This window comes from Scytonema sp. UIC 10036 (assembly GCF_009725235.1).
Genome location: NZ_WJFC01000090.1, coordinates 1 through 48,214, shown reverse-complemented (window position 1 = coordinate 48,214; position 48,214 = coordinate 1). Strand labels below are relative to the sequence as shown.

36 protein-coding genes and 4 pseudogenes are annotated in these 48,214 nt (G+C 41.3%); 22 read left to right on the top strand and 18 right to left on the bottom strand.

Translation table 11 applies throughout. The features are described from left to right. Nucleotides 1-568: 568 nt before the first annotated feature. The gene (locus F7734_RS33360; RefSeq protein ID WP_166482303.1) at nt 569-2,881 is read left to right on the top strand and encodes a tetratricopeptide repeat protein; all 2,313 of its coding nucleotides are present in this window, start codon (nt 569-571) and stop codon (nt 2,879-2,881) included. Between the two features lie 258 nt (nt 2,882-3,139). Here the strand turns inward: F7734_RS33360 and F7734_RS33355 are convergent, their stop codons facing one another. The 5 genes from F7734_RS33355 to F7734_RS33340 all read right to left on the bottom strand — a co-directional run bounded on the left by F7734_RS33355 (nt 3,140) and on the right by F7734_RS33340 (nt 12,784). After that, nucleotides 3,140-3,610: a hypothetical protein gene (locus tag F7734_RS33355; protein WP_155748827.1), complete on the bottom strand. Its 471-nt coding sequence runs from the start codon at nt 3,608-3,610 to the stop codon at nt 3,140-3,142. 439 nt (nt 3,611-4,049) lie between these two features. Next, the gene (locus tag F7734_RS33350; RefSeq protein WP_155748826.1) at nt 4,050-7,538 is read right to left on the bottom strand and encodes an NB-ARC domain-containing protein; all 3,489 of its coding nucleotides are present in this window, start codon (nt 7,536-7,538) and stop codon (nt 4,050-4,052) included. 264 nt (nt 7,539-7,802) lie between these two features. Further along, a complete protein-coding gene (locus F7734_RS64115) occupies nt 7,803-10,025 on the bottom strand; it encodes a hypothetical protein (protein WP_243147223.1) in 2,223 nt (740 codons plus the stop codon). A 99-nt stretch (nt 10,026-10,124) separates the two neighbouring features. Continuing rightward, nucleotides 10,125-11,594, bottom strand: a complete 1,470-nt coding sequence (locus F7734_RS64110; protein WP_243147222.1) for an NB-ARC domain-containing protein — start codon at nt 11,592-11,594, stop codon at nt 10,125-10,127. Nucleotides 11,595-11,740: 146 nt separating this feature from the next. Continuing rightward, on the bottom strand, nt 11,741-12,784 hold the full coding sequence (locus F7734_RS33340; protein WP_243147221.1) for a helix-turn-helix domain-containing protein: 1,044 nt from the start codon (nt 12,782-12,784) through the stop codon (nt 11,741-11,743). On the opposite strand from F7734_RS33340, the gene F7734_RS33335 reads away from it, so the two are divergent. The 4 genes from F7734_RS33335 to F7734_RS33320 all read left to right on the top strand — a co-directional run bounded on the left by F7734_RS33335 (nt 12,756) and on the right by F7734_RS33320 (nt 15,766). Next, on the top strand, nt 12,756-13,073 hold the full coding sequence (locus F7734_RS33335; protein WP_243147220.1) for a DUF2834 domain-containing protein: 318 nt from the start codon (nt 12,756-12,758) through the stop codon (nt 13,071-13,073). The genes F7734_RS33340 and F7734_RS33335 overlap by 29 nt on opposite strands. A 297-nt stretch (nt 13,074-13,370) precedes the next feature. After that, nucleotides 13,371-14,066 carry an NADH-quinone oxidoreductase subunit NuoB gene (gene nuoB, locus F7734_RS33330; RefSeq protein ID WP_155748824.1) on the top strand — a complete coding sequence of 232 codons (696 nt, stop codon included), beginning with the start codon at nt 13,371-13,373 and terminating at the stop codon, nt 14,064-14,066. Between the two features lie 90 nt (nt 14,067-14,156). Beyond that, a complete protein-coding gene (locus tag F7734_RS33325; RefSeq protein ID WP_155748823.1) occupies nt 14,157-15,113 on the top strand; it encodes a hypothetical protein in 957 nt (318 codons plus the stop codon). A gap of 50 nt (nt 15,114-15,163) precedes the next feature. Further along, the gene (locus F7734_RS33320; RefSeq protein WP_155748822.1) at nt 15,164-15,766 is read left to right on the top strand and encodes a Coq4 family protein; all 603 of its coding nucleotides are present in this window, start codon (nt 15,164-15,166) and stop codon (nt 15,764-15,766) included. Nucleotides 15,767-15,872: 106 nt separating this feature from the next. On the opposite strand, the pseudogene F7734_RS33315 reads toward F7734_RS33320, so the two are convergent. Together F7734_RS33315 and F7734_RS33310 are read right to left on the bottom strand one after the other, a co-directional pair. Beyond that, nucleotides 15,873-16,744: pseudogene (locus F7734_RS33315) on the bottom strand (IS5 family transposase). 87 nt (nt 16,745-16,831) lie between these two features. Next, a pseudogene (locus tag F7734_RS33310) lies at nt 16,832-17,281 on the bottom strand (RNA-guided endonuclease TnpB family protein); the annotation flags it as partial. 140 nt (nt 17,282-17,421) lie between these two features. Between F7734_RS33310 and F7734_RS64105 the strand changes: the two are divergent. From F7734_RS64105 to F7734_RS33270, 9 genes and pseudogenes are all read left to right on the top strand, one after another. Further along, nucleotides 17,422-17,541 (top strand): annotated as a pseudogene (locus tag F7734_RS64105) (transposase); the annotation flags it as partial. 25 nt (nt 17,542-17,566) lie between these two features. After that, nucleotides 17,567-17,761, top strand: coding sequence for a transposase (locus tag F7734_RS64100; protein WP_347566331.1), 195 nt, complete (start codon nt 17,567-17,569; stop codon nt 17,759-17,761). Between the two features lie 102 nt (nt 17,762-17,863). Beyond that, a pseudogene (locus tag F7734_RS33300) lies at nt 17,864-18,358 on the top strand (cytochrome P450); the annotation flags it as partial. Between the two features lie 932 nt (nt 18,359-19,290). Continuing rightward, nucleotides 19,291-20,382: a calcium-binding protein gene (locus F7734_RS33295; RefSeq protein WP_155748820.1), complete on the top strand. Its 1,092-nt coding sequence runs from the start codon at nt 19,291-19,293 to the stop codon at nt 20,380-20,382. Between the two features lie 1,795 nt (nt 20,383-22,177). Then, nucleotides 22,178-23,218: a calcium-binding protein gene (locus F7734_RS33290; RefSeq protein ID WP_155748819.1), complete on the top strand. Its 1,041-nt coding sequence runs from the start codon at nt 22,178-22,180 to the stop codon at nt 23,216-23,218. A gap of 215 nt (nt 23,219-23,433) precedes the next feature. After that, nucleotides 23,434-24,717 (top strand): glycosyltransferase family 4 protein, encoded by a 1,284-nt coding sequence (locus F7734_RS33285; RefSeq protein WP_155748818.1) that lies wholly within the window; start codon nt 23,434-23,436, stop codon nt 24,715-24,717. An 80-nt stretch (nt 24,718-24,797) separates the two neighbouring features. Beyond that, the gene (locus F7734_RS33280) at nt 24,798-26,357 is read left to right on the top strand and encodes a pentapeptide repeat-containing protein (RefSeq protein ID WP_155748817.1); all 1,560 of its coding nucleotides are present in this window, start codon (nt 24,798-24,800) and stop codon (nt 26,355-26,357) included. Between the two features lie 266 nt (nt 26,358-26,623). After that, nucleotides 26,624-27,490: a calcium-binding protein gene (locus F7734_RS33275; protein ID WP_155748831.1), complete on the top strand. Its 867-nt coding sequence runs from the start codon at nt 26,624-26,626 to the stop codon at nt 27,488-27,490. Between the two features lie 27 nt (nt 27,491-27,517). After that, nucleotides 27,518-27,703, top strand: a complete 186-nt coding sequence (locus F7734_RS33270) for a hypothetical protein (protein WP_155748816.1) — start codon at nt 27,518-27,520, stop codon at nt 27,701-27,703. 380 nt (nt 27,704-28,083) lie between these two features. Here the strand turns inward: F7734_RS33270 and F7734_RS33265 are convergent, their stop codons facing one another. From F7734_RS33265 to F7734_RS33245, 5 genes are all read right to left on the bottom strand, one after another. Then, nucleotides 28,084-29,232: an alpha/beta hydrolase-fold protein gene (locus F7734_RS33265; protein WP_155748815.1), complete on the bottom strand. Its 1,149-nt coding sequence runs from the start codon at nt 29,230-29,232 to the stop codon at nt 28,084-28,086. A gap of 4 nt (nt 29,233-29,236) precedes the next feature. Further along, nucleotides 29,237-29,905, bottom strand: coding sequence for a hypothetical protein (locus F7734_RS33260; RefSeq protein WP_155748814.1), 669 nt, complete (start codon nt 29,903-29,905; stop codon nt 29,237-29,239). Nucleotides 29,906-29,937: 32 nt separating this feature from the next. After that, entirely contained in the window at nt 29,938-30,444 is a 507-nt protein-coding gene (locus F7734_RS33255) for a TIGR00725 family protein (RefSeq protein ID WP_166482302.1), read from the bottom strand. Nucleotides 30,445-30,643: 199 nt separating this feature from the next. Further along, entirely contained in the window at nt 30,644-31,249 is a 606-nt protein-coding gene (locus tag F7734_RS33250; RefSeq protein WP_155748813.1) for a hypothetical protein, read from the bottom strand. Nucleotides 31,250-31,412: 163 nt separating this feature from the next. Next, entirely contained in the window at nt 31,413-32,294 is an 882-nt protein-coding gene (locus tag F7734_RS33245; protein ID WP_155748812.1) for a 4-hydroxybenzoate solanesyltransferase, read from the bottom strand. 280 nt (nt 32,295-32,574) lie between these two features. Between F7734_RS33245 and F7734_RS33240 the strand changes: the two genes are divergently transcribed. Then, nucleotides 32,575-34,227, top strand: coding sequence for a Ppx/GppA phosphatase family protein (locus tag F7734_RS33240; protein ID WP_155748811.1), 1,653 nt, complete (start codon nt 32,575-32,577; stop codon nt 34,225-34,227). 328 nt (nt 34,228-34,555) lie between these two features. After that, the gene (locus F7734_RS33235) at nt 34,556-35,416 is read left to right on the top strand and encodes a hypothetical protein (RefSeq protein WP_155748810.1); all 861 of its coding nucleotides are present in this window, start codon (nt 34,556-34,558) and stop codon (nt 35,414-35,416) included. Between the two features lie 53 nt (nt 35,417-35,469). On the opposite strand, the gene F7734_RS33230 is transcribed toward F7734_RS33235, so the two are convergent. From F7734_RS33230 to F7734_RS64095, 4 genes are all read right to left on the bottom strand, one after another. Continuing rightward, nucleotides 35,470-36,144 carry a deoxycytidine triphosphate deaminase gene (locus tag F7734_RS33230; protein ID WP_155748809.1) on the bottom strand — a complete coding sequence of 225 codons (675 nt, stop codon included), beginning with the start codon at nt 36,142-36,144 and terminating at the stop codon, nt 35,470-35,472. A gap of 2 nt (nt 36,145-36,146) precedes the next feature. Next, nucleotides 36,147-36,680: a hypothetical protein gene (locus tag F7734_RS33225; RefSeq protein WP_207714278.1), complete on the bottom strand. Its 534-nt coding sequence runs from the start codon at nt 36,678-36,680 to the stop codon at nt 36,147-36,149. 330 nt (nt 36,681-37,010) lie between these two features. Then, nucleotides 37,011-37,712 (bottom strand): nucleotide kinase domain-containing protein, encoded by a 702-nt coding sequence (locus tag F7734_RS33220; protein WP_243147225.1) that lies wholly within the window; start codon nt 37,710-37,712, stop codon nt 37,011-37,013. 131 nt (nt 37,713-37,843) lie between these two features. Next, nucleotides 37,844-38,089: a nucleotide kinase domain-containing protein gene (locus F7734_RS64095; RefSeq protein ID WP_243147218.1), complete on the bottom strand. Its 246-nt coding sequence runs from the start codon at nt 38,087-38,089 to the stop codon at nt 37,844-37,846. Between the two features lie 933 nt (nt 38,090-39,022). On the opposite strand from F7734_RS64095, the gene F7734_RS33215 reads away from it, so the two are divergent. Both F7734_RS33215 and F7734_RS33210 read left to right on the top strand, forming a co-directional pair. After that, nucleotides 39,023-39,574: a site-specific integrase gene (locus F7734_RS33215; RefSeq protein WP_155748807.1), complete on the top strand. Its 552-nt coding sequence runs from the start codon at nt 39,023-39,025 to the stop codon at nt 39,572-39,574. A 57-nt stretch (nt 39,575-39,631) separates the two neighbouring features. Then, nucleotides 39,632-41,584 (top strand): tetratricopeptide repeat protein, encoded by a 1,953-nt coding sequence (locus tag F7734_RS33210; protein WP_155748806.1) that lies wholly within the window; start codon nt 39,632-39,634, stop codon nt 41,582-41,584. 369 nt (nt 41,585-41,953) lie between these two features. Here the strand turns inward: F7734_RS33210 and F7734_RS33205 are convergent, their stop codons facing one another. Both F7734_RS33205 and parA read right to left on the bottom strand, forming a co-directional pair. Continuing rightward, a complete protein-coding gene (locus F7734_RS33205) occupies nt 41,954-42,196 on the bottom strand; it encodes a CopG family transcriptional regulator (protein ID WP_155748805.1) in 243 nt (80 codons plus the stop codon). Continuing rightward, complete coding sequence (parA, locus tag F7734_RS33200) at nt 42,196-42,828, bottom strand: ParA family partition ATPase (RefSeq protein WP_155748804.1); 633 nt, start codon at nt 42,826-42,828, stop codon at nt 42,196-42,198. Before parA ends, F7734_RS33205 begins: the two co-directional genes overlap by 1 nt. A gap of 818 nt (nt 42,829-43,646) precedes the next feature. Here parA and F7734_RS33195 point away from each other — a divergent pair. The 4 genes from F7734_RS33195 to F7734_RS33180 all read left to right on the top strand — a co-directional run. Next, nucleotides 43,647-44,318 (top strand): hypothetical protein, encoded by a 672-nt coding sequence (locus F7734_RS33195; protein WP_155748803.1) that lies wholly within the window; start codon nt 43,647-43,649, stop codon nt 44,316-44,318. Between the two features lie 166 nt (nt 44,319-44,484). Beyond that, entirely contained in the window at nt 44,485-45,576 is a 1,092-nt protein-coding gene (locus F7734_RS33190; RefSeq protein WP_155748802.1) for a pentapeptide repeat-containing protein, read from the top strand. A gap of 274 nt (nt 45,577-45,850) precedes the next feature. Further along, nucleotides 45,851-46,276, top strand: coding sequence for a hypothetical protein (locus tag F7734_RS33185; RefSeq protein ID WP_155748801.1), 426 nt, complete (start codon nt 45,851-45,853; stop codon nt 46,274-46,276). Between the two features lie 51 nt (nt 46,277-46,327). Beyond that, the coding region (locus F7734_RS33180; RefSeq protein ID WP_347566330.1) for a tetratricopeptide repeat protein at nt 46,328-48,214 on the top strand (1,887 nt) is incomplete at its 3' end.

Here is a 48,214-nt window from a genome sequence, read left to right as displayed (position 1 = left end):
AAAATATTTGATACATGAATCATGACTTTTCAAACATCCTCTTACATTGTTATAGACGTGTACCCTGCTGAAAAGCTCGATATTTTTTTTAACGCAGAGACTAAGTATGGCTAGTCTTTACGAAAAACTACCTTTAGGTTGAGGCTTGTTATAAATATCAGAAATTTATGTTCATTTTGTAGCAAAAATTTCATTTATATATTCAACTCTTAAATTTTCAAGTCCTAACATTTCAGTTTTTTTCATTCAGGTGTTATGGTAATCCTAAATCGTTCTCAGAAATTCGCGATCGCTAAGCAGTATAATTAAAAACCACATAATATTTACTTATGTATGCTTTTCTTAAAATACTGCAGAATTAGTTTTATTTGTATAAGCGTGATTTTTAATAACTAGAATTCAATTAAATATTACATGGCTTTAGCAAAATTACTAAGTATTTTTTCTACAACTTAAATAGGATTGCTGTACAGGTATAAACTTATTTCCAAAATTAAGTTAAGCTCAGTACAAAAAGTTATTTCCAGATATATAGATGGACACTGAAAAAATATCGGAACTCATAAGAATGGCTTCTCTAGTTCTCTCTCAAACGAGAAGACCTTTGACAGATGTGGACAAGACTATTCTGGAGCAAGTTTTGGAAGGGAAGAAACTTAAAGATATTCAGGTGACTGGATATGCTGACAGCACCGTACAGCGAGTATTTTGCCCAAACCTTTGGGAAGTATTATCAGACGCTACGGGACACAAAGTACGTATTAATACAGTGAAATTAGTTTTAGAGCAATTATCAAAAGATCCAAAGTATAGCAGAAGTAACGGAGGCGAAAATGCTACCCCTATCGAATCGCTTTCAACTTCCCCCATTCCCTCCAAACAGTTGCGTCATAACTTACCTGCTCATAGTTGCACTACTTTTGTTGGTCGAGAAGAGGAAATTGCTCGGCTTTTGGAGTTACTTTCACCCAGACATTCTGCACACTTAGTTAGCGTCGATGGTATTGGTGGTGTGGGTAAAACAACCCTTGTGTTGGAAGCAGCCTATCGGTGTTTACAAGCCAGTTATAACAATGAAGCTTTCTTAGGTGTGCCTACGTTTGATACCATTATTTTTACCTCAGCCAAACAGTCTTATCTTACTCCTTTCGGTTTGTTGCCAAGTCTAGCTCCAAGACGGACGTTGCACGATATTTTTCGTCAAATTGCGCGAATATTGGATGAGTTAGATATTACAGGGGTGAGTTTTGAAGAGCAATTAGATTTAATTAAAGATGCCCTTTCCTGTCAGCGTACACTGCTAATTGTCGATAATTTGGAGACGGTGGAAAATCAGCAGGATGTTTTGGCATTTTTGTATGAGTTACCCGCAACTGTTAAAGCGGTCATTACCACTCGCGAACAAATTGTGTTTGTACCTGTGCGGTTAACATCAATGCCAGAGGAAGACGGTCTTTGTCTAATTAAGCACGAAGCTCAAGAAAAAGGAGTATCCCTCAGCCACAAAGATCGGCAAGCGGTTTATAAGGTCACAGGAGGTATTCCAGTGGCCATTAGCTACGCAATTGGACAGTTAGCTAACGGCTACCCTATAAATGAAGTATTGGGAGGAATATCTGAGCCTACACAAGATGTTGCCCGTTTTTGCTTTGAAACCTCAATTAAACCACTTGCAGGACAATCAGCTCATAAGTTACTCATGGCACTAGCGCTGTTTCCAATGCCTGCTTTACAAGATGCCCTCATACAAGTTGCTGTTCCGGAAGCGAACTTGAATACAACAAGTACAGATTTAGCTCGATTGCGAGGACTTTCTTTAGTTAGACAAGAAAACAATCGCTACAGTATGCTACCACTGACCCGCGAGTATGCCCTTGCAGAACTTAAAGCTCATCCCGATTTTGAACAAAAAGCAAGGGAAAAGTGGATCGATTGGTACTTAAGCTTTGCCCAAAGGTATACTGGACAGGATGCTAAAAGGTGGCAAGGACAGTTTGATGGGTTGGAGGAGGAGTGGCAAAATTTACAAGCTGTTATTGAATGGTGTATGGTTGAGAATCGATACGACAATATGTTGAAGTTCTGGCAAAATCTTGAGGCATACACCCATGTTATGGGCAGGCAAGAAAGTCGTCTGCGATACTGGGATGACCGTCTAACCTGGACAGCATGGCTAATTCAAGCCGCAGAACAACGTGGGGACTGGTCAGTTACAGCAAAAGTGATGGTTGACCGTGCTTGGACTCTGACCTCAATGGGGAAGCAAACCCAATTAGAAGAAGCAAAAGAACTATTTGCCAAGGCTTGGGAATTGCGTCACCATCAAGAAGCGTTATTTGTGTTGAACTTAGCTAGAAATATAGCAGTCTTAAACATTCAACAGCAAAAGTTTGATGAGGCGCAGAGTTGGTTGACTCACGCAATAGAACTACTGGAGCAAACACAATTAGACGAACAGCAGCGACTGTGGCAGTTAGTGCAAATTCGATATTATGATGGGGAGATTTCGTTCAAAAATAAAAAATATGAGCAAGCAAAAATTATTTTCCAAGAAACTCTAGAACTTGCACAAGCAACGAACTGGGTACGCGCCATCTTCTGTACGCAAAATTGGTTGGCTGATATTGCCATCAAACAAGAAAGACTGGATGAAGCTGAACGACTTTTAATGGAAGGGCTGCACGTCGCTGAAGCGAACGTTGACAAAAGTCGCATTGCATTTTGTCAACGCTCCTTCTCCTCTCTAGCAAAAGCACAAGGTAACTTAGATGCTGCTCGTTGTTGGGCAACTAAAGCATTAGAAAATTTTGAGAAACTGGGAATGCTACCAGAAGTTGAGGAAACACAAAACTTGCTGCAAACACTAAATACAGAAGTATAAAGATATAACACATCGATATTATTAAGCCTCTCCCCATGTCAGGGAGAGGTAATTTCTAGAACACAGATTTGCGTATAAGTAAGTGAATGAATCAAATTCAATGCATCAAATCCACACTATTTTTTGGAGCTTTGTCGATTTTTTTGTGAAATAAACCGGGAATTAATTCGCAATGACTCGCCATCTGTAGAAACATCATATGTCAAAGGTTGGGGATTTTGACGCAAGCAAATAGCACGTCAAAGTTAAGAAGATAGATTATGTAAAATTCAGGAGAATTTCACAACAAGCAGCTGGAGAATTGCTCATAGTACCTTGCCCAAAATTTAGCTCGAATAGTTTTTGCGTTTGAGCAAAAGCTGATTGCCATTCTAAACGTTCAGCTTCTCCTCGAACTCCAAATTCTGGAATGTGTTTAAGACAAACATTAAAGAGGGTTTGGCAGTCTTTTTCAAACTGATGAGTATTAGCTATATGTGCGTGTAAAACTGCATCAATCTCTTGATTGGGAACCATTCTTATGTATGGGTATTTCTGTATTAAAAATAGGAATAACCCATACTGTTGAATTGCAAATATAGCTTGTAGTACACTCAAATTTTGACCTTCATCACATTGGAGAAGTCTGAGAAATATTGCTTGCCAGTCAATACTTTTGAGCTTCTCGAAGAAAATTCGATCTATAGTATCCTGCCAGAAGGTTATGAATAGAGCCTGAATTAAATTCAACTTACATCTCCTGAAAAATCAAAACATTTTCTTCTAACAAGAATTCAATTTAATAACTGTCATTCAGTTGTGCAAGGCTCAATCCAAGTTCATTTTTTGCTCAACAACAAAGCTATCAGAACTGGACTTACGCAACTGGCACAGGCGATAGCTTCGCACTTCGGCTGAAGCCGTATCGCGCAATAATAGTATTTTTGTTCCAGTATGAATGGCGCAACTGGTACAGGGCGGTACCAACGGCGGGCTACGCCTACGCTCTTTAGAAGTACATTTGTATGTTGAGAAAGAATTTCAGCGCTCGGCTCAAGCTTAAATTAGTAATACTAATCAATCTCACGTTAACATAAGTCATGCTTATGATAGCGCTGCTATCACCGATATCAGATCCGATCCGGGATTCTTAATTCAAGCCCATCCAGCGCTTACGTCGAACTCAGGTTTATATAGATGAAAAACGCTCCAGTGCAGACTCTATAGCCCCTAAACTTTTTAAAGTACTAATTGTCGCCTCCGTTAATCCAGTTGCACCAGCGATTTTCATACCCTCGTAAAGTTTTTTATCTCTTAGAATTTTTCTGCACTCACCTGTTGAGGTCTGCCAAATTCTCAGTGTTTCATCTTCACTGCTACTCATCAGTTTATATTCACTGGGACTAAAGGTTACTGACAAAACTCCCCGAGTATGTCCTCGCAATGTTTTAATAAATTGACCGATTTTGACATCCCATAACTTTATCGTTTGATCCATACTACCACTCCCTAGGATGCGTCCGTCAGGGCTGAAGGCGATTGACCAAACCCAACCCATATGTCCGTGCAAAGTTCTCAAGCACTTACCATCAAAAACATTCCATAACCTTACTGTATGATCGTGACCGCCACTGGCTAAAGTTAGACCATCTGGACTAAACGCGACTGACAAAACTCCGTGTTTTTCTTCATGTATAGTTTTTAAACACTTACCATCAAAGATATCCCATAACTTCACTGTGCAATCATGACTGCCACTAGCTAAAGTTAGACCGTCAGGACTGAAAGCCACTGACCAAACCCAATTTGTATGTCCTTGTAAAGTTCTCAAGCATTCACCAGTACTGACATCCCATATCTTTACCGTTTTGTCTTCACTGGCACTTGCTAGCATTTTACCGTTAGGACTGAAAGCCAATGACCAAACTCCATTGCTATGCCCTAACAAACTTCTAAAGTTTTGACCAGTGTTGATGTTCCACAGTTTCACCGTTTTATGACTGCTACTTGCCAGTATTTGACCATCTGGGCTGGAAGCAATTGACCAGATCCTGCTGCTATACCCCTGTAGAGTTTTTAAGCTCTGACCCGTGCTCACATCCCATACTCTTAACGATTGATCGTCACTGCCACTTGCTAGAATTTGACCATTGGGGCTGAAGTGTACTGCTCTAACTATATTATTATGTCCTTGCAACGTTTTCAAGCACTGACCGTTACTGACATTCCACAATTTTACTGTTCGATCCCAACTGCCACTTGCAATGGTTTGCCCATCTTGGCTGAATGCAACTGAAATGACCCAACCGGCGTGACCTTGCAAACTCATCTGACATTTACCAGTGTGAATATCCCATAGCTTTACCGTGCGATCGCCACTAGCACTAGCAAGTCTGTTTCCATCTGGGCTAATAGCAACTGACCAAATCTCCCCATTGTTTTCTTGTAAAGTTTTCAGGCACTTACCATTCCTTGCATCCCACAACTTCAGTGTTTTGTCCACGCTACCACTGGCTAACATTTTGTTGTCAGGACTAAAAACAACTGCTCGCACCATATCGCTATGTCCTTGCAACGTTTTTAAGCACCTACCATCCCTTACATCCCATATTTTTACAGTCTTGTCATCACTGCCACTCGCTAGTACTTTATTATCTGAACTATTCGGGCTGGGTTGTGAAGCAAAAACGAGTGAGGAAATTCCCTTCTTGTGTCCTTGCAAGGTATTAAGATGCTGACCTGTTGTTACATTCCAAAGATTGATTGTTTGATCTTCACTGCCACTGGCAAGGATACTACTGTCAGGACTGAAGGCAATTGATGTTACCCAATCAGTATGACCTCTCAAGATATTTAACTGTCTCCAATCACTAACTTGGTACAAGCAAATCTCGCCATTCATATCCCCTAGGGCAAACAACTTTTGATTGGGGCTAAATGCTAATGATAAAATTCCACTGAAGCTTTCAGCAAATACCGTTTTCGCTAAATTCGCATGTACAAAATTTACATTGTGCAAATTCACGTTTCGCAGATCTGCTTGCCGAATAGTAAGATGCGAAAAGTCGTAGTGACTCAGATCTGTTTTTAAATAACAAAGTAGATTCAGGACGTTTCCTGCTATATAATTTTGTTCTTGCGGAAATGTCTCTCGCAGTTTTAATAAAATTTTCCTAATTTGATTTTTCAATATGTCTTCACTTCTAAAAACAGTGAGTAATCCATCTATAACTGGTTTAAGAATCAGGCGAGTTTGAATCTCTTTAATATAATCTTTAGCTGTGGCTTTTATTAAAGCATGACTTTTCAATAAATTGAGATTGTAGTTGCTAATTTCTTGCCAGCTTTGTTGCACTAAGTCATCAATTATGTACTCCATAACTACAGGTTGTAACGTGAAGAGTTCTGCTCTTTTTTCAACGAGCGATCGCCTTACCAAAGATTCTAGTGCTTCCAGTAATTTTCGTGGTAGTATCAGAGATATGATATCATCCTGTAATTCTGATAATCCAACTGGTTCGCGATTAATTGCCAACCAGTACATTATATTATTTTCTAAATTTGACAACCGCGAAAATTGTTGGTCTATAAGTTCGCGTATATTACCATAAATCGCTGTATCTTCTTCTAAAAATTTAGAAATATTTCCATTAAAAATATCTAAAATTGTTGTGGCAACTATTTTCAAGGCTAAAGCATTACCTGCATAGCGATCGACCACTGCTAGTACATCCGATTCTGAACCGTATAACCCCTTAATTTCAAAGATTTTTTTCCCATCTACCACCTCTAAACCCCTCAGTTGTAATGAACGAACTGGTAGCGATTTACCTTCAAGAAACGCCACTTCTTTCGGTTTTTCCCGTGAAGTCAGCACAAAACAACTCTTGTGAGACACTTCTCCTATTCTTTTAAGAAGTTGACCATATTCCTGATAACCTTCTCGATAGCTTCCCGCAATCGCGCCACTTTGTAGAATGGTCTCAGCATTATCGAGAACAATCAGACAGCGGTATTGGCGTAAATAATTAATAAGTTTAGAGATTCTGCCATCCATAATGTTTGGCAAATCAGCTTCTAAAACTTGGGATTGGGAGAAAAATTGAATCAAATTCGCCAACAGCTCAAAAAGTAATGGGGCATTGTGGAGCGATCTCCAAACAACGTAGTCAAAGCGATCCTGAACTTGTTGAGCTAGCTTTGCAGCTAGAGAGGTTTTCCCAATTCCCCCCATTCCCAACAGTGCTACCAACCGACAATGCTCTGTTGTCAACCATTTCTCTAATGTATTAAGTTCCTCTGTGCGTCCATAAAACACAGAGACATCAATTGCTTCTCCCCAATCCACACTCCCCTTTAATCCCTGCTGAATGGAATTATCCGCAGTTTCTTCCACTCTCTCTAACTGCAAAGATTTGCGCCATTGGCGCTCGATAACAGAGCGCACGTTAGTTTTGCTAACTTTCTCATCCAGTACTTCAGTCAGTAACTGCCAAAGTTGAGGACCAATATGTCGTTTTACGTATACCACTGAGTAGCTAGCGACTGCAGCAATTTGCTCGTAGGTCAAATTCTCCCAAGAACCTTTAAGGATGGAAATCTCTACTGTACTCAACCGTCTTCCCACTTTTATAAAGACAGCTTCATCAGTAAATTTTAACACTTCCTTAAAGTTCATAAGTTATTATAAAGGTTTCTACGCAAACTCTATCATATATGAAACTTTATCGAAACTTTAGTGGAACTTGACTGTATCGATAATTAATATCATGTTCGGTTAAACGCTTATAATATTTGTAGGTTGGGTTGAGGCTTTGCGAAACCCAACAAACTCTACAAAATGTTGGGTTTCGTTCCTCAACCCAACCTACGTTGATAAATTTTATAATAATTCATTACCCGAACTTGATATAACAGAGTTTATGCGACTTTCTGCTAAACTCTATCTTTCCTCAACTGCTCCAAGAGCAAGCAGGTTTGATTTTTGTGCCTCTGTTAAACCTGTAACTCCGTAAATGTTTGTTGCTTCATAAAGACGTTCGATTCTCAAAGTCTTAATGCACTGTCTTGTCTCCACATTCCAGATTTTTAGCTGAGCATTGCCATCTCCACTTGCGAAAAACTGACCTTCAGGGCTGAAAGCAACAGATATAACCCAGACATCATGCTCGGTTAAAATTGCCATGCAACAACCTGTCGCTACATCCCAGAGTTTGATAGTACCGTCGCTGCTACCGGTGGCAAGGATATTGCCCTCAGGATTGAAAGCTATTGTCCATACCCAATTATCGTGGGCGTGCAATATATGAAGACATCGATCTGTTGTCATATCCCACAATCCCACAGTACCATCAGCGCTACCAGTGGCAAGGATATTTCCTTGAGGGCTGATAGCAACCCACCAAACCCAACTGCTGTGTCCTTTGAATATTTGATTGCACTGCCGTGTTTCTAAATCCCAAACTCTTGCAGCGTCGTCAAAACCACCTGCTGCAAGTTTTTTGCCATCTGGGCTAAAAGAAAGCGACAATGTCACAGCTGCTGGTAGTGTTTGCACGGGTTGACCTGTTACTATATCCCACAGTTTAATGGTACGGTCATAGCTACTACTGGCTAGGAGATGACCATCAGGACTAAAGATGGCTCTTGTGACTGTACCTGTATGTCCTTTCAAAACTTTTAAGCACTGTCCTGTCGAAACATCCCACAATCGAATTGTTTGGTCAGCACTACTGCTTGCTATGGTACGTCCATCAGGGCTAAAGACTACCGAAAATAAAAAATCACTGTGTCCGGTAAAACTACGGGATTCACCCTCTAAATTCCACAGTCTGATAATGCGATCGAAACCACCACTGGCAATGATTTTTTCTTGTGCTGTTTCCCCTAGGGCACCTATAGGAGCAAAAGCCAAGTCAGCTACCCAATTGTGCATTCCTTGGAATACTCTAATACATTCTCCATTAGTAATATCCCATAGTCTCACAGAAAAGTCATCACCACCACTGGCAAGCAGAGTTTCTTGGGGGTTAATTGCGATCGCATAAACAGAATTATTATGTCCTGGCAAAGTTTTGATGCATCGTTTAGTAGCAACATCCCAAACTCTGATTGTGGTGTCTATACTAGAGCTGGCAAGAATATTTCCGTTATCCAAAAAAATCACTTTAGGAACTCCATTACTGTGTCCTTCTAAAGTTCCGGTACATAAACCCTTATCCACATCCCAAAGCCTAATAATTGGATCCAAAGCCCCACTTGCAAGCATTCCCGAAGGGCTGAATGTCACGGAGCGAATGCACTCAGTATGCCCTGATAAATTTTTAATACATTGATATCTAGTGAATTCCCATAGTTTGATGGTTTTATCATCACCACCACTAGCAAGAATGCTGCCATCCGGACTCAATGCTAAAGAAAAGATTGCGCTCTTATGTCCCCGTAAAATTTGACGACACTCTCCATCACTGAGATTCCAAACTCGAATATCAGAGTCTGCACCTCCGCTAAAGAGCAGACTTCCACAAGGAGAAAAAACGACGACAAAAGCTCCGCCCGCATGACCTTGCAGAGTTCTTAAACATTCCCCGGTTGTAGCATCCCATAATTTAATGTTATCGTTTTGCGCTCCACTAGCAAGTATGCTACCATCTGGGCTAAAAGCAACACACCAAGCAGAACCAGTATGTCCTTGAAAGCGCACGATCTGCTGACCGGTGACAGCATCCCACAAGCAAATTTGACCTTCTGTGTGAGATGTTGCAAGGGTTTTGCCATCCGGGCTAAACACCGCAGATACAGTGCTAGAGAAAGTTTTGGCAAAGACAGACTTAGATAAATCGCTAAAAGCAAAGTTAACTCGTTTTAAAGAAGTTTCTTGGAGATATGCTTGCCAAATTGTGAGGTGAGAGAAATTATAACCAGTCAAGTCACTTTGTATGTGACACAGTAAGTTAAGAATATTACCACCTGCATACCCCGGTTCTAGTGAAGACAAGGGAGAGGGGGAAGACAAGGGGGACAAGGGAGAATTGGCTACTTTGTCTTCTTGTCTACCTTGTCCCAACCTTTGCAGTTTGTACAAAACTTGAGAAAGCAAATTTTCAATTGCTGACTTGGTGCGTAGGTTTAACAGTAATTGCTCAACAATAGGCTGAAGAATCAACTTAGCTTGAGCAATCCTGATGTTATTTTAGCAGTGGCTTTCATCAATGCATGACTTTGGAACAAGAAATAGACACTGAGAAGCAGAGAAAAATTCTCCTTACTCCTTGTCCCTTGTCCCTTGTCTCCTTATCCCCTTGTCCCTTGTCTCCTTATCCTTATCCCCCCCCACTCTGAATTTCACTACATACCGTTGAACAAATTTTTGTAACATATCCATTAGCACAGGTTGGAGAGTAAATTGTACGGAAGTTTGTGGGGCTGATTTTTTTTCAATTAAATTTCGCCTGCTTAGAGAATCCAATGCTTCCAGCAGTTTCATGGAAGATATGGGTAGGACTAAATCTTCACGCAACTCTGCTATTGTCACTGGTTCCCGATTAATGGTTAACCAGTACATTAAATCTTTCTCTAGTGCAGAAAGACGATAAAATTGCTGTTCTAACAAGTCATAAATACTACCAAATACTGTAGTTCGTTGAGTCTGAAACTCTTTAATATCGCCGTCAAACAATTCCTGAATTGTAGTAGCAATAATTTTCAGCGCGAGAGGATTACCTGAATAATGCTCTATTAAGTTTTGCCAATCTGCATCCGAGCCACAGAAAAAACTTTTGGTTCTAACTAACTCTAGCGCTGCACCAGTACATAAGCCTGGTAAATGTAAAGATCGAACGGGTAAAGTTTCCCCTTCTAAAATTGTAATTTCTTGCGGCTTTTCGCGACTGGTCAGCACAACACAGCTTTGGTGGAATGTTTCTCCTACTTGTTTGAGAAGTTCTTTGTAGTCTTCATACCCCGGTTGGTAATGTCCGGAGTGCTCGTGACGGGCTAATATGGACTCTACATTGTCTAATACAATTAAGCAGCGATGCGATCGCAAGTGTTCCATAAGTTTTGCGATGCGTAAACGCGTAGCATCTTCTTGCAAGACATTGCTATCATTCAGAGATAAGTTGATTGCTTGACCGTTTGCAAAAAACTTCAGCAAACTCGTCAATAAATCTAAAAGAGACGGACTGTTACGAAGACTGCGCCAAACCACAAACTCAAATTGTGTTTGAATTTGAGTTGCTAGTTTTACCGATAGGGAAGATTTGCCAATTCCTCCCATTCCCAGTAAAACAATGAGCCGACAGCGATCGTTCAAAATCCAATGTTCTAACTGAGTCAGTTCCTCGGTGCGCCCAAAAAATATCGACACATCAACAGCTTCTCCCCAATCACAATAGGGAGTAGGGATTAGGGGGTAGGGATTAGGGGATGTTTCTTCACCATTTCCAACTCCTGACTCACTATTCCCGACTCTTTGATAGTCACTTGTGGTTAGCTCCAAGCCAAAAGCTCTAAAAAAATACTCAAGAGTTTGCTTATCAACTCCTTCTTCCCGTGCTAGCACCTTAGAAACTGTAAAAGGAGCTAACTGAGTACGATAGCTTAATTCCTCCAGGGTGAACCTTGCACCGTCATTAACCTGGAATTCTGCCTGATACTTGGCTTCTTGTAGCTTATTCAATCCTGCAAGGCTGAGGATAACACCACGCCTGCGTTTTTGCTTGTGCTTTTCCATAGGGAAGAGGCTCGATCGACCTTCTATTTTAAAAGCTTTAAAGCAGTATCTTAAATTTCTTCAGATTTTATACAGCTTACCATTTTGCCTCAGTATCCTAAAGTTGTTGACCTACGTGAATGGGTGTAATCTGTAATCATCGTTACTTAGCTTATAACTTTCTTCCAGTTTTTTTCGGTTGTTTCATCTGCGGGAAACAGACATTCGATCCGCAGTTCTTGAAGCGTGATGTCATAGGGAGTGCCTAAGGTGGCGATTGTCGAAAAAAACTGTAACTCCAGATGCTCTCGTTTAAGATGAACGGTGAGCAGCAACGCATTTTGTGCTGTTCTATTGGAAGTTTGCCAAATCTCTGAAACTCCTGGATAGCTCATCAGTTCGTTAAGTAAAACGGTAGATTGCTCGCTTTCCCCTTCTACGTTGGGTAATGTCCCGCCATAGGCATTCACTTCTTGATGCAGTCGTTGGAGCAAATGGTTTGCAAAGTCTTCCCAGTTGACAATGAACGGACGCAGCCCCTGGGAATGGAACATAACCCGCATCAAATTAATTTTTCCGTCTATATAGAAGAGGGTTTGCAATTTATCTGAATCGATGAAACTGGTGAGAAGTCGAGTGGCTCCATTGTTTGCCAGCAGCAAATTCCAATAGCGATCGACCACGATTGCTGGTAATGGTTCCTGTTGCTTTAGCATAAAATCGATAGCTTTGCGAATTGATGTCATTTCAGGAGCCGACAAGTCAGTCTCAGCATGAATGGGGGCAAATCCCGCCGCCGTCAGCATCAGGTTTTGCTGTCTCATCGGAATTTCCAGAACAGTCGCTAATTGAATAACCATGTCCTGACTGGGTTTTGCTCGTCCTGACTCTAGGAAACTAATATGCCGTTGAGAGACTTGACTTGTGAGCGCTAGATCGAGCTGACTGTACCCGCGTTGCTCGCGCCAGTGTTTGAGAAGCATCCCGAACGAGCCGGACTTATGGTCATGAGAAGCAGGTGAACGTCGCTGCATGGCAATAATTGTGAGGAGGACGATTTTGATTACCTGACAGGTAATTGCTTCTATTATCTCCCTTTGGCACGATCGAAGCACACCAACCCAAAGGTAAACAATTATGGTGAAGCCAATGAATATCTCGACAACACAATCATTCAACTCAATGAAACCACTGTATTTGCTACTTACCATTGCAGGATCGATCGCGCCTTGGTACTGGCTGCTTCAAGATCCATCTGCGCTGTTATCTCCAACCTTATTTCTGCAAAAAGCGTTTGCAAACAATATTGCCACCGGGCTGACGAGCGATTTGCTAATTTCGGCGATCGCTTTCTTTTATTTTGCCTGGATTGAATTGAAGCGATTAGGTGTTTCTCGGTTATGGATATTTCTCTATGTTGGACTAACCTTTGGGGTTGGGCTTTCTTGCGCCCTACCATTTTTTTTGTACCGCAGAGAACAAAACTTTGGACGCAACTAATTAATGCAAAGGATAACACGATCTATCGACTGTATGATTCTGCGTTATCAGCCTAATAACTATTTGTTAAGTTAGCGTCTTAAAACCTCGATCTTTACTAGCGCAAGTTGGGACGTTATCGGAAACTGTAGTTATTGCTGATGTAGTTATCTACAAGCAAGCATAAGTTGCATGACTTGCTTCTTTGGAGAAAGGTTGTTTTCGTGAGTAGCGTTTGGTGCCATAGTTGACTTTTATGCAGAATTATGCATTAAACGCCTTTTCAAGAACTTATTCAATTTTTTACAGCACTTACCCATGACTAACTCTGTCATTAATCCTATTGAACGTCCACAAGTAACACAACAACTTTCTGAAAATATTATTCTCACAACTGTAGACGACCTGTACAACTGGGCAAAGATGTCTAGTTTGTATCCCTTGATGTTTGGGACAGCCTGCTGCTTTATGGAATTTATGGCTGCCTATGCTTCCCGATTTGATATGGAAAGATATGGCATGATTCCCCGTGCAACTCCCCGACAAGCAGATTTGTTGATTACAGCAGGTACAATTACTATGAAGTATGCGCCAAACTTGGTGCGGCTTTACGAACAAATGCCAGAACCAAAATATGTCATTGCCATGGGAGCATGCACAATCACTGGTGGTATGTTCTGTACCGATTCCCCATCTGCTGTTCGAGGCGTAGATAAGTTAATTCCAGTTGATGTCTACATACCGGGATGTCCTCCCAGACCAGAAGCTGTTATTGATGCCATCATCAAATTGCGGAAAAAGATTGCCAACGAGAGCATGCAAGATAGGCACCAAATTCAGCAAACTCACCGCTACTACAGCACTACCCATAAAATGAAAGTTGTCAACCCGATTAACGATGGGCAATACTTGAAAAGCTCAACACGAGTTGCACCACCACAAGAAATTGCTGCAGCCACAGGGTTAGAATTACCTTTAGCCCTTCAAGCTGCTGAAAATTCTCGCGATTTGTAATTGGGCATTGGGCAAAAGGGCATTGGGCATTAGGGATTGATTTCCTAATCCCTACTCCCTAATCCCTACTCCCTACTCCCTACTCCCCTTATGGATATTGCTGTCTTTTCTTCCCAAGAACTACCATTGGTGCTGGGGGCACTGATGTCTGTGGCAGCTCAACCTGAAGCACTCACACCACAAGAGTATCAGTTTTTACAAGTTATCGACCAAATGCATGAATCTTTTGTTGCTGTTGATGACTTATGTCCGATCGCAGCAAGGCAAATCGGTGAAATTATTACCGATCCCCACCGACGCACACGCTTGCTTCAAATGGCAATGGTTATGGCAATGGTGGATGGAAATATTAAACCCCATCAGCAGAAAGTATTGCGATCGCTTGCAGAAGCCCTTTGTGTTAACGAACAGGGTTTGCGAGTCCTGCACAAAGCTGCCAACGGACATAAACTGTTAGTGCAAATTGATATGATGCGTCGGTTGATGGGTAAATTTGTGGGTGAAGCCTACCAAAAACAAGGAGTGACTGGTATTAAAAAAATGATATTTCCTTTATTGTTTAATGGAGGTGAAGACTCCGAAGTGGCTTGGAAATATCGGCGGCTTGGCTTGCTACCTACAGGAACTTTGGGACGTACATATTGGGAACACTGCACTCAAAGACATTTTAGTTTTCCTGGTGAAAGTGGTGGTATTCCAGAACAAATGGTTTTTCACGATTTTGGTCACATATTATCTGGCTACGATACCGATCCTCAAGGAGAGATCCAGCAAGGAGCGTTTCAAGCTGGTTTCATTCGTGAAGATGGTTTTGTGTTTCTCCTTTTTGCGCTCCTACATTTTCATTTAGGAATTCAAATGGCACCTGTTGCAGATGCTAGTGTTGGATTGTTTGACATTCCTTTGGTGATGCAAGCTTTACAGCGTGGTGCTGCTTGTAAGGTAGATCTTTCCAAGAATTGGAATTTTTGGGAAGTTGTGGAAGTGCCTGTGGAGGATTTGCGCGATCGCTATGGTATTCCATCTCTTAATGGTTTTTCAGCGTGATTTAGAGTAGTATTTAACCGCAGATGAACGCAGATGAACGCGGATAAAATATGTTTGATACAATTCAAAAAATTCAAGCTCTGGAAGCTTATAGAAAATCTGACAATCTTGGTGATTTCGCTATTCTAAAATCTGATTTATTCGGTGCAAAAGCAGAACCGATGGTAGCATTTAAATTGCAACAAGTTGTGGGGTATCATCCCTATATTAACTTGGAAGAATTGAGCAAATATCCCAAAGGAACTTTTGGACGAGAATATGCAGATTATATGCAAGCAAATAATTTGAAGCCGTTTAATGTTAGTGCTGAACTAGAAGAGGTTGCTAAACGCAATGTCTTTGCCCTAAGATATGTGGTTACTCACGATATTTTTCATCTCTTGCTGGGCTTTGATACCAGTTATGCAGGAGAAATAGGGGTATATGCTTTTGCCTCTTCTCAAAACTACAGCAAATCTTTAAAAATTAGCTTGTGGTTGGCAAAATTGCTTTATCCTCTCTTAGCTCCTCAGCAGTACAAAGATATTTTTGATAATGTCAAAAAAGGGATTGAGCTTGGCAAAAAAGCAGAATTTCTCTTGGGATTTCGTTTTGAAGAACACTGGGCAGAACCCATCAATGAATTAAAGATTCGATTGGGTTTACTACCCTAAATATTTAGCTACTAACCACTAACTACTGTACGGGTGCATTGCCTTGCGCCCCCTACTAACTACTAACCTCTAAGAGGATGTTTGAAAAGTTATGGAGGGTTAGATTTTATGCCAATCGCCTCACCATAATACGAATCATGGCAATGTATACAAATGTCTCTGCGGTTTCGGGAAGTAGCTCATAGTCCTTGTTCAATCTTCGACACCCTTCGGGTTCGCTAGTCGCTACAACTCTGGGAACCAGAGCAACGCGCTAGCTCACCAAGTTAACCAACCCAAGGTTCGCTCGACGACCCAACGTTTGGGTAACAATACAAACTCCCTACGTTCTTTTGGCCGTATAACTACCTGCACGATCCAACGGCAGAAATCCATTACCCAATGCATAAATGGATTGCCATTAAAACCAGCGTCAACCCAGATTGTATGCAGTCGCGATAGGTCAGGTTCCATTTGTTTGACCTTCTTTAACACCTGTTTACCGCCTATGCCTTCGGCACGCTAACGCGAACGCGCTCACCTACACGCTTCTGCGGTAATTAATACCCGTAATACTAAGCCCAAAGTATCTACTGTGAGAAATCGTTTGCGTCCCTTCACTTTTTTACCCGCATCATAACCGACTGCTTCACTCACCATTGCCGCACTTTTAACACTTTGGCTGTCTATGATAGCTTCAGATGGACTTGGTTCGCGATCGCGCTTCAACCCTCGTCCAGTTTCGCAGTCTGTCGTGTATTCTTACCCAGGTTCCATCCAGTCGCCAATTCCCAATTGTGTATAAACTGTTTGCCAGTTGGGAAAGTCACCAGGTAACGCACGCCATCGACACCCTTCGCACAGAACATAAAAAATGGCGTTAAGCACCGAACATATATCCGCTTCTCTTGGACGCCCGCCTGGTAAGGAAGGTGGAATCAAAGGTTCGATCAGCTCCCATTGCTCTTGAGTGAGGTTGGTGGAGTATGATTTACTCATAGTTAGTCTCTCAGTGGTGCTGTTGTCTTTACTTATTAACCGCGATTAGCCCTGAGAGCTTTTTTTACTCAATTGCCGACTTTTCAAACATCCTCTAAAGGTAAGTGCTTGCCTTGGGAACGTGACTGCTGCAAGTCCACCACTTTTTCTGTATTGTGGCAACGATGGTCTATCAACTTCTCCTCTGTAATATGCATTAACCAACCCATTGTAAGAAGTAATTGACTCACCTACAGATTTTAATGTTTGCTGTGCGGCTTGTGCAGCTAGAACCTTGTAATGTAGATTGTCCTTAAGAACTTTATCCAGTTCGGGATAAGTCACAAAACATTTGTAAGTTTTCCATCCATGTCGGAGTTCATCACCTTTCCAATAGGTCGTAAAAGCATTACCGGACTCTTCTAGTCTTGAATAATGAGTTTGACGAACATGATAAAGAGCACAATTAATCAAACTGTTAGCGTGTTGGCACTGATCTAACCAAAACGCTTCTTCAATATCTGTAAACTGTGCTTTTACTGGCAAAGTTTTGTACACTTGTCATCACCTCCTGTTGCTGATTATCTTAGTTACTACATATCTTGTCAACATAAATCCGGAAATGGCAAAACTCTCTAAAGAAGACCACGACTACCGAAGAACGGAGAATTCTGTCTCCTCAATCAATTACCCCGATCGTGTTTGTACCAAAGCGAAGAAGACCCGTACTTGTCACTGATATTGCCAGAAGATTACAGGAAATAATCTTTGAACTAGTGCAAGAACATAACTGGAGACTCATTGCATTAGAAATTCAACCTGACCACGTACATATGTTTATCAATGCGCCTACAGATGAAGCCCCTTCACAAATTGCGCTCCGGGGTCAAAGGTCGTGCATCTCATCACTTGAGAAAAGAATTTCCTTCCTTAAAAAAACTACCTGCTTTGTGGACACCGACCTACTTTGTAGCGTCAACAGGTCAAGTTAGCACAGAGGTAGTAAAAAAGTACATTGAGAATCAGCGTGGGAAATGAAGACAACAGGTTAAAACCTGTTGCGTCGCGCATCCCGTCCCTGTTTAAAACTCAGGGGTTCTCGCGCTCCCACTATATTTTGATAGTTTACCAGAAGTCCGTGAAAAACTGCTACAGGAATTGAACTCCATTGATATTCCTCATACCGAACCCACAGAAATAGCCAAATTGCCCTATTTAAATGCTGTTTGTTCGGAAACTTTAAGAATGTACCCGGTTGTTTTCTTCTCCCAAGCCAGAATTCTCCAAGCTCCTATGCAGCTCGTGGGCTATGAGATACCAAAGGGCATGATGTTAGCACCGTGTATTTATTTGACTCACCATCGCCCCGATCTCTACCCAGAATCAAAGCAATTTAAACCAGAAAGATTTTTAGAACGGCAGTTTTCTCCCTATGAATATTTGCCTTTTGGCGGAGGAAATCGGCGCTGTCTTGGCATGGCGTTTGCCATGTTTGAGATGAAATTAGTACTGGCTACAATTTTATCACATAGCTCATTTACACTGGCTGAAAAGCGACCTTTATTTCCTGTTCGTCGCGGGTTGACATTTGCGCCGAATGGAGGAGTCCGATTGATGTTGAAGGAACGCAAATAAGGACAATACTTACTCTAACAGTAGAAAAAGCTGACAACACAAGCGCTACTCTTATTTATTACAATGCTGCTAGCCCATCCTTGTAATTGGATGGGAGCAAAACCTATACCTGTTCTTCCATTTGATGTGGAACGTCGTCTTAAAAAGAGCGTTGGAGCTTACTTGGAAATCTTCTCCAGCTTGTAGTATATTTGAAATATTCTATTAAATCTAACTTTTCCTACTTGATTCTTCTATTGCAAAACATTTACATAAGTAACTCACTTTTCGCACTTTATAAATTTATTTAGCTGTGATATGTGGTGCATAATGCCTTTCACTTGATTGTTTTTAATTGCTGACATAAAGCTCTACTAATTTTGTTATAACTTATTGACGAGCTTAAATTCGTTGTGATATATAATGAACGTAATAAAAACAAAAAAATAAAAAACACCATACATAATCTAATGCTTACTAATTATATAGATTGTATTGGGTGCAGATTCTTTAAAATTCAACAAATTATCATTGATTTGTAGGTAAAAGGTGTTTTTATTAATTTTTTGTGAGAAGTAAAAGAAATCTCTGTTGCGATATCCTTTGTGCTTCTCTATCCACAAGAACTTCTCCAAGTCCCAGTACTTTGTTAAAACTTTGTACCACCTCGTTCCCAGCTTGAGCTGGGAACGAGAGAGGAAATAGTGGTTTACCTATGTGGTGAACCACTAGAACATCGATTCATTCATCCGAGTGACGGTAACAAAATCACCGTTTCGGCACTCCTAAGCCTATAATCTACCACCTGCTATCTACCGAGTGACTATTAATGAATTGGTGTTCTGGTACAAAGAAGAATGCAAGAGTTTGGTTTCATTTTTGAAACCTATAGCCTGTTTCCTATAGGATACCAGGGTTTTGGCAAGTTAAATAATCAAGAAAAGGAGACGGCTATGAGTACTATCATTGGAACCGGAGGAAACGACACCCTCCTAGGTACTGACGCAAACGATTTGATTCGTGCTTTAGAAGGGAATGACTTTGCCGATGGTGATGATGGCAATGATACTCTCTTGGGAGGAGCAGGTTCTGATACCCTGCTGGGTAACGATGGAACTGACTCCCTTGACGGTGGGGATGGCACGGACTATCTCTATGGCGATGATGCTAATGACATCCTTAATGGCGGAAATGGCAGCGATTTTCTCAATGGTGAAAATGGCAATGACTCTCTCAATGGCGGTAGTCAGAATGATACCCTCTTTGGTCAGGACGGTGATGACACTCTTTTAGGCTCTGCTGGAAATGACTTTCTTGGAGGGGCTATATTTGATGGTGCAGGTAACATCATTAATCTTGAGTCTGGCAATGATTTCTTAGATGGCGGAGACGGTAATGACATTATTGATGGTTCGGATGGAAATGACACTATCTTAGGCGGAATTGGTCTTGATTCCCTCTTAGGTGGAGATGCTAGTGACTCGATTGAGGGTGGAGAAAGTGCCGATACCCTTGATGGTGGCGTGGGAGATGACACTTTAAATGGTGGAAATGGTACAGATATCCTCAAGGGTGATATAGGCAGTGATACTCTCAATGGCGGGATAAGCAACGACATCCTCTACGGTGAGGGTGGCGATGACCCCCTCAATGGCGGGAATGACATTCTCAATGGTCAGGATGGCAATGATACTGTTGTTGGTGGTGTTGGTAGCGATACGCTAATTGGCGGTGCTGGTACTGACATTTTTCTCTTCAATAACCCTGGTGAAGGAATTGATAACATTACAGATTTTTCTGTTGTTAATGACACTATCTATGTGTCGGCTAATGGGTTTGGTGGCGGGCTACAGTCAGGCGTACTCACGGCAAATCAATTTTATTTGGGTTCACTAGCAAGTGATGGCTTAGATCGGTTTATCTACGACAGAAGCACAGGTGTTTTGTACTTTGATGTCGATGGTACAGGTAGCACTTCACAAGTAGAGATAGTCAGACTGTCTAACAATCCGGCGATCGCTAGAAATGATATTGTTATCAAATAATATCAACGAGCAGTTGATCGTCAGTAATCGGTGATTCCCCAATCGCTGGTACTGAAAGACTACGTTTGAATGCAATTTGGTATAAGTATCGCCAACAGTCTGCAAAATCTCAATTGTGAAGCGCTTGTCGAGCAGGTAACTTTTTACCATACTGAATGGCTCTCTCTAATTTGAAAGAGGGTAGTGGTGGAAGCTACAAAAACAAACTCATAGGACTTAGTACCGTGCATTAAGTCCGTTCACGCGAACTCAATACTAACTTGGGCTGATAAGGCAAAGGCGACAAATCACGATTCTCATGCTAATTACCACACTTAATTCTCATAATCTATTTTTTGACAATGCGTCATCGCTAAAAATACCATTAAAAGAACATTGGAGTTAGTTAAATCTCTTCTGTAGTGTGTAGTATATTTTAATTTTCGATGAAATTTAATGGTTTTTATTTGATTCTTCTATACAAAAAATTTACATAAGTAACTTACTTTTCTTACTTTATAGATCGATCTGTGATAAGAATACATAATTCCTTTCAGTGGAGGGAATTAATATACTGTTCCTAACTGCTTATATAAAAGTAGATACTGTGAAGCAGGTATTTGTTTTCGCAACTGATATCAAACAAATTCTGACAACATACCGTGCTCTACGAACTTTATTATAACTCATTGACGAGCTTAATTTTTTTGTGGTATAGAATAAAAATACTATAACTATTCATGAACTTCACAAAAAATTTACATAATTAACTCACGTTTCTCCACCGTATAAATGAATTAAGCCTTAATGCATAAAGGCAATAATGGGATAACCGACATCTTGCACCAAGAAAAATAATATATTTTTATACTCAGTAATAAACCTGAAACCCTTATTTAACCTATAAAAGCCAATTGAAGTCATGTAACTTTATTGCGCTGCTTTTAACTAAGTCTAGGCTTCTATGGAGAGGTGCAAGACCTAAGATAAGATACAAACGCTAATCTTTATGACCTCTTAATATCAAATCAAACTTATAAAGTAATGTTATTATTTTCCGGATATTGCCATAACTGATTGACGCGATTCTATTCCTCATGGTATAAAACAGTAGTAATGTGATTAGTGTTGTGATATCTGTTAAATGAGCTTCTTTCTAAATAACACTCTCTAAAGACTTACAGTTTTTCGTAGGTCTGGCAGATCAATGCTTTAATAAGCTCTAGTAATTTTTGAGCTTGAATATAGCATGACTTACCTTAGGGATTTGTGTTGAATTTAGTGCCTACAGAGAATCTGCTTAAACTCGACAAATTCTTGGTATCCCAGTGCCTTCGAAGTTTGTTCGTAGAAGAGCGAGAAATGTTAATCTGGCTTAACTTAACAGAGCAATCATAGAGAGATTGTGTTGTAAATACTAACGTTTCATGTATTTTGAGTTCGCCTTTATTTCTTTAATAAAGATAATTCTGTAATCTCTGGCATATTTGTAGGCATATGTCCAGGCTGGTTACCGAACATTTGTGTTCACGTACATTGTCTCCATCACGAGATGATGTGTGTTGAGCTTTTCTTCGTTGTAGCAATTGCTATTCTAAACGAAGATTATACTCTTGCGTTCTCAAGAATAATGATGATGATTGGTAAGATTTGCAAAGAGGCAACAGTAAGGGGGGTATCCCAATTTGGGACATTGCCCTCAGAATAGAATTCTGGGGTTATATAAACCAAGTCCGCCTACGCGGACTTACTTGACGCCTGCATAGCTTTCAAGCACACTAGCAACACTTTTGATTCTTTTTGAAAGGACAAATTTATGGCAGTTAGAAACGGAACACCCGAATCAGATACCCTTGAAGGTACTGCTCAAGCTGATACCCTGCGCGGTAACGCGAAAGATGACCTGTTATTTGGCTTAGGCGGTAATGACTTCCTCAATGGTGGACCTGATAAAGACACCCTGTATGGTGGAGCAGGAGCTGATAGCCTAGTTGGGGGAACAGGAGAAGATTCTTTGTATGGTGAAGGTGGCAATGACACTCTCGACGGCGGTCAAAGTCTTGTTGATGACAAAGACTTCCTAGATGGAGGACCGGGCAGTGATTATCTTTTTGGTGGACCTGAGGATACGGTACTTGGAGGTGCAGGCCCAGACACTCTGATTGGTAGTGACTATAATGACCTGCTTTACGGTGATGACACAGAAGGATTGGTTACGGGTGGCAACGACATTCTCTTAGGCGGAGATGGTTTTGACACTCTCTACGGTGGAGATGGTAACGACAGCCTCAACGGTGAGGCTGGCAGTAGCACCCTCTATGGAGATGGCGGCAATGACACTCTCCAAGGTGGAGCTGAAGGTGATTACTTAAAGGGTGGAGAAGGAGCTGATTCCCTTTTAGGTGCAGGCGGCAATGACACTATCTACGGTGATGGTGATGGGGTAGAAAGTCTTGCTGGCGATGACTTCATCAATGGCGGTGCTGGCGATGACTTCCTAGATGGCGGTGCCGGTCGGGACAGGATTTTAGGTGCAGGTGGCAATGATACTCTCACTGGGGGTGAAGACGGAGTTGCTGACACCCTCATTGGCGGTGAAGGTACTGACATCTTTGTACTATCTATTTTTGATTTTGAACCTGGAGATCCCGTTCCTCAAGGTGACAGAATCGAAGGCTTTCAAAATGGTATAGATTTCTTCGAGGTGGATCTCTCCTTTGAGGAGCTTTCTTTCACCCGTGTCAATATTGATGGTCAAGTTAGTACTCGGATATCAGTGACTGCAACTAGCGAAGTCATAGCAAACGTAATTGGTGTACCTCCCGGACAGATTGATGTACTAGATTTTCTTGCTTAGGAAATGGGTAACCAGGTAAGTGAACTGGGATCTCTCCGAGCTACACGTACCTGAGAAGTTACCCCGAACAATTTCACTGTTTTCATCTTAGTATCTCCTGCTGTCTCTTACTAAAGGGACAGTGGGATTAAAATGACAAAAATTCGGAATTGAGGCGTTCGGGAATTGAAAGTTCTGAGCTTTATACTTCCCTTGTTCATTTCACTCAACCAATCATGCGAATTTTATTTCTGCACCCCAATTTCCCAGCCCAGTTTCGTCACGTCGCGGCGGCTTTGGCTCAAGACAAGCGACATCAAGTGGTTTTCGGCACCACCCGTCGCGATGGTAATATCCCTGGTGTTCATAAGGTTATTTATACCTCACAACGGGAAGCACGACCAGAAACCCATCACTACGTCAGACCTTTAGAAAATGCCGTGCTTCAAGGTCAGGCTGTTTATCGCGTGGCCGAACAACTCCGTTCGCGGGGGTTCGTCCCGGATGTTGTCTACGGTCATTCCGGTTGGGGTCCGACTCTACTCATCAAAGACATTTTTCCAAAAGCTAAATTACTTTGCTATTTTGAATGGTTTTACCACGCTCACGGTACGGATGCAGATTTTGACCCCAATGAACCTCTAAATGCTGACGATGAAGCACGCATTCGTCTGAAAAATGCTCCTATTTTACTCGATTTATACAGTTGCGATCGCGGTCTTTCTCCCACCTATTGGCAAAGGCAGCAATTTCCGCCAGAATATCACAACAAAATTACTGTATGCCACGATGGCATTGATACCAATTTCTTTTGTCCCAAACCCGGAGCTAAGTTGGTACTACCACGCATCAATTTAGACCTATCTCACGCAGAAGAAATTGTGACATATGTAGCAAGGGGCATGGAACCTTACCGGGGTTTTCCACAGTTTATGGAGGCAGTTGCCTTGTTGCAAGAACGGCGACCCCAGTGCCATGTTGTGATTGTAGGCGAAAACCGCGTAGCTTACGGGAAAACACTGCCAGAGGGCAGAACATACAAAGAGGCGATGCTGGAAAAATATGCCCTTGACCTAAGCAGAATTCATTTTACAGGTTGGTTGCCTTATTCGGAATACTTGCAAGTTCTTCAAGCGTCTTCGGTACACGTTTATCTGACCCGTCCTTTTGTGTTGTCTTGGTCAATGTTGGAGGTGTTATCAGCAGGTTGCTTGCTAGTCGCTTCTGACACTGCACCTGTTACAGAGGTGATTCAAGATGGTGTCAACGGGCTGTTAGTTAACTTTTTTTCAGCAGGTGAAATCTGCGATCGCATCTGTGAAGCACTCCAGTATCCAGAAAAAATGGCAGCTATTCGCGAGCGAGCAAGGCAAACAATTCTAGAGCACTATGACTTGTCGCAATTGTTACCACAGCATTTACGCTGGATACAGCAGCAAGAAGATAACAAAAGCAAAATACTAACTTGGGTTGATAAGACGAAGGTGACAAATCTTATTGCAGGCGATCGCGTCTCATAACCAATTCATTTTTGCTTCAGATTGCACGCACAGTTTTTTGACAAGTTAAGAAACTTTTACATTTTTTAAAGGGATTGCATATGCCAGCTTTCAACTATAGCCTACAAACTCTAGTAGGAAATGATTTTAGCGGTGACAACCTCAATGGCTCCACGTTTTTCAAAGCTACCTTGAACGGCGTTCTATTGACTCGAACACAGCTTAGAGGTACTAACTTTGAAGAAGCAGTTCTGCTCAACGTGGATGCATCGAACGCCGTCTTTGCCCCTAACAATAACTTTGAAGCAGCAACGTTCTTTAAGGCAACATTGGAGAACGTTAATCTTAGAGGAGCCAATCTGAGACAAGCTAATTTGTCGTCAATTAACACCAAATTCATTAACCTGTCAAATGCCGATTTAACGAATGCTAGTCTCCGAGAAGCCAATCTCAGTGGCGAACAATCTCAACGACCAAACCTTAGAGGCGCAAATTTTACAGGAGCCGATTTATACAAAGCGGATTTAAAAGCTGCTGACTTAACGGGTGCCATCCTAAGGAATGCCAAGCTTGAAGAGACTAACTTGGAAGCAACTCTCTTCGTAAATGTTGATGCAACAGGTGCTGACTTCCGACTGGCAAAACTTACAGATGTTACCCTGCAAAACTCTACTTTTGACCTAGCTAACTTCAGTAATGTCTCTCTAAGCGATGCTCCACTCGATCCAGGTCAACCGGGTAATGTCAAATTTCGTGGCGCTAACTTAAGCAACTTTCTTGCAGATGATGCCGTTTTCAGAGGTGCTGATTTTAGTCCCTATGTCGCTTCTAATGGCACTGTCACAGTTACAAATCTCACTGGAGCAAAATTTGACGACACTGACTTGAGTGGAGCTAACTTTACTCAAGCTAATGCTGAAGGACTCCTCTTCAACGGAACTGCTATTGGTGCAAATTTTACCAATGCCAACTTGAGAAATGCCGATTTGTCTAAGGGGAACTTTACAAACGCTACTTTTGTGGGAGCAGATCTCACTGGTGCGATCGCTGTTGATGCTATTGGTTTGTACCTTGGAGATGTTAATGACAACACCCTCAATGGAACCGACGATGGCGATAACTTGTTTGGCAATGATGGTAGTGATAACCTGAATGGTGCTGCTGGGAGTGATTATCTTGATGGAGGTCTGGGAAGCGATTCGCTAGTTGGTGCTGGCGGGAATGATACTCTATTTGGTGCTGGCGGAAGTGACACTCTTAATGGTGGTGGCGGTAGTGATTATCTTGATGGTGGACCGGGTAACGACTCTATAACAGGCGGTCCCGGAAATGACACCTTGATAGGTAGTGGTGGAAATGACACCCTGAATGGTGGTGATGGAATTGATACTTTTGTCTATAACAATGGCAATGGTCAAGATACTATTAATGGATTTGTTAAGGGTGTAGGAGGAGACATCCTTTCCTTCAATGGTATTGCTGCAATTGATGTACGTATAGTCAATGGTAGTTCTCAGTTTCGAGTAGGAGACGGCACTGCTGGCAATCCAGGCTTTGGTGATGGTAACCTGTTACTTACCCTTACCAATACTGAGTTTACTCTGGCTGACGTCAATAACAATGTCGCTTCCGCCAATCGCCCTACCTTTCAGTTTTCCTAAGAAATAACTTTGTAATGGGTACAGCCTCAGTAAACTTAGCATCATCTGTTGCTACTCTTAATTAACCGCAGAGGCGCAGAGGACACAGAGGTAAGAGGTGAGAAAGCTATTAATTTCCTCAAGTTTTGATCCACCTTGACAGGGTGCTTGTGGGCAATGTCCACCCTACTGGTACTACTGGTACAGCCTCAGTAAAGTTACTTTCATCTGTTGCTACTCTTATAATTGAGGATAGCAACAGATTGAATAGTTATAACGTAGCATTAATGCGAATTCTTTTTACTATTGCCCACTTTTTTAATCCTAAGAGTCAGGGTAAACACGCTTCCCAAAGGAAAGACCCCCAACCTCGCCTACAAGCATTGAGTCAAAACTTAACTGCGTTGCATCAGTTATTTGGAAAATCTCAAAGCATTATTAATATTGGACAACGGCTGGCTTTTCGAGCTAATCAACCACAAGCCTGCGATTTAGATATTATTATTTGTACGACTCAAAACGCTCATCTCCTCGATCGGCTTGAACTACCATCTCATTTTTACAAACACCATGCTACCAAAGTAGAGCCAATGCTATTGGGGTTTGAGTGTCAAGCACTACTACATGATTGTTTGGGTCAGTATGATTACTATTGCTTCTTAGAAGACGATCTCATTATTTACGATCCTTGGTTTTTTATCAAGTTAAACTGGTTTACTCAACAAGCAAGCGAGCAAAGCCTTCTTCAACCCAATCGCTATGAAGTCTCCACCCACGCTTTAACCTGCAAAGCTTACATTGATGGCGATCTAGCCCCGCAAGTCACTGCCCCCTTTCAAAATGTGAAAGAGCAACCAGAACTTAAAGGCACAATTATGGGAATGGCGATCGCCTTTCACCGCGCTCTCAATCCCCACTCTGGTTGCTACTTTCTTAATGCCAATCAAATGGCTTATTGGGTAAGCCAACCCTATTTTCTTGACCGAGATACCAGCTTTGTTGGTCCTTTAGAAAGTGCTGCTACCCTGGGAATTATGAAAACATTCCGAATTTACAAAACTCAACCAGAGCAAGCAAGTTTTTTTGAGATTTGCCACTTTGGAACGGCTTTTTTGGATTTGATTGGGGAAAAGGTAGATTTTGCAGGAACCTGAAAAGATAAGCTTATATAGCAATCCTATTTGAGATGCAAACAAGGAGGACAAGGAGGACAAGGAGGACAAGGAGGACAAGGAGGACAAGGAGGACAAGGAGGACAAGGAAGACAAGGAGGACAAGGAAGAGGTGTTTGTAAATCATTTAGGACTGCTATATCTTGCACCTGGAAATTTGAAGTAGATTTTAATTGTTTACGAAATCCTCACTAATTTCTCACATTACTTATCTAATGTAAGAGAAATCAATGCTATTTAAGGATTTCTGATGATTCTAGTTCAAGATACTTCAGACCACGAGTATTTTCGCGTTTTTGCAAAGGATGTTAACAACAATAGTTATTTTGTTGCACGTATAAAAAATTCGACACTTTTACCAAGCGACTTTTTTTGGTGCAACGCTAACGAATTGTTAAAATGCGGTCAGATTATAAAAGGTCGCTTGCAAACATCAGTAAATCTCTGAGTTTTTCATCTTATATCTTGCACCTGGAAATATGGATGTCAAAACCATGACTAATTGCAAGATATGAGGGTTACCCCTGTCTTCTGACTTTTCAAAATCATCTAATTTGTCTATCAAAATATTGAGGCTATAAATGAAATAGCTGAGGAACAAAAGTGTACAGGTATCTGCGCCAAACCTGCCATTCATGTCCACCAGAACCAGTCACCCAAACGTGTTTGATGCCAGCTTTTTCTAATGCTTCATGCAAGTTTTTATTATCTATGTAAAAATCATCTTTAGTATCACATCCCAACCAGAGTAAGCGAAGCTGGAGATTAACATTTCCTGTGTTTATAAAAACCCCACTGTAAGATGTCTTGACATCAAAATCTTTCAAGAAAGAACTGAAACCGCCCACCCAAGCAAACTTATCTAAATTATTTAGTCCCACTTGCAACGCTTGTCCACCTCCCATTGATAGTCCAGCTATAGCGCGATATTGTCTGTTAGCAATTGTTCGGTAAGTGCTATCGATGAGTGGAACCAAATCCTTGGTAACAACTTCTTCAAAAGCTTCAATACCCCACGAATCAGGTGGAAGCGGTACGTTTGGTTTGCGAGCATAGCCGTTGTCCATCACCACAATCATTGGTTTGGCTTTACCTACAGCGATGAGGTTATCGAGGATAAAATTAGCTCTTCCCTGTTCCGTCCACGCACGCTCGCTTTCTCCTGCACCGTGTTGTAAATATAATACTGGATATCGACGTTTGGTATTGGCATCGTAACCGGGCGGAGTATAAACGTAAACCCTCCTTAGCTCCCTAGTGACTCGCGAGTGATACCAACGAAGCCGCACTTCTCCGTGAGGTACCGATTTAGCCTCATAAAAATCAAGTTGGGGGTCAGGGACTTCCAACCCACTGCTAGCTTGTCCCCAACCAAAGTACGTTTGGCTTGATGGGTCGTTAACGGGAGTACCATCAACGATCAGTTGGTAGTAATGAAAACCAGGTGGAACTGGTGGAGTCGTTACCTTCCACACCCCATCTTCACCACGAATTAAATCTATTGGCTTTTTGCCAAGTATATTTTTGCCATCACGCCCTACAACCTGCACTCTTTTCGCTTCTGGTGCTTTAAACTGAAATGTCACACGTCCGTCTGAGTAAATATAGGGATATTGCTGACCGGGTACATTAGAAGGAGCAGGACGACCTTCCTCAGGCTGGGCGTAGACGGGTAGAGGTAAAAGTATAGCAAGAGTTATTAAAGTAGGGTAAAGAACTTTCATTTTTTCAATCATTATTTATAGCTACCATATATTTTGAAATCAAATACATACCAAAATCTTGATAGAAATATGGTTTACCCAATTTAGATTCAGAAGCGACTACAAATTTCTCAATAGAGTCATATTCTTTTGAAAAATATGCGTCGTGACCTTTGATGAAGTATAAGTTAATTTTTAGGGTATTTATTTTTTTTGATTTGATAGTAGAAAGTATATTCGACAGTACAGCATTGTAATCTTTAACAATGGCAACGTTTCCAGCCTTAACAATCAAAAACACATCTAATTCTTTTTGATTTAGATAAAAATTTGATATTTTGTCAGGCTTCCATACTAGAATTTGTTTATCAGATGGTATATTTTGAAAGTAATAATCGATACTCTTTTGACTGTAAGACGGATAACAGAGAATTAAGTCATTTGGCGGCCATTCTGATTCCACTAATTGAACCACGGTTCGATATTCTTCTACAGGTTTATAGGCTTGATTGGTTATCCAGTTTACGGAATAGTTTATGCTTAATAAAATGCAGCAGACAATCTCATCTCCCCATAATCCTTTATTTAAAGCTAGCAAACCTAGAATTATCGCTAATAAAAAGATTGCAGATATAACATAGGAGTAAATATTATTGATGCTGAAAGAATAATAGTTAATTGTTTTTTGACTCATTTTATTTACCCTTTACCTTACAAATAATCGCCTTAGTTGTGGCGATAAGCTAAGTACAGCTTGCACTTCGCGATCGCATTCTCTACGTCACACACCACACAAACATTCTCCGGTGACATCTTTTGAAAGAAAAGTTTGCTTTCTTCATCATCTGTCAACAAAATAACCTTTTTACTTGCTTTCAAAGCGAGAGCAATTTCTGATGCAGTTCCCGCACTCATACCGCAAGCAATGACTACATCACTCGAGAGGACATTGATATTATTGCGAGCATTTCCCAGATCGGTGAAAATAGCAATATCAACTGCCTCAGAAATTCCCTCATCTGTTTTACCAGGAAGAATACCAATAGTTAAACCGTTGGCAAATTTTGCTCCCTGACTTGCAGCTTCCATCACCCCAACATTTCTACCACCCGTTAGCAAAACCCAACCTTCTCGAGCAATTCGTTTACCCAGTTCATGGGCATTTCGGATATCAATATCTTTTGCTTGTTCTCCAGGTCCCATCACGCCAATAACAATTTTTCTCGGCACCATAGGGTTTGCTTTAAAGATTTTTATAAAGTCTACTGTTGTATCAATATCCCCCCTAGCCCCCTTAAAAAGGGGGGAAATAACTCTCAAAGTCCTCCTGACTAACAACTAACAACTAACAACTAACCACTAACAACTAACAACTAACCACTAACCACTAACCACTAACAACTAACAACTAACCACTAACCACTAACAAAGATTACCATTCCTCAGCCCAATAAATAATCTCTGAAGTCGAAGTATCAATTGCAACTCCAAAGCTTTCTCCATGATTCCATCGAAAATTTGAATTGCCCTTGTCATCTGCTCCTAATACAAGAACTTCATAGGAGGAAGGAAAGGATTCTTCTTGAGAATCACTTGTATGGAAGAAAGTTGTTGGCACTCCATTTGGCTGATTTGCATGAGCGTTGGTGTTACCACCTTGATATTTACGTTTCGCGATCGCTCTATACTGCGAAAGTAAATTTTGAATCTTTTGCGGCGATTGCTTTAAGCGCAGTTGAAAAAACCGATTTCCTTCAGAAGAGTTAGAAGAATAAGCAACACGCACACCTGAAGCGTCAGCAGGGATATCGGTAGGAAAATGTTTGATTTGTTCCCGATTAGACCACAATTTATGGCGAATATCTTGGTACTGGGAGCGATCACTGACTATCTCAGGCTGACTTCCACTGCTGATGGCTTTCCTGAGAAAAAAACCACTCCCGACAACACCAAGACTACCTAGAAATAGTATGACGACAGTGACGATATTAACAAATTGTGCGGACAGGTGATGTGCTGTTGTTAAGCTGCGCTTCATGAAATTGGGTGTACCTAACGAAAAATGTAGTACACCCAACTACTACCGAAAACAGTGACATTTCGTAAGTAGTATAGGAAAATTTCATGAAAATTTCATGAAATCTTTATGAATTGTCAGTAGAAATGCTGTGTTCTTGCAGAAATCGAGTTGGCAAGCGCAACTAAAAACTGCCAGCAATCATCCCGGAAAGTAAGATAAAACCAATCCAAACATTCTGCCGGAATATTTCACCATAGCTTGAGTTAGGCAAGTCTTTCTGTCCCAAGCGAATGCACTGCCAAACCCATCCCACAAAAGCGAAAGCAAGACTTATCCAAAAAATTAGGTGAAGTTGCAAAATCCAACCCAGCCAACCGAGTAAAATAGCAGTGCCGATAAAGAAAACTCCAATTGCCACAGGCGCGGATTCACCAAAAAATAAGGCGCTAGAATTCACACCAATTCTTTGGTCATCTTCGCGATCGCTCATAGCATAGACAGTATCAAATCCCAATGTCCACAGTACCGTTGCACCCCAAAGTATCCAAGTGGGAAGCGAAAGGGTGTGTGTAACTGCACTCCAGCTAATTAAAACAGCAAAACCCCAAGCAATGGAAAGTACCAGTTGTGGAACGGGAAAAACTCGTTTTGCTCCAGGATAAAGCAAAATTACAGGAACGGCTGCCACACACAACCAAAATGTGAGCGCGTTAAGATAGAAAGCGAGAACACCGGCACATCCCATCGCGACAGTGGCGACAACAATACCGACTTTTACGGAAAGCGCACGGCTAGCGAGAGGGCGATCGCGAGTTCTTTCAACCTGTGGATCTATATCTCTATCCCATAAATCATTGACAACACATCCCGCAGCGCTCGTAGCGAGAGTTCCCAGAACGATCGTACCAACCAGTGGTAAAGGCGGTTTTCCAGAAGCCGCTAAAAACACAGCCCAAAGGGCAGGAATCATTAAAATTAATCGTCCTTCTGGTTTATGCCACCGCAAAAGCCGGACGATCGCAAGCCATGTGGGTTTGGTGTTGCCTTCTGGCGTAGTCAGCATAGATCTGCAAAAAAATAGATATAGACAGAAAGCTTTATTAAGCTTTACATCTATAGAATATCCTTATTTGATATTTGTAAAAACACAACTACAAAGGGCAACTTTGAATGTGGCAAAGAAGTCACTTGAGGTTGTAGCTAACAGAGTCAATCTGAGCTTCTCAGGTAAAGCCCATAACCAGCAGAACTTGAGAACAAATTATGTTCCACATCAAACGATAATTATGCCGATCTTATCGGCAGTACCAGCTTTTCCCATGCCAAACAGAGAGAAAACATAGATGGTGAATTTAGTTTCAGCAAGCTGGGCGAGTATACCTACTCAACCAGTTGACCAACATCGGATTATAGCAGCTATTGATTTGGGGACAAATTCATTGCACATGGTGATCGTGCGAATCGAACCCACATTCCCAGCTTTTAGCATTATCGCTAGAGAAAAAGAAACCGTCAGGTTGGGCGATCGCGATCTCACAACAGGTCATTTGAAACCAGAGGTGATGGAACGGGCAGTAGCTGCTTTGGGGCGTTTCCAAAAAATAGCAAAAACCCTGAATGCCGAAACAGTCGTTGCTGTTGCTACAAGTGCAGTCCGGGAAGCCCCTAACGGAAAAGATTTTCTCAAACAGGTAAAAGAGGAATTGGGCTTGTGCGTTGACCTAATATCCGGTCAAGAAGAAGCACGGCGAATTTACTTGGGTGTCTTGTCGGGGATGGAATTCAACAACCAACCCCATATCATTATTGATATAGGTGGTGGTTCCACAGAATTGATTCTGGGTGATAGCCATGAAGCGCGTACTCTCACCAGTACCAAAGTAGGTGCAGTGAGACTGACGGGTGAATTCATTAAAACCGATCCCATCAGCAATATTGAATTTGAGTACTTACAAGCTCATGCACGGGGAATGTTGGAACGAGCTGTAGAAGAAGTACAAACAAACATCAAGTTTGGCGAACATCCTCGCTTGGTTGGGACTTCCGGGACGGCTGAAACTCTAGCAGCCATTGATGCCCGTCAAAAATTAGGTTATCTCCCCTCCACTCTTAACGGTTATGAAATGAGTCTCAGGGATTTGCGTGAGTGGGTTAATCGCTTCCGGAGAATGAGCAATGTAGAAAGAGCGACTATTCCCGATATGCCAGAAAAACGGGCGGAAGTGATACTGGCTGGTGCGATTATTATGCAGGAAGCCATGACTCTTTTGGGAGTCGAGTCATTTGTTGTGTGCGAACGTTCTCTGAGAGAAGGGGTAATTGTAGACTGGATGCTGGCTCACGGTTTAATTGAAGACCGTTTGCGCTACCAGAGTACGGTACGCCAACGGAGCGTTTTGAAAACAGCCACGAAATTCCACGTTAATGTAGAGCATAGCGATCGCGTTGCCGTATTTGCTCTTAGTATATTTGACCAAACGAAAGGGATACTTCATAATTGGGGCGCAGAAGAACGACAATTGCTTTGGGCAGCTGCAATATTACACAATTGCGGTCATCATGTCAGTCACTCCTCTCACCACAAGCACTCATATTATCTCATTCGTAATAGTGAATTGCTAGGTTATAACGAGACCGAGATAGAAATTGTTGCTAATTTGGCACGATATCATCGGAAATCCGCACCCAAGAAAAAACATGATAGTTATGGGAGTTTGAGCAGTAAAACTCACAGGCAAATTGTTAATCAGTTGAGCGCTCTTTTAAGATTGGGAGTAGCTTTAGATAGGCGACAAATTGGAGCCATTACACGAGTACAATGTGAATATTTGTCGAAAAAACAGGAATTTCATCTCAAGATTTTCCCCGCACATTTTGATGATGACTGTGCTTTAGAACTGTGGAGTTTAGATTATAAAAAAGGAATTTTTGAAGCGGAATTTGGGGTAAAATTAGTGCCAATTTTGGAAAAATCTACTGTTCCAAGTAGTTGTTAGAAAAATAATGGCATTTCTTTGAACCACAGTAGGGGCGCAAGGCTTTGCGCCCCTACTTGGATGCCTGCCGAGATATACGTAAATTGAGACACGTTGTAAAGCTTTGTTAAGCAGATTATCCAAACCTTTGATTTACCGTTGTTTCATGGCTGAACTGTAAGAGATCGATCGGTGAAAATATTCCCAAAATTGGCTATTAATGCACAAGTTTGAGATCTTGAAGAGGGTGAAGAGTTGATATTACCATGTAAAACATTGATTATCTCAATATCATTTTCAGGCAGGTTAGTAAATCCAAAAAGCACGTATCGCAACAATAGTTTACAACGTGTCCGTGTTTGCAGGTATCTCGGCAGACACCCAGATCCAGCAATTAACCGAGCAACTCAACCAATACCGCTCACTGGAAGCTGAATTAGAACAAGCATTGGGGGCAATTGCACGTATCAAGGAATCTGCAACCAAGTTTGATGCAGACGTTGAGGATGAGGTGTCACAGGCGCTTGTAGCAGCTGTGGGCGCTGGTCAATGGGTCAATCTGGTAGAGGATGATACCTCCGAATGGGGAGTAGATGAGGATGAGGAACCCCAAGCAGAAGAGATTAGCGAGTCAGAGGCACGGGAATCTATTCTCCCCCCCGACTTGCCTCAGCAGATATTACAGTGTCGCACTTGGGAAGAGATGAGAGCGATCGCCCTGACACATCCAGAAGCATTGGTGGAAGCACTTAAACGAGAACCAGCACTTGAGCGAACACTGCCCGGTCAGATTGCTATTTACATCAATATCGTGGGCAAGGCAGCTGAGAAAGACCTCTATAGCATCCCCACAGTCCTTGCGGATTCAGTTCGAGCTTTGCTCAACAGCGAAAACCTAACCCCCACAATCAAGCCAGCCAGTGATATAAGTCGTGCCGAAATCCAGGCAAAAGGACAAGAACTCTACAGTTTCAAACACTGGTCGGGAATCAGGGCTGTGCTCCAGCAATTTTCCGGTGCCACAAAATCTGAAATCTTACGAGAAATGGCGCTGTCAGCAGATACTAAGACCAAGACCAAGTTTATAGAGAATTTGCCCACAATCATTGCTAAGTATTGCAGCGATTCGGGCGATAACTCGGATCTGCAATGGCTACCAGGGACTGTGGCAAGGAAGGTTAAGGAGTTGTTAGGGCAACAGGCAGCCTAATGTATTAATTATCTAGTACACCAGGAGAAAATTGACCAATCGGGCTGATGTCATTAAAAGCTGCCCAGGAAATTTCGTGAAACGTTCTCTATTATTGGCTTTACAAAAGTAACTAGAACCGCAATAACAATTGAAAAGATAATAGCCTGTTTAAAAGAAAAATTTTCTATTTTTTTCTCCAGATCATCCAAACGTTTTACTAAATAAGGAAGAGAAGAAACTAAATCAGGACTATTCATTAAGTCAGTTGGAATTGAATCATAACCTATCTTATTTCGTGGATTTTCGTCATCTTTATCTAAGTCTGCATACCATATAGAGAAAACCCTCTCACCTCTTGCTACATGGAAGTTAAGAGGACCAGCATTATAAACAGCAAAAATTAGTTTTCCACTGTAGCCAGGATCGACATGAAAACCTGAAACATTAATCAGCCCATTTGATTTAAATTTAAATTTAATTGAAATAAACGCAAGTGCATTGTTAGGAACTTTAATGATTTCAGAAGTTATCAGAAATGCAAACTGTCCGGGAGGGATAGCAACAGTTTCCTTCTCTCTAAGAGTAATTTTTTTCCGCTCTTTCAGAGGTGTATCAGGAAGGGCTGAAATATAAATTTCTTCCCCCAAACACAATTCGTATGATGCAGACTGAATTTGCTCGGCATTAAATGGTTCAATTAAGCTAGGAAGATGAGACTTCAAAGTTTGTGATGACCAAAAACTCATTTTTATCCCCGCAAGATATCGTTAAGTGAATGTTTTCTTTCCACAGAGGCTAAACGCCGACTAGACTCTTCCAAAATAGAAATGTTTCGTGAGTGCGCTTCACGAACAAGAAGGAAAAAAAACTTTCGTATATTCTTATTCCAGGTAGATCGAATTGGGTAATCTTCTTGGTGATCTGTTGCTTCACAAGCCTTAGCTAGTTCAGCAAGAAGCTGAATATATTCATCAATGAAATTACCGTCAATAGAATTGATTCCATCAATCACCAACTCTTTCGCTAAAGAAATTCCTAAGAGATTGCTGGCAGAAACAATCATTATAAATGAATCAATAAATGCCCTACTATTTTCTGGCGCTGAAACAGGTAGAGACGAAAGAATTCCGAGGTATTTAACGAGGTGCAACGCAATATGATTCATTCGCCGGGAAATACCAAGTGCAATGATTTCATGATGATAAATTTCATCATGTTTCATTTGTAAGCGTTGATAAGCATTTAATTCTTCGGTTGAAATTAGTTGGTTTGACATAATCATAATATTTAGACCGATTTTATTCTTCAAATTTAGCCAGTCTTTCTCCCTAGATTGAGGCAAATAGACAGTTAAACTAAAAATTTTATATTTAACCCCTTCACATTTATTATTAGACGGACTGTGACCTATACAAGACCTTCAGATGGGTCATTAAAATGATAGCATTTTTATAATGCATCGATAGGTATAAAGTTACCGTAATCCCTCTCTAATATGATGACTAATAGCTAAATTATAGTGTTTTTCATTAGATTCTCCTTAGATTCAATGGAAAAAAGGTATTGCTGAACACTGATGATTCTACCACTGAACAAGCGCAGAATGTGAATGTCATTTTGATATATTATCTGGAATTTCAGGTGTTGTTTTTACTAGAAAATCTAATTCCAAAGATAATTGCTGACAATTCCTATTATTGATTTGTTGCAAATGGCGAATCTCTAATTGTAGTAATCTCGGCGCTAAAGTTTCTTTAACCTTATCGTTTATCCGCCATTTGGGCGGATAAAAATAATCGATTCTTTGAGGATTTGAAGTAAATTTTGATTTTATCTTTTTGCGATTACTTTTTAAATCAGGAAATGCCTCTCGGCAGTATTTATCAGTTTCACAAAAGAGATTTTGACAGTCTATCGCTTGTAATGGACGACCCCAAAGTGATTGAAAATTCAAACCTAAACGTTGAAACTCCTGCTCTTGGTTCTCAGTCATCCAATGAATAATATAAGTATAGGTTTTTCCACCAGTATCAAGAAAACATTTGCTAATACCACGTTCGGCTCCTGGTCCTGCTATAGTAAAGCTATTTTCGTCAAAATTGATAATTTCACTATAATTAATGTCTATCGCTAATTGGTAAGCCATAAACTTACCAAGCAGTGGATATTGTTGAATTATATTAAAAACTTCTTCAAGGCTTTTTACTTTAACTATACGAGTAATTACGTTGTCTTTAACCATCATTTTATCGATTAATGCCAAATGATTCTGGTGTTTCTTGTTATAGCCAAACTCTTTGCTGGCACACGACATATATGCACTAGTATAAATCGCTATCCAGATCCATAGCTCTTGCAATATGCTTGCTAATATTAAAACAATTAGTAATGTAATATAATTTCCAATTTTGTTCTAAATATCCCAATTTCTATTTTATTAAAAATTTAAATAGCAGAATTCTCAACAAACTTCTTCTTCATTCTGACTTCTATTCTCATCATAATTACATTTTTAATAAGGTATTGAGAAACGCGGTCACTTGCTCGATAAGCATTACAAAATTTATAACTTCTAATAATAGAGTCGTTCGTCCAAGGCTGTGGTGCATTGTTAATTTTGTTGAAAAATACTTCTTGGCGCAGGGTCGCAAATCGCCAATAAGTATCAAAAATTTCTTGTCTTACTTGCATACAGTACCCTTTTGATTTTATCTACCCGAATCATTACGGTTTGAGGTCTTCCGTTGTTAATTTCATATTATCTCCTATAAAAATCAGGCAGGAGGCAGAAAAAAGTAAAATTTCTGAAAACTTACTTAGTTGTAAGCGAAACTTATAAAGTCTAGTTATTTGGGTCTCAACAAAATGGATGTCCACCGAGATAGGTGTAAGATAGGACACTGCTCTTTTTCGTTGGAACTGTAGCACGAAAACATACCACTGGTGAGCCGAAGAATGTGCCAGTTGCAATCAAAACCCCCAGTACTCGCCACTGAGGGTTTTTGTTTGACCACACGTTTTTTGACTTATAATAATATCAGCCTTTTCCGATTAAGTCAACCAGCCCGTTATGGAAACGTTTCCGTATCGGTATCGCTCGCTCTCCCTTGGAAGGGTTTGTAGACAAGCTGTTTTGAATTCCGCCGAATATCGAAGGGGTACTGGTAACAAAATGTTAGCGCTGTGCCAGTTAGCTCACTTCCGCGCAGTATAAGACAAAACTTTATTGTTATTGGCTCTACCTATCCACCTACCTCCTTGTAATGTACTGCTAAAAGTGTTCTCATTCAAAAAGACTGCTTATATTTAAGCAGTCTTCTATAGGTGGATGCCTAAGAATGCTTGCAATCTAACTGATACAACCAAGGTGATTCTGCCATCTTTGATAACTCCGCTACCACCTATAAATCAAAAGCACTAAATCATAGCTGATATCGGTGATAGCAAAGCTATCATAAGCAGATTTTATCAGAGCGGGCTGAAATGGCGTTTTTGCGTGGTCGGGAACTTGAACGAGTGATAAGGGCAGTTTATCGAACGCGAGCGGGGGAACGAAAGCATGGTAGTTTGAGTCATGTATTCCACTAAATGCGTATTTCGTGTAGTTTCCCCTAAAAACAAAAAATGAAGGTCAACGGCAACGGGCAAGGGGCAATTTTGACCCCCGAAGAATTACGACTACTTTTTACAGAGGGATTTACAAATCCCCGCGATCGTGCTTTGTTTGGCATCTGTTTATTTACTGGTTGCCGCGTGTCTGAAGCGCTAGCACTCCAAACCACTGATATAAAAGGTGGAACCATTACTTTTAGAAAGTCTACCACCAAAGGCAAACTGAAAACCCGCGTTGTGGACATCCAGCCCGGATTGGCAGCAATGTTAGCTGAGTACCAGCCAAAGCCGGGGGCTTTGTTCCCCGGTATGCGTGGCGTGACCGAACATCTGACCCGGTTTGCAGCTGACAAGATTCTCAAAGATGCTTGTACCCGTGTTGGTTTAACTGGTGTCAGTACCCACAGTTTTAGGCGTACTGCCCTAACTCAGATGTCAAGCGCTGGTGTTCCATTACGTCATATCCAAGAAATATCGGGACATAACGACTTAGGGACATTGCAACGGTATCTCGAAGTGACACCAGAACAACGGAAGAAAGCTGTTTCTGTTATTGGGTTTTGATGCGAGCGCTGTGCGTAATGACTTTGACCCAATAATAATTCCTTGCATTCAATTCTTATGAAGAAGATTTTGATTTTATCAGCTAATCCTATAAATACAAATAAATTACGCTTGGATGAGGAGGTTAGAGAAATTCGGGCTGCTTTAGAACGCGCTCAAAATAGAGAAGCATTTGAATTAATCACAAGAGAAGCAATCCGGATTGATGACTTACGTCGTACATTGTTGGATAACAAACCGCAAATTGTGCATTTTTCTGGTCATGGAACTGGAACTGATGGTTTAGTTTTGGAGAATACTTCGGGAGAGCCTCAGATAGTAAGTACTGAATCGCTTGAGCATTTATTTGAGTTATTTAAAGAGCAAGTTGAGTGTGTATTGCTCAACGCTTGCTATTCCGAAATTCAGGCAGAAGCAATTTTCCAATATATTGATTGTGTCATCGGGATGACACAGCCGATTCAAGATGATTCAGCTATTTATTTCTCTAAAGGATTTTATGATGCCCTTTTTGCAGAAAGAAGCTATGTAGATGCTTTTAAATTTGGTCAGAATAATATTAATTTAAATAAGAGTTCTCCGTCTAATATTCCAGTTCTTAAAATCAGACATAACTTCAGGAATTCATTTAACAACAATCAAAGAACGACTCAATCATCCCTAACTAAGCCAAGTGTTAGTACTGCTGTCGTGTTAGTTTTGAGTACTGGTTTAGTAGGATTTTTTATATCACTAGGTGATACTGAACTTGTAACCAAAGTTACTCTCTCTGTTTGTATTGTCTTTTTATGGTTGCTTTGCGCCTACTTCTACTGGTATTGGAAACCACCCGCCGCCAAACCCTCTAAACAATATAGAAGATTACGCCGTTTAGTCCTTGTAGGCATGGTTGCCATTCCTATCTTGACAGCTATTGGTGGTTATGTATGGCATAATCTTCCAACTAAAGACATTATTGTTCTCCTCGCTGATTTTGAAAGCTCAGGCTCTGAACAGAAAAACTACCGCGTTACTCACAATATTTTTGAGGCACTTTATAATTCAACCAAGAAATATCCTGATGTCAAGATAAAACGGTTAAACAAAGCTATCACTGAACAAGAGAATGCTCTATTAGAAGGAAAAAAGCATAAGGCAACTATTGTTATCTGGGGTAACTATGGGGCAACAGAGCAAGCAGTACAGTTAAGCGCATACTTTGAAGTATTGCGTACTGAAGTATTGCGTACTATAGAAGAATTACCTGAGATAAAACCTTTAGGGCGAACAGCAGCTGTATCTGAACTAAAAAGTTTCAAACTGCAAGCTAATCTGTCAAAAGAGATGCTCTACCTCAGCCTTTTTACTGTAGGGCTAACTCGCTACACAGCTAATGATTGGGATAGAGCTATTGCCAGTTTCACTGACGCATTGAAAAATATTAAAGAACCAATTTTGGCGTTAGACCAAACTATAGTCTACTTTTATCGAGGGACTTCCTATTCTAAGAATGGCGAATATGACCGCGCTATTAATGACTTTAACCAAGCCCTTAAATTGAATCCAAAAGACGCTGTTGCTTACAACAACCGAGGGCTTTCCTATTCTGATAAGGGCGACTATGACCGCGCTATTAATGACTTTAACCAAGCGATTAAACTGAATCCTAATTACGCTTTAGCTTACAACAGCCGAGGGCTTTCCTATTTCAAAAAAGGCGAATATGACCGCGCTATTAATGACTATAACCAAGCGATTAAACTGAATCGTAATTACGCTAATGCTTACTATATTCGAGGAAATTTTTATTATAATAAAGGCGAATATGACCGCGCTATTAATGACTATAACCAAGCGATTAAACTGAATCCAAAAGACGCGGATGCTTACTACAAACGAGGAATTGCTTACAAAAATAAGGGCAGTAAAGATAAGGCACAAGAAAACTTTAAGAAAGTATTAGAATTAAACGATGATAAAGAGTACCGTCAAAAAGCTGAAAAAGAACTTCGAGAACTTGGTATCCTATGAGGAATTTCGCGCCGCACTTGGTTTACCGCCGGAACCATCTAAGTTGACCAGGGAGTGGCGATTAGCTTAGAGGAGTGCCTGCAAGAGTGATCGCCGTGAAACAAGAATTGCTTGCCAAAAACCCCCAGCACTCGCTACTGAGGTGTTTTGCTTTGGTTGCACCTTGTCCACACGTTTTTTTTCAATGATAATTTTTTTTTCGGAATATGCCGAAGTCTTGAAGAGTGTCTACGCGTAATCACTCTTACTTAACCTGAGTTCATTTGATGGATGAGTGAATTCAAACTTTGAGGTAGTGCGGGCGAATCTTCTATTGCAGTTTGTTGGGCGATCACCCCTACAAAAATTTCTGTATTTCTGTAAATACGTTTAGCTTTGACCACCATAGTGCTGCTCTAGCAAGTCTCGTAGCAGGTCAGCCATTGTTACCCCTGCATCAACGGCTTGGCGCTTGATTGCCCTGTGCAGCGATTCAGGGATATCTAAGGTCAAGCGCTTCATCTTTTCAGGTTGCTCCTGTTGGGGTTGAGGAGTTGGGGTGCGATCGCTCACCCATTGTTCCATATCCACAGGTTTTGGTTTCTTGCCAAAGTTGACTTTTTTAGCTGACATCACTTAACCCCCAACTTCAATAACTCCTGAACCAGTGCTTTAACTTCCTTGGACGCGGAACCGTTTTTATCAACCTCCAGAACGGTTTTACCTTCAGCAGCTGACTCAGCAAACACAACGCGCTGACTGACAGCTGACTGAAGTACCGGAAATGGGTACTGCTCAAGCGCTTCCACCACATCCCGACCAATTGCAGTATTTACGATTTTACGATTAATTACAAATACTGCTTTCAGGTTTTCTTTAAATACATTCGCTTCCTGAATCAGTTTAACAACCTCATCAGCTGCCCATATGTCATACGGGCTTGGTTGAATTGGGATAACAACGATATCAGCTGCAATAATCGCACTTCTTGCCAGGTCAGAAACTCGTGGTGGTCCATCTATCACCACATGGTCATAACCAGCTGCCACTGTTGGTAAGTCGCGGTGGATGGTAGGACGGTCAAGCCCTATGACTGGAAATGGCGGTTCCTCTCCCCGTGCTGCTGCCCAATCCCGTGCTGACCCCTGTGGATCTGCATCCACCAGCAAAACACGCTTCTTTTTTAGGGCTAGGGCATGGCTGATATGGACGGCGATCGTTGTCTTCCCCACTCCCCCTTTCTGATTCTGGACTGAAATAATCATTTCTTTAATTGTGTTCCCTCATAATAAAGTTCTTTCCTGAACAATAAAGTCCTTTCCTAAACAATAAAGTCTTTTATTAACTGGTACATTTTGGATGATCCCGATAAGTTGTAAGTGGACAAGTTCATTTGCTGTCATTGTTGTTGGAGGCAGAGGCATTATCTTGTAGTTGGCTCCACTCCGAAATTAATTCTACGTGAGAGTAAAGAACTTTATTGTTTGTGACTTGGCGAGGCTAAGAGAAAAATCGCTCGACCGTAAAGAATTTTAGAAAAATTGTACAACGAGAATAGTTAGCTGAACTTAAGATGCTCCCAAAGCGCGAATTTTACGTCCCTAGTTCAGGACACACTCAAAAATAATTACCTAGACTCGGCAGTTTTATTCTACATACATAAGTTTGAGCTAGGAGAATAAAAACTTGAACTGGTGTTACAGCAAAACTTTGTGGATTGTGGCTGTAGCAAACACAACCGTCATATTGTAGCGCGAGCGCGTACCTCTGCTCTCGTTCAGCTAATTATTCTCTAGTTCAACTAATTATTCTCCAGTTCAGCTAATCATTTTCTTTGTACAAAAATATTGGGAGCGACAGAATGAGGTTTTCAGCCTTTACCACTAAAGAACTTTATTGTCTGCGTACATAATTGAAGAAAAGCGTATTTATACATTTACAGAAATGTTCAGAGAAAACAAGTTTTTAGAGGTGCGATCGCTATTGCTCTTACCCGCACCCCATTTTCAGTACAAGCATACCACCTGTTTTGATTGCTGCAATTGAGTAAGTAGAATAACGCACCTTATTTTTTGATAAACCAATGGCTAATTGTCCTAATTGCGGGTCAAATCACATCCAGTTAAAGAAAGAAACTAATGTCTCTTGGGGACGGGCTGCTGCTGGCTGGGCTTTGTTTGGCGTCGTTGGAGCAGCTGTAGGCGCGGTCACAGGAGAGGACAGGAATGTCAACGCCTGTCTCGATTGCGGCACATCGTGGAAAGCAGCAGATTTATACAATGTTCTTCAAAGAATAGAAAGCTTAACAGGTGCGGTACTGGATTTGTCAGTCAAAAAGCACCGAGCGTATTTGAACAATTTCATGACTGATGTCATTTCTTGCTATGAGGAAATTGCGATCGCGGACAAGGAAGCAGAAAGGTTGTTCAAAGAAATTGAAAACGTTTCAACAACAGTAGACGAGCCTATGGGTTGTGGTATAGCGCCTTTAGGAGCGTTTGTGGGTTTCGGCATTTCTGCTATTAGCGGTCTTCCTATTACATTTTTGTTTCTTCCAGTAATAGGGTTCCTTGTTGGCATGAGGCTTGGCACTAAGTTAAAAGACTCAATTAAAGAAACGCTTGAACAGCAGGCAATTGAAAAAAGGCGGCAAGCAAATGAAAAGAAGCGGCAAGCAACAGAGATGAAGATTCAAGCACGAGAAAAATACGAGCGTGCGCTTGACGACTTTATCGCAAATCATCCTTTGAATTAAAGTTTTCTCACTGAGGAATTCCCCAGTGAGATTTTGGTAAATAAAGGTCTTGGTTAATTGGGTGATCGCAACCAACTTTTTTTTATGTCAGCAAACCTTGACTTTCAGTGCATAAGTTCTTTGCGCTTATTCCTAATAATGATGTAGGGGTTGTTTGCGTAAATCAATGACTCAAAAACTTCGCGATCGCTTCAAAGCACTTCTACACCCATCGTCTCTCATAGCACTTTTGCTTATTGGTGTCTTTGGAATCATTTTATTAATATGGATACTTCCGCAAAGGTACATTAACTCCTTAGATATTCCTGATATCAAAGAGCGCGTAACGCTCGAAAATGCAAGTCGTGGTACTTTGACTCAAGGTTTAACTGGTGTCATGTTGTTCACCACCGCCTTTATTGCATGGCGAAATCTTGTTGCCACAGAAGAAAAACAAGTGACAGAACGTTTTAGCAAAGCAGTTGAACAGTTAGGTAATGAAAATATTCACGTCCGACTGGGAGCAATCTACGCACTTGAGCGGATTTCTAAGGATTCTGACAAAGATTATTGGCAGATTATGGAAATTCTGACTGCTTACGTGCGTGAGATATCCCCTTACCCACCTAGAGATAAAGCAGATAAAGATAAAGCAAACAACAAGCCACTTTGGGAAAGTGTACTCAGCATCCATCAAAAAGACAACCACCCTACCACAACTGATGACCAAAAAGATATCCCTTCTACTGGAACAGACATTCAAGCAGTTCTAACTGTTCTCTCCAGGCGCAATTCAATTTACACGCAGAAAGAAAAATACAGATTAGATTTAAGTAATAGCAACCTTAGAGAAGCAAACTTTGACGATATCAATCTTATTAGGGCTAATCTTAATGGCACATATCTCCGAGAAGCTTTTCTCAACAGAGCTTTTCTCAATCATGCCCAAATTCTATGTGCTCACCTCAATGGTGCCAGACTCCACAAAGCCCACCTCTCTGAAGCTTACCTCACGTATGCCAAGCTGATCAGTGCCGACCTCACCTATGCTGACCTTAGAGGTGCCGACCTCACCTATGCTGACCTTAGAGGCGCTAACCTCACCTATGCTGACCTTAGAGGTGCCAACCTCTCAGCCGCTAACCTCACTGATGCTAACTTCTTTGGTGCCAAAAATCTGACTCCTGAGCAAGTTAAGAAAGCAAGAAATTGGAACAAAGCAAAGTATAGTGAGAAATTTAGTAAGCAACTAGGCTTGCCACCAGAACCATCGAAGTAGACCGGGGAGGGCAGCAATTAGCTTAGAGTGCCTGCTTTTTCCATTTCGTGTAATGCCAACTTTTGACTCAAAGTTGGTAAAATACTCCTAGTTGGTGAAGCCACTCTACGAGAAATCAATACTTTGAGCCATGTAGTCAACTTTAATGCCCTTTCGTTAACTGGTGCATTACTTGTGAGTCGAAACTTAAACTATAAGTTTGTTACTTTAATTGCAGAATTAACAACAAAAATTATGTGGTAATAAATAGGATGCCGTGCTTATGAGTTAGCATATGGAGCCATTAACTGCTGGTGCAATCGCAATTGGAACTGTGATTGCGACAAAGGCTTTGGAAAAAACAGGCGAAAAGGTAGGAGAAACTCTATGGAATAAAACTGGTGAGTTTCTCGTCACCCTCAAAAAACACTCTCCCCATACTGTAGTTGCTATTGAAAAAGCGCCCTCTCAACCACTCGATTACGGTAAAGCTGTATTAGATGTGGAATCAGCAGCAAAAGCTAATCCTGAAGTTCATCAAGCTGTGCAGGAATTGGTAGCTGAAACTAAAGCTGATCCAAAAATTGCTTCAAAGGTTCAAGAGCTAGTAGAAACTAACATTAATTTTCAACCAGCAACTATTATAAATCACACTAAGTTAGCTGAGTCAATTAAAAACGTCTTTCAAGGAAATAATTTTTATGGTGGTCAAGTTTTTTGACTGCCGTCGCCCGAACGGGAACGGGCAAAGTTAAATCCCCCAAATAATGTTGTGTTTCAAGGTTCTGCCAATTTTGTTGGCAGACAGCATGAACTTTCCCTACTGCAAGAGAAGTTGCAGCAACCAGGCGTAGTGGCGATTTCTGCTGTTTCTGGTATGGGTGGTGTTGGCAAAACCGAACTCGCAACGCAATACGCACATCAACATCAAGCGGATTACCCTGGTGGAATTTGCTGGTTAAATGCCAGAGAATCAAATGTGGCTGCAGAAATTATCCAGTTTGCCCAAGCTTACATGAATCTGGAAGTACCGCAGCAGGATTTCCGAGGAAGACAGCTAAGTCTCACTGAACAAGTACACTGGTGCTGGCAGCACTGGCAACCACCAGAAGGACTGGCGTTGGTAGTATTGGATGATATTACAGATTTGGGGAGTTGTCGAGAGTTCCTGCCAACGGCTCATCGCTTCCGCGTGTTGATGACAACACGGTTGCGATACCTCGACACCAACATTGAGGAGATATCTCTGGATGTGCTGTCACCAGAAGAAGCTTTGGAATTGTTGACAAAGCTGGTGGGTGAAAGACGGGTGCAAAAGGAAGAGGAAACAGCGAAACAATTATGTGAATGGCTGGGATATCTCCCTTTGGGTTTGGAATTGGTGGGGCGGTATTTGGCTAAAAAACCTCCCCATTGGAGTTTAGCTAAGATGTTGCAGCGGCTTCAACAGCAGCGACTTCAAGATGAAGCGATAAACCGCCATAAGCAACAATTGCAAAAAACCTTGAGTACAGCACAGCTTGGGGTTTTGGATGCGTTTGAATTAAGTTGGCTGGAACTCGATCCGATGACACAGCGTGTCGGTGAGTTATTAAGTTTATTTGCACCAGATATCTTTGCTTGGAAATGGGTAGAGTCTGCAACTTCTCGGCTGAATTGGGATGCAACGGAAGTTGAAACAGCAGTTGAGCAACTTTACGAGCGTCATTTGATTCAATCGGTGGAAGATAAAAGTGGAGATATAGATTATTGCTACAAAATTCATCCCTTAATTCGGGAGTTTTTGAAACTCAAGCAAGCAGCATCTGAACAAATTGATGAGTTGAAACGCGCTTTTGCAGAAACTTTTATTGCAATTGCTAAAAAAATTCCCGATTCGCCAACTCAGGAGATAATTAAGTCAGTCAAAGATGCTATTCCACATTTAGCAGAAGTTGCACAAAATCTGAGTGCATCAGTCAGTGATGAAAATTTAATTTCGGTTTTTGCTGGTTTAGGTAGATTTTATGAAGGACAGGGTTTGTATGCGCTAGCAAAACCGTGGTTAGAGCAATGTGTATCAGTCGTCCAATCCCGTTTGGGAGATGAGCATCCGGATGTCGCCGCCAGTTACAATAACTTGGCTGGACTCTACAAATCCCAAGGACGGTACACTGATGCTGAACCTCTCTACATCAAAGCATTGGAACTCAGACAACGCCTGCTGGGAGAAGAGCATCCGGATGTCGCCGCCAGTTACAATAACTTGGCTGGACTCTACTCTGACCAAGGACGGTACACTGAAGCTGAACCACTCTACATCAAAGCATTGGAACTCAGACAACGCCTGCTGGGAGATGAGCATCCGGATGTCGCCGCCAGTTACAATAACTTGGCTGGACTCTACAAATCCCAAGGACGGTACACTGATGCTGAACCTCTCTACATCAAAGCATTGGAACTCAGACAACGCCTGCTGGGAGAAGAGCATCCGGATGTCGCCGCCAGTTACAATAACTTGGCTGGACTCTACTCTGACCAAGGACGGTACACTGAAGCTGAACCACTCTACATCAAAGCATTGGAACTCAGACAACGCCTGCTGGGAGATGAGCATCCGGATGTCGCCGCCAGTTACAATAACTTGGCTGGACTCTACAAATCCCAAGGACGGTACACT

What these genes read in the sequence shown, in the direction of transcription:
- F7734_RS33340 (WP_243147221.1), bottom strand. Translation starts at nt 12,784, where the DNA reads ATGGTAAGTAGCAAATACAGTGGTTTCATTGAGTTGAATGATTGTGTT.
- F7734_RS33225 (WP_207714278.1), bottom strand. Translation starts at nt 36,680, where the DNA reads ATGATTATGTCAAACCAACTAATTTCAACCGAAGAATTAAATGCTTAT.
- F7734_RS64110 (WP_243147222.1), bottom strand. Translation starts at nt 11,594, where the DNA reads ATGGAAAAGCACAAGCAAAAACGCAGGCGTGGTGTTATCCTCAGCCTT.
- F7734_RS33255 (WP_166482302.1), bottom strand. Translation starts at nt 30,444, where the DNA reads ATGGTGCCGAGAAAAATTGTTATTGGCGTGATGGGACCTGGAGAACAA.
- F7734_RS33320 (WP_155748822.1), top strand. Translation starts at nt 15,164, where the DNA reads ATGTTTGATACAATTCAAAAAATTCAAGCTCTGGAAGCTTATAGAAAA.
- F7734_RS33245 (WP_155748812.1), bottom strand. Translation starts at nt 32,294, where the DNA reads ATGCTGACTACGCCAGAAGGCAACACCAAACCCACATGGCTTGCGATC.
- F7734_RS33215 (WP_155748807.1), top strand. Translation starts at nt 39,023, where the DNA reads ATGAAGGTCAACGGCAACGGGCAAGGGGCAATTTTGACCCCCGAAGAA.
- F7734_RS33210 (WP_155748806.1), top strand. Translation starts at nt 39,632, where the DNA reads ATGAAGAAGATTTTGATTTTATCAGCTAATCCTATAAATACAAATAAA.
- F7734_RS33360 (WP_166482303.1), top strand. Translation starts at nt 569, where the DNA reads ATGGCTTCTCTAGTTCTCTCTCAAACGAGAAGACCTTTGACAGATGTG.
- F7734_RS33335 (WP_243147220.1), top strand. Translation starts at nt 12,756, where the DNA reads ATGAAACCACTGTATTTGCTACTTACCATTGCAGGATCGATCGCGCCT.
- F7734_RS33190 (WP_155748802.1), top strand. Translation starts at nt 44,485, where the DNA reads ATGACTCAAAAACTTCGCGATCGCTTCAAAGCACTTCTACACCCATCG.
- F7734_RS33195 (WP_155748803.1), top strand. Translation starts at nt 43,647, where the DNA reads ATGGCTAATTGTCCTAATTGCGGGTCAAATCACATCCAGTTAAAGAAA.
- F7734_RS33205 (WP_155748805.1), bottom strand. Translation starts at nt 42,196, where the DNA reads ATGTCAGCTAAAAAAGTCAACTTTGGCAAGAAACCAAAACCTGTGGAT.
- F7734_RS33265 (WP_155748815.1), bottom strand. Translation starts at nt 29,232, where the DNA reads ATGAAAGTTCTTTACCCTACTTTAATAACTCTTGCTATACTTTTACCT.
- F7734_RS33290 (WP_155748819.1), top strand. Translation starts at nt 22,178, where the DNA reads ATGGCAGTTAGAAACGGAACACCCGAATCAGATACCCTTGAAGGTACT.
- F7734_RS33285 (WP_155748818.1), top strand. Translation starts at nt 23,434, where the DNA reads ATGCGAATTTTATTTCTGCACCCCAATTTCCCAGCCCAGTTTCGTCAC.
- nuoB (WP_155748824.1), top strand. Translation starts at nt 13,371, where the DNA reads ATGACTAACTCTGTCATTAATCCTATTGAACGTCCACAAGTAACACAA.
- F7734_RS33350 (WP_155748826.1), bottom strand. Translation starts at nt 7,538, where the DNA reads ATGAACTTTAAGGAAGTGTTAAAATTTACTGATGAAGCTGTCTTTATA.
- F7734_RS33220 (WP_243147225.1), bottom strand. Translation starts at nt 37,712, where the DNA reads ATGTCGTGTGCCAGCAAAGAGTTTGGCTATAACAAGAAACACCAGAAT.
- F7734_RS64100 (WP_347566331.1), top strand. Translation starts at nt 17,567, where the DNA reads ATGCGCCTACAGATGAAGCCCCTTCACAAATTGCGCTCCGGGGTCAAA.
- F7734_RS64095 (WP_243147218.1), bottom strand. Translation starts at nt 38,089, where the DNA reads ATGCAAGTAAGACAAGAAATTTTTGATACTTATTGGCGATTTGCGACC.
- F7734_RS33240 (WP_155748811.1), top strand. Translation starts at nt 32,575, where the DNA reads ATGGTGAATTTAGTTTCAGCAAGCTGGGCGAGTATACCTACTCAACCA.
- F7734_RS33280 (WP_155748817.1), top strand. Translation starts at nt 24,798, where the DNA reads ATGCCAGCTTTCAACTATAGCCTACAAACTCTAGTAGGAAATGATTTT.
- F7734_RS33230 (WP_155748809.1), bottom strand. Translation starts at nt 36,144, where the DNA reads ATGAGTTTTTGGTCATCACAAACTTTGAAGTCTCATCTTCCTAGCTTA.
- F7734_RS33185 (WP_155748801.1), top strand. Translation starts at nt 45,851, where the DNA reads ATGGAGCCATTAACTGCTGGTGCAATCGCAATTGGAACTGTGATTGCG.
- F7734_RS33260 (WP_155748814.1), bottom strand. Translation starts at nt 29,905, where the DNA reads ATGAGTCAAAAAACAATTAACTATTATTCTTTCAGCATCAATAATATT.
- F7734_RS33325 (WP_155748823.1), top strand. Translation starts at nt 14,157, where the DNA reads ATGGATATTGCTGTCTTTTCTTCCCAAGAACTACCATTGGTGCTGGGG.
- parA (WP_155748804.1), bottom strand. Translation starts at nt 42,828, where the DNA reads ATGATTATTTCAGTCCAGAATCAGAAAGGGGGAGTGGGGAAGACAACG.
- F7734_RS33250 (WP_155748813.1), bottom strand. Translation starts at nt 31,249, where the DNA reads ATGAAGCGCAGCTTAACAACAGCACATCACCTGTCCGCACAATTTGTT.
- F7734_RS33295 (WP_155748820.1), top strand. Translation starts at nt 19,291, where the DNA reads ATGAGTACTATCATTGGAACCGGAGGAAACGACACCCTCCTAGGTACT.
- F7734_RS33275 (WP_155748831.1), top strand. Translation starts at nt 26,624, where the DNA reads ATGCGAATTCTTTTTACTATTGCCCACTTTTTTAATCCTAAGAGTCAG.